We start from the raw sequence: 57,671 nt of genomic DNA on the forward strand, positions 1-57,671 counted from the left end.
CGCACAACATTACTAAACGATTTTGGAGTTGTACCGATATAAAAGTTGAAAATTCTGCGAAGTTGTCTTGGACTTAATCCTGTATGAAGGTCTTTTTCCGTGTCCAAAAATCCATTCTTTTGAAAAATCAGGTTTAACGAATCCAAAAAACGGTGGTCGTATTTAATACTTTGGTTTTTTGAAAATTCGATTATTTTTTCATTCAGGATTTGTGTGATATTTTCAAATGATTCCGCTGGTTTGATTTTTGAATTAATCCACTCTGAAAAGTTGGGCAAAATTTTGTCCAGTTCTTGAGATTGATTGCTTAATGTATTCGCATTAACTCCAAACAAATGTGTAAAAGCAGAAGGTAAAAACCGAATGCCGATATAATCAAACTCTTTTCCAATGGGGAATTGGACGAACTTTCGGCAAAATCCCATCACAAAATTTTCAGTCGGTCGTTTATGCTCGAAGAATATGTCGATACAACCGTCAGAAACCACTCGGTAATTGTAATCGTTTTTTAAAGATTTCTGTGTTTTGAGTTGCCAAAAGCAGTAAATGAAATTCTCAATTTCTTTATTTGGTTTGATTTCTTGGTAACTTATTTCGTTGTCGTTAACCGAAACTGTCGGTTGAATCGGTCTGTAATATTCTCTTATGGTTTTTAGTTCATTCACTGCGTTTTTTCGCATTATGCACAACGGGTTCGTATAACCGTCAGTTACGGGTTTATATGCGTTAATATTCGGTTTAGTACTGACGTTAGCAATTCCGAGTGGATTCGGACGTAGTCGAATCCGCCGTAATTGCGGTTATACATTGTTGTGCACTGGTTTTTATTCATTCAGTTTCTTTTCTGAAGTAAGTTTTATATTTTTTATTAGTCGAAAATTGCTTTACTTTTCTCAAGTCCAGAGTTCCATTTTCTTTAATTCGATAAAGTTTATTTTTTTTCCAAAGTAGTCTTTTAGGTGACTTTTCTCTGTTTTGTCCTCCGCTTGATATTTGAGAAATTATATGTTCATTTGATTCAATTCGTTTAGGTTTTAAGTCAGAAGACAAAACCAATGAATCTTTAATTATTTTATTGGCAGAATTACGAATAGACAAAGTGTCCATTATAAGTTCAGTTGTCAGATAGATTGTGTCTTTTTTAACTTTCCACTTTCCAGTTGTCCAACTTGAAGAAAGGTCAAACCGCCATTTATGTATAAAAGTAGAGTCAGTTTTTAATTCAATACTTTCTGAAAAATGACTTTTATAAATTCCGACATATTTTTCTTGTCCATAACTCAATTCGGATATTAATAAAAGTAGAATTAATTCAGTCAGTTTCATTTTTTGTCAACTTGTGCACAACTCGTTATATCATCACTAAAATAATCATTTAATGGATGTGGTGTCGGGATATCGATACTTTTTCCTATGCTTTTTTGTCTTTTGTTATTCAGTAAAATGCCAAAGCTTTACGTCTTCAACAAACACCCCAAATATTAAATCAAAAAAAAACCACAAACTCCTGTTATAGAATCTGTGGTTTAATTTTATCCTCCCCCTTTGGAGGAGCTAGAGAGGCTATTTACTCCTCAATCCTTCTAAACTCCAAGCCTTTTATAGACTTAAACTCGGCACTTTTCACACCATACACAGCCTTTGCCGAGGCTTTAGCCGTCTGGTAACGGTCTACCAATCCTACAGTTTCCTCATTAAAACACTTGTTACGCTCACGTCTGGTAGCAGTCAATTCCGCTTGGCTCACATCAACACTTTCGTTGGCACTTGCCATTTGTGTCGCACGTCCCTTTAAAGCTGCCAATTGCAAATCAGCAACTATCGGGTCATAACTCTCCACAGTAGAAACAAGCGTAATCAAACCGTTAAAGTGTTCCAACTTGTTCACAAACGTCGTTTGGCAAGCGCTTATGTGGTTAGCATTCTCCTCATTAGGGTCTATCGCAATAATACGTTCCCCTCGCAGCTTCTTCACATAATGGTCCGCACGTACTATAGTAGTCCATGGCGCACCACTAGCCTTCAGTTCATTCAATACTCTAGTTCCCAATGCCTCAATATCATCATAAAGCATAAACCGATCCTTCAAAATGTTACCATGCATCACCAACTTATCATTTACCGCAGCCACTAGCTCTCCCGCAAGTGCTACAATAGCCTGTAGGCTAGCCAACACTATTAAGGTATTATTAGACAACCATTCAGGAACAAACGTCGCGATGTTTGCGTTAAACTTTCTTCCGTTTTCTACCGTAGCAGCCATACTTCTATCCTTCTTTGTACTCTTTACAGGTTTTTTAGCCTCCTCACCCGTCCTATTCGCCGGTCGCTTCACAGCAACCTTCTCGGGTTCCTCCGTGGGTTGAGACGCAGGCGTTTGTTCTGCCATAGCATCTGTTGCAGCTTGGTTAGTGCTGTTAAATCCTTCTTTCATTGCCTCAAAATTGGTGTCGGTGTTTTGAGACTCGACTTGTCCGTTTGTTGAATCTTGTTGATTCGCATTATTTGTAATCATAAAATGGTTGTAGTCTAGACTTGGGGTTAGGATCCCACGTGTCACGTACACTGCATAGTCCTGACTAGGTAGTTGAAAGCAGTGCGTAGGAGTATTGTATCGGGTTGGGCAAATGTTTTGCTCCCGAGAAATGTCTCGTAATGTAATTGTAAACTTAAAAGGTACCTTATGCAGTCTTTTGGCCCTTACACTCTCCTCGCGATTGAGAAGCTTGGTGTCAATTGACGATGTAATATTAGAAAGGAAAAAATTAAAAAACAACTTTTTATCGAATTATTTTGCATTTAATCCTAAAATAATGCATTTCATCGATACTGATGAATTTAAAAGACACTTTTAATCATCGATTTGATATCAAAAAAAGCAGGCATTTGTCTGCTTTTAGTACTATAAAGACTTTCAGAAATACCTATTTAGATGATGGCGTTTCCTTTAAGGTGGAATGCAAGTGTGTTATTTTCCATTCACCATCTGTCTTCACCCATATTTTTGTGACGAACTCCCGGATGTTGGTGGCATCATCTTTAGGATATTCTAATTTTCTGATAGTGTATCCAGACGTTTCGGTCAGTGGATAGATTTCCAATGTATCTGACGTTGGGGTTTTAAAAGGTCTCGGTATGGCGTTGCAAAATTTCATAACCACTTCTTTTGAGGGCACTTTATTGCCATTGGCAAGAAAGGTAATGTCTGCAGCCATTAGGCTCAAAACTTGCTCGCAGTCTCCTTTTTTAAATGCCTCTTGTTCCATCAAGGCCGCCACCTTTATTTCTGATTTGATGTTTTCAATGTCTAGCGCTTGGCTAAATAGCTTAGTAGATGTCAACACTATGATAAGTGATAAGATGCTAAAGATGAACGGCTTTTTCATGATTCATATTTGATCATTTAAAGTTAGGGAATTTTTTTGGAAGCATCTGGATAGAAATTGACACGAAAAAAGCAGACCTTCGCCTGCACACTATTGTCTAAAATTCATACCCGAACCTCTCAATATCTTCTTTATAAAGGTCGCCTATGATGTTTTTTGTATGGTCTGTATAGAAATCTTGATAATTATAGGAATTTTTGCTTTTGTTTTTGTGCGGTAGTGCCGTCATGTCTATATTCAACAGAGTGGCTATTTGTTGCAGGTCTTCTTGCATGGTTTCAATCTTACCAATATAGTCCATCTCATTCAAACGGTATTTCGGATTGGTAAACCCACTGCAATGGTGCAAAATGTTGTCTATGCCTTTCACATAGACATCGGTAGGCACTTCATAGGGCACGGTATGCCCATGCACATCAGACCACTTAAGATACATTACAAAATCTTCAAACTGTGGAAATATTTTTCCCCATTTTGATCCGCGGGTGAACATCAAATACGCCGAGACAATCCTCGCATACGGATTGCGTACAAAGGTAAACTTTAGACTATCATTCCATATTGTATCAGGTATCAGCTCCCTTCCTGTTCTATTGGGGAAGTTTCCTGGTCTTGCCACACAGGATACCACAGCAGGATGGTGCTCAAATGCCTCTATAAGCGACGTACCTGCACATTTGTGGATATGCATAAAGATACCTTTGATGTTATCTCCTTTGCTCAGCAAGAGTTCCGTCCCCAAAGTAATAGGACCCACTTGCTGCTGGGCGGGCGTTTTTTTCAATCTTTTTGAAATCTTGAATATAATAGGAGGTATCAGCTGCCGTGCAATGTTCATAGTGCTATTTATTAAAATGAAATAAGACAACGAGAGAATTCCATTGACCTATTTTAATGCAATATAGCTTGTTTTGAACAAACCACTACACAATTGATTTGTGATGAGGCTTCAGTAAACAAAAAAAGCAGGCTTTCGCCTGCTTGATTTCCTTCTAACTAAACTAACTAATGTGACTTAAATCCCTTGAAAGCCACTACGATTAATAGCACAACAAAGATGGGCCCAATATTTAAGGCTACTCTTACACAATTTTTGGAAATCGTTACATAACTTGTAGGAATCTTAAATTTGTTACATAAAGAAATTTGCGTTGCCATCTTTTCTTTAAATAGAAATGGCCATAAACAGAAAAAAGCAGGCTAGCACCTGCTTTATTTTCTTTACATCAATAGCTTAAGCCCCAAGAAAGCTATTGTTGTTATTTTTAAATAGCATTACAAAGATGGTGTAAATTCTTATCTGATGTCTTACACAATTTCAATAATTTGTTACAAAAATTCAACATTACTCTAGATATTGCCTTTTATCTGGTTCAACATGTATAGTGATATGAGCTATTTCAGGTAACTGATCCTGAAGGGTGTCTTGTAATTGATGCGCCAAATAGTGACCTTCTGCAACCGAGATGTCACCATCTACCAGAGCATGCAGCTCTACAAGATATTTCATTCCAGCTTTCCGCACAAAGCACTTTTCGGTTCCTTCTATACCGTCTACCGTTAAGGCTATCTTCCGGATATCAGCTACCACATCATCATACAGATGCTCGTCCATAATCTCTCCAAGGGCTGGCCTAAATATGAGATAGGCATTATAAAGAATGAATGCTGAAGCGAACAATGCCGCCCAATCATCAGCAGTTTCATAGCCTTTTCCAAAAATCAATGCAATGGAAATTCCTATAAATGCAGTTACGGAGGTAATCGCATCACTTCTATGATGCCAAGCATCAGCCTTTAGAGAAGAGCTATTTATTTTTTTGTTTTTGTTAAGCACATATCGATAAGATCCTTCTTTCCAAAGAATAATACCAGCAAGTACAATCAATGTCCACGCCTCTGGAACTTTATGAGGCGTACGGATGTTAACAATGCTCTCATAACCTATAACGGTAGCAGAGGTAACCAAAAAAGCCACGACCATAAAGGTGATAAGTGGTTCGATACGCGAATGCCCAAACGGATGATTTTCATCTGGTGGTTTTTGTGCATACTTAAAGCCAAGCAGTACAAAAAAGGATGAAAAAATGTCTGCTGTAGATTCGATACCATCAGCAATTAAGGCATAAGAATTACCTAAAAAACCTGATATCAATTTAACACCTGCCAACAAGGTATTACTTAAAAGACTAAAATAAGTAGCCTTAATAGCTGATGCTTCATTGGTCGACTCCATCGATTTATTTATTATTGAGCACAAAGTTACGATTTGAAGATAGAAGTATCATGTCAAAAATTATTTTAATCTAGAGAACACGCCAGATTAGTTGGTTAAGGTAAATAGATGAATATATAAATTCATATAAACAGAAAAAAGCAGGCTAGCACCTGCTTTGTTTTCTTTACATCAATAGCTTAAGCCCCAAGAAAAGCTATTGGTGTTATTTTTAAATAGCATTACAAAGATGGTGTAAATTCTTATCTGATGTCTTACACAATTTCATTAATGTGTTATAGATATCCCATATTTAATATTTGTTTTGAATTCAAAAAGGCCAAAATAATCTTTTATACTTTACAGATTTTCTTACTTTTGACCACTAACAAAATAAAATGGATTTTATGAACTTGAAAACTACTCTTTTTAGTGTTGGGCTTATTTTTGCTGGCCTGTCCTTACAATCTCAAACTCCAGGGTCTTTGGACACCTCTTTTGGAACTAATGGAAAGGTGCTGACCAACCTTTATGGATACCAAGAAATTTTTGATACTGCACTACAGTCCGACGGTAAAATTATATCTGTAGGCAGAAGTAAAAATGGTAACGATTACAACTTTTGTATTTTCAGACACAATGTTGACGGCTCTTTAGACACATCTTTTGGGACCAATGGTGGTGTGGTGATTGATATCAAAGGAAATGCTGATTATGATGAAGCGCGTGCTGTAGTGGTGCAACCAGATGATAAAATTATAGTGGGTGGTAGTGCTGGTTTAGAAGCTACTAACGGAAACAGTCACTTTGCATTGGTAAGATTAAATGTCAATGGAACATTAGATTCAACATTCGGTACTGGTGGTATTACGTCTTTTATTGTGGGCAGTGATACGAGCGACCCAGACGGCAGAATCTATAAATTAAAACTTCAAGCAGACGGTAAGATACTTGCTGCAGGTAGTGCCCGTAACACCACAACATTTCGTGATTTTGCCTTGGTAAGACTTCTCTCCAATGGTGCTTTAGATTCTGATTTTAGTAATGATGGAAAGGTAACAGTTGATTTCGGATATATTTTAGACAGAGCGGTAGATTTTAACATCGAAGACGATGGTAAAATAACTGTTGTTGGCGATACAAGTAGCGATGTAGGATTGGCTCGTTTTTTTGATTATGGCTCGTTAGATACCTCTTATGGCACAAGTGGTAAAATAACAGTTGATAATGGCAGTACTTTCATTATGAGTGGCGCAGCCTTTCAACCTGATGGAAAAGTTTTGGTTTTGGGAAATATCTCAAATGACCTTGTTTTGAGGAGATTGAATACCGATGGAACTTTTGATGCTACCTTTGGTACGGCAGGAAGCGTCACTACAGATATTGACAACTCTAGTTCTGATACAGGCTCTACCGATCTATTGGTTCAACCTGACGGAAATATAATTGTTACTGCGTTATGCAATACAGGCGGTACAAGATATTTTGGTATATTGCGCTATACTGGTGCAGGAACTTTAGATCCTACATTTAGCAATGATGGTATAGTGCTTACTAACTTTTTAGGAGGGGCTAACACTGCTACAAGTGCCTTATTTCAAAATGATGGAAAATTAGTGATAGGTGGTTTTGCTGGATTCACTGGTCAAACAGAGTTGGCTTTAGCAAGATACTATACTGGTATATCATTGGGAACCCCTACAGTAGAGAACGCTACCGTTAAAGTTTATCCAAACCCTACATCTGGAATTCTTAATATTCAAAACTCTTTGAACTCTTTAGCATCTCAAAAATACAGTGTTGTTGATCAGTTGGGAAGAGTTGTTGCAAATGGAACTTTCATGGATGGAATAAATAATCAGATTAATCTATCAACATTAAACTCTGGCGTTTATCATATTGTTTTACAGAATACCACTATTAAAATAGTGAAGCAGTAAAACGGCTCTTTTATAAGTGTTACTAAATCAAAAATAAAATCCGATGCCATTTAAAAGACATCGGATTTTTTTATTAAAGACTATTAAAAATAGTGCCCAGACAATAACTTATCGATAGGCAATTTCTCGTCTAGTTATATCTGCATATACCCATTTACCATTCACCATGTCATAGGATTTTTTGGTAATCCAATTGCCGCGTTCGTCGTAGGTATATTCAAAACGTTGTATGTCTTTGCCTTCTTTGCTGATGCGCTCCAATTGGTCATAATCATAATCATCACCATAGAGGTCAACGGTTCTTGTTTTGTGGATGAACTCGGTTTTTGTACCTATACTAAGATTAATGATATGATGCTCTAACTTTTTTTGATTTTGGTTGAGTATGATACTGTCCGTTTGGTCTAGATATAATTCTGGGTCGAGGTATGTTTTTTTTACCAATTTATAATTGCCATCATCCATCATTCTAAACCAGTGCTTGGTTTGTTTCACGATTGATTTTTCTGGGGAATAGACTGTTTCCATGATGTAATCGTCATCGTTGCCCTCATAGGTTACTGTAAAGGTGTCTGGCTCTGGCACATTCAGAAGATATCGCTTCACCATAATTTTTTCTACATCAAATGACCCATTGGTATACTGACGTTCTTCCTTCATTGTGCTTGTATTTGGGTCGAGAATTTTGATAGCTTTTATTCTATTCCCATTCTGATTTTCATAGTTTATTTGCACATCAAAACTCAAGTCTTTGTTCAGATGATTTGTAAGGCTGTAAGATGTGAGCTGCGATGTATTGTTCCATCCCAAATAAGTATCAAATACTGGGTATTCCTTGTTATCATCAATCGTAAATTCTTGTGTGGTTACACTTCTTACTTGAGAAATATCAACAATATCTGCGTTATTTTTAAAATCCCAATCAGATGGATAATAGGGTATGTCATTTTGGGACATAGATAATTGCACAAAACATACTGCAATCATTATAAAGGCAAAATTTAAATGTTTCATAAGTTATAATTAAATGATGTCCAAATATGAAAAGTTGATATAAATTTTCCTATACGACATATGTCGTATTTATAATGGTATAAAAATAAATAAACCTCAAAAGTCTTATTCGACTTTTGAGGTTTATGAGATAAAGCTTGTCTAAAATATTCAGTTGTTAATGACAACTAAAGACTCATCACTATTTAGCTCCCCATTCTTTTAGAGAATCCTTATTCATTTTTACGTAATCTGCATTGCCCGCAGCTTCAGCAGCCTCTAACGACTGCTTTGCTAAAGCAATAGCTCCCTTTTTGTCTCCTGCCTGAGCATAAATGAGAGATTGTTGACGCAATTTCCAAAATTGAGGTTTGTCCGGACCCTTCATCGCCTGATCAATCCAATTTTTAGCCTGGTTGATATCTTCGCCATTTTGAGCGTAGTATACGGCAGCTGCATATAAGTCATCTTTTGAAGTATTTTCTCCGTCTTTCATTGCAGATTCAATATTCATCATTACCATTTTGTGAGTAGGAAATTTTAATTTCAAACCTACATACGTTTTCTCCCATAGTATTCCCAAAGTGACCTCATCATTTGATAAATCATCAAAGGTCATCGTCAGAGTCTCTATCTCCATTGGTAAAGGATACACAGCGGCGGTTGCTGTTGCAGCTACTTTTACATCATCCCATGTTTGCGGGAGGCCCCAATTATTGGAGTCTGTGTAAAATAATATTTGCCATTTCCCTTCATAAGGAATAGTGTAGATTGCATACGTACCTGCTTTCAACTCCTTTCCATCCACAAAGAACGGTGTACTTACAGTTAATTTGGTATTGTTATTGGCGCCTGTTCTCCAAGTTTTTTCATAAGGAACCAAATCACCAAAAATTTTACGGCCTTTCATACTTGGTCTAGAATATTCCAATGTCAAATCGGTAAGCCCAACCTTTTGCTCAACTTTTGCTAAAGGGCTCGCTTGTGGTGTCTGTATCTGTGCATTCGTTGTAAAAGTCATTGCTAATACTGCCAGACATAGCATAATTTTTTTCATAATGTTTAGTGTTTAATAAGTTATCATATAGTCGAGTCTAAAATTACGGAATAAAATGACTGTATTTGTTAACAAAACCTTAAATAAGAATTGAAGGATGTTGCGCAATCCATCTTATATCCGTTCTTATTTTGTTTAATATTAACAATAAAAGGTTAAACATTTATTATCTTTACTGAAAATTATTGAGTTATGGCTAAAAAGAAAAATATAACAGAGGAGTATCTAATTACTTCCTACATGAATTATATCCTAGAGCATGCTAATCAGCCCAAAACGGTTTATGCATTTGCTAAAGCAAATAATTTCGAGGAAGCACTATTTTATAAACATTTTGGCTCTTTTGAAGCGTTGGAAAAAGCTATTTTTTCAGCGTTTTATAAAAACACTATAAATATTTTGGAGAACAGTGAGGAATATCAAACATTTGATGCGCGGAACAAACTGTTAAGTTTTTACTTCACTTTTTTTGAAAACCTTACGGCTAATCGAAGTTATGTTTTGTTCATGCTTAATAACTACAGAAAAGGTTTTGGAAACATCGAACAACTTTCGGGACTGCATCAGCATTTCAAAAGCTACATTGAAAATTTAGGCATCGAAACACTCGATTTAAAGAATGATATCGCTATGAAAGTTCAGTCTAGAGCTCTTCAAGAGTCGGCATGGGGCCAATTCTTGTTGACTTTGGCATTTTGGAGAGATGATAACTCGCCTTCTTTCGAAAAGACGGATATGTTTATTGAAAAATCCGTACATGCCAGTTTTGATATCATTAATGTGGCACCAATAAAAAGTGTTATTGACTTTGGAAAATTTATTTACAAAGAAAAAATGACCATGAAAACCAATTAGTAAATGAAGACCATTGATAAAATTCCAGTTTCCAAAATCTCTCGTGCCACAAAGTTGGTATCCACTGGCGCAAAAGTGGGTGTCAACTACTTAAAATATTATGGCGACAAACTGACGAAAAGTGAAATTGAGGCCAGAGAACGTCTCAATGAGAATAATGCCGATGATATCTATGATAGCCTGAAACAATTAAAGGGCAGCGCACTCAAAGTCGCACAGATGTTGAGTATGGAAAAAAGCATTATGCCACAGGCTTATGTCGAGAAATTCTCGCTTGCCCAGTTCTCCGTACCACCTCTATCTCCTGCTCTGGTGGTCAAGACTTTTAAAAATCACTTCGGGAAATCACCAAATGAATTATACGACACTTTTGATGTCAATTCGGTAAACGCGGCGAGCATAGGCCAAGTCCATAAAGCCAGCAAAGATGGGAAACAACTTGCTGTGAAAATTCAATATCCTGGCGTGGCGCAAAGTATTGCGTCGGACTTGGCCCTTGTAAAGCCCATCGCGATGAAAATGTTTAACATCAAAGGAAAGGATTCGGATAAATATTTTAAGGAGGTTGAGAATAAACTGATTGAAGAGACCAATTATGTGTTGGAACTTCAACAAAGTAAGGAAATCGCCAAAGCTTGTGGTCACATCCCAAATTTGGAATTCCCAACTTACTATGAACAACTTTCCACTGAACGCATCATCACTATGGATTATATGGTGGGCGAACACCTATCAGAATTTACAAAACGAAATAAAGACCAAAACTTGGCAAATCAATTAGGGCAAGCGCTTTGGGATTTCTATATGTACCAAATTCATATTTTGAAAAAGGTACACGCTGACCCTCATCCTGGAAACTTTTTGGTTTCTAAAGACGGTCATTTGATAGCATTGGATTTTGGCTGTATGAAAACCATTCCCAATGAATTTTACACGCCTTATTTTGAATTGGCTCAAAGCACTAATCTCAACGACACTGATTTTTTCTTGAAGAAATTATATGAGTTGGAAATACTGAAAACAGACGATTCTAAAGGTGAAGTTGACTTCTTTACAGAAATGTTTCAGGAATTACTGTCGTTGTTCACACAACCTTTTCATTCCGAAACATTCGATTTCTCCAATCAAGAATTCTTCGGAAAAATCAATGAATTGGGTCAACGCTATTCAAAAAACACCGAATTACGGAAAATGAATGGCAATCGTGGTTCAAAACATTTTATATATATGAATCGCACCTTTTTCGGACTTTATAATTTAATGTTCGATTTGAAAGCAAAAGACATCAAGATAAATAACTTCAAAACGCTGCTTTAGCTTAAAATGAAAATTCTCGTCACAGGCGCTACAGGCTACATCGGAAAACGGCTTATCCCCATTCTCATCAATGAAGGACACGAGGTGGTGTGTGCTGTTCGAGATAAGCTTCGCGCTGACAGAACATATCTAGATGATGACCATATCACCATCGTGGAAGCTGATTTCTTGGATTCAAAATCTTTGGTAAATATCCCGAATGATGTGGATGTGGCGTACTATTTGATTCACAGTATGAGCAATTCCTCAAAGGATTTTCAGAAACTCGAAGCAAAATGTGCCAAGAATTTCAAGGCTTATATGGAAACGACTTCGGTGGAACAAGTTATTTATTTAAGTGGTATTGTAAACGAAAAACAACTATCAAAGCATCTATCCTCACGTCATAATGTGGAAAAAATTCTGGATTCAAAAAAGTATGCACTTACGGTTTTTCGGGCTGGAATTATTGTTGGCTCCGGAAGTTCTTCTTTTGAAATCATACGGGATTTGGTAGAGAAACTACCTGTGATGGTCGCTCCAAAATGGCTGAATACCAAAACGCAACCCATTGCTGTTCGTGATGTTTTGGCATTTCTGTCTAAAGCCAAAGGTAGAAAAGAGTTGTACAATAACAGTTATGACATTTTTGGACCAGAAATCTTGACATACAAACAAATGTTGTTGCGCTTCGCAGATATTCGAGGTTTGAAACGCTACATTTTGACCGTTCCTGTAATGACTCCGAAGCTATCATCCTATTGGTTGTATTTTGTGACGTCTACTTCTTTTAAACTAGCAAGTTCTTTGGTAGATAGTATGGGAGTACAAATCATTGGAAAGAAAAGCTATATCAACGAGATTCTGGATGTGCATCCTATTGGGTATCGAGAAGCTGTGGAATTGGCATTTGAGAAAATCGAACAGAACAGTATTGTGTCGAGCTGGAAAGACTCGATGGTCAGTAGCGGAAGACTCAAAAAGAATTTTCATAAGTATGTGAATGTGCCCAAACACGGTTGTTTCAGAGATTATAAAGAACGAAAGGTTGAAGATGAAGAAACCACCATCAACCGCATTTGGTCCATAGGAGGCCGAACGGGATGGTATTATGGCAACTATCTATGGAAAGTACGTGGTTATTTGGACAAATTATTTGGCGGCATCGGTTTGAGACGTGGCAGAACGCACGTTTCAGAGCTAGATGCAGGTGACGCTTTGGACTTTTGGCGTGTCATCTTTAGTGACAGAAACGAGAAAAAACTTCTCCTCTATGCCGAAATGAAATTACCTGGCGAAGCTTGGCTAGAATTCAAGATTGAAGAAGGATTGTTGAAGCAGACAGCCATTTTCAGGCCTAGAGGATTGGCAGGAAGACTTTATTGGTACAGTGTACTGCCTTTTCATTGGTTCATTTTTAATGGGATGATTAATAAGTTGGTAGAGGTAAAAAATGAATCATAAAAAACAACATTTACCCACGAAAATGTGCCCAATCTGCCAGCGACCATTTGCTTGGCGAAAGAAATGGGAACGTGTGTGGGAATCCGTAATTTATTGCAGTGAACGATGCAGAAGACACAAGAACAGCCTAGCTTAATTTGGTTTCGGAATGACCTCCGAATACACGACAATCCTGTGCTCACAAAAGCCATAGCATCAGGAAATCCTTTGCTGGCAGTATTTTGTTTCGACCCGAGGCATTATGAAGTCACAGAATATGGTTTCAAAAAAACGCAAAAGTATCGTGCTCAATTTTTGATTGAGTCGTCACAAGATTTGAAATCTTCCTTGAAGAAAATAGGTATTTCACTACTTGTGTTTCACGACAAACCTGAAAATGTAATCCCTTCATTGGTTTCAAAATATGACATCGACGAGATTTATTATCAAACTGAATGGACCACTGAAGAAGTGGACGTTTTGAATGCCGTAAAAGCTAACCTTCCTGAAAATGTCACATTTCATCAAGAATATGGACAGTTTTTAATTCATCCAGACGACTTTCATATCGATATTGATAACCTTCCAAAGATTTTTACAGAATTCAGAAAACAGGTCGAAAAACGGTGCAAGGTAAGAGCGGAAATAGAGCCTTCATTCTACCATAATAATTTTTCACCTTCAGAAATCACGGAAATTCCAAGTTTAGAAGATTTAGGTTTTGAAAATTTTGAAACCCATCCGAATTCGGCTTTCCCATTTAATGGTGGCGAAACGGAGGCTTTGAAACGGCTTGAAGAGTATATTTTCAAGAGCCAAAAAATCGCGCATTACAAACAAACACGCAATGGGTTGATTGGTACAGATTACAGTTCGAAGTTTTCTGCGTGGTTGGCAAACGGATGTCTTTCGCCGAGAAAAATCTATTGGAGCGTCAAACAGTTTGAAAAAGAACACGTCAAAAATGAATCCACTTACTGGCTGATTTTTGAATTGCTATGGCGTGATTATTTCAAATATAGTTCTCTGGAACACGGAGCGAATCTTTTCAAATTGGGTGGCATTAAGCAAAAAGATTTGACGTGGGATCGAAATGAACAGCTGTTGCATCAATGGATGAGTGGAACAACAGAAGAACCTTTTGTGAACGCCAATATGCTCGAGCTGAATCAAACAGGTTGGATGAGCAATCGTGGAAGACAGAATGTGGCTTCTTACCTATCCAAAACTTTAAAACAAGATTGGCGTATTGGTGCAGCGTACTTTGAATCGTTGCTCATCGATTACGACGTTCATAGCAATTACGGCAATTGGAACTATGTGGCTGGCGTTGGAAATGACCCAAGAGACCGAGAATTTAATGTAAAACTTCAAGCAGAACGCTATGATGGTTCAGGACGCTATCAAAGGCTGTGGTTGCAAAAAACGCTTTTTGAATGAAAACTTTGCGATTATTACTTGGCGACCAATTGAACATCAAACATCCTTGGTTTAAGGAGACAAATGATGATGTGATTTATTGTCTGTTTGAAATGCGGCAGGAAACTGATTATGTGTTGCATCACATTCAAAAAGTCATAGGTTTCTTTGCCGCAATGCGACAGTTTGCGGAAGACATCAAAACCAAAGGACATAATGTGGTTTATTATATGATTAATGACAAGGAGAACACTCAAGAGCTCACCAAAAATCTCAATCAGCTTATCCAAAAACATAATATTCAACATTTTGAATACCAATATCCTGACGAATACAGATTAGATAAACAATTGAAAGATTTCTGTAAAGAATTGGATATTGAGTCAAGAGTCATTTCCTCGCATCATTTTTATACTGAACGTGACGATGTCAAGAATTTTTTCGAAGGAAAAAAGCAATATTTGATGGAAACATTTTATCGAGATATGCGAATAAATCACGATATCTTGATGCAAAATGGTCAGCCCGAAGGTGGTAAATGGAATTACGACAAAAACAACCGAAACAAATGGAATGGCGACGTAACTATTCCAGCTTATAAATATTTCAAAAATAATGTGGACGAAGTGGTGAAGGATATTGAAAAAGCCAAAATCAAAACCTTCGGAAACTTTGCAACTAAAACATTTGCATATCCCATCACACGAAAACAAAGCCTGGAACAGCTAAAGTTTTTCTGTGAAGAATTATTGCAGCATTTTGGAGACTATCAGGATGCAATGCATACCGACGAGGCGTATTTGTTTCACTCACGTCTGTCTTTTGCGATGAATCTGAAATTGATTTCACCCAAAGACGTCGTCAAAACCGTTGAGAATTATTACAGCTCGCATCACAAATCTGTTGATATTTCGCAGGTTGAAGGTTTCATTCGGCAAATTATTGGTTGGCGCGAATATATGCGAGGAATGTATTGGGCATTGATGCCGAAGTTCAAAAAAGATAATGCCTTAAAGCATAAGAATAAATTGGCGTCTTTTTATTGGGATGCTGATACCAAGATGAACTGCCTAAAGCATAGCATTCAAAATTCGTTGGACAATGGCTATGCACATCACATTCAACGTTTGATGATTACTGGTAATTACGCACTCCTTACACAAACTGACCCAGACGAAGTGGATGACTGGTATTTGGGAATTTACGTTGATGCTGTAGAATGGGTGCAATTGCCGAACACACGAGGGATGAGTCAGTTTGCAGATGGTGGAAAGATTGCGACGAAACCTTATGTATCATCTGGTTCATATATCAATAAGATGAGCAATTATTGTGGAAGTTGCTATTATAGCAAAACGAAAAAGACTGGTGACAAGGCTTGTCCTTTCAATAGTCTGTACTGGAATTTTTTGGATGACCACAGAAAAACGCTTTCGGACAATCATAGAATGACGATGATGTACAGTCTTTTGGATAAAATGAAACCAAAGGATTTGGAAGCTCTAAAGGAGAAAGCACAGCATATTATCGAACATCAAAGCAGCTATTAAATGGTAGTGGACACGACATATACTGACAAAGAAAATGAAGCGCTCATCAATGATTTGGTGGGAAAACGTTTTCGGTTATTACAGATTTTAAGGATGCGTGGCATTGGGTCAAAACGAATGACCATTGACGAAGCAAGCCCAAATATGCAAGCGTATATGAATTCAGTTGCGGATACTACCTACGCCAATATTGAATTGCGTCCGAAAGGTGTTTTGGTGCGCATTAACAAAGGTTTGAAGAATTTCACTTGGGTTATTCCTTATTACCAGCTTCAACTCTATCATACCAATGGCATTAGCATTCACGGGCAAGGACGTTTTGTGCATTTTAGGAATAATCAAACCTTTCGTGAAAACAAAGGATTTTTTGAGAAACTATTAAATGAAAAAGTAAAATATGACACAGAATTCCATTCAGTACCCTGAATTAAAAGAAAGGGATATTGACCGTATCATTGAAATGGCTTGGGAAGACCGCACACCATTTGAGGCGATCACATTTCAATTTGGTTTGAAAGAAAAGGAGATTATTGAATTGATGAGAAAAGAAATGAAGTTAAGCAGCTTTAAAATGTGGAGAAAACGTGTCAACGGACGAAGTACCAAGCACCAAAAATTGAGAGCTTTTACAAATGGACGATTCAAATGTTCAAGACAGAGGTCTATTTCTGGGAATACAATTTCTAAACGTTCTTGAATTGTCATTTAACTCATTTTAAAAAAAAATTAAATACCTAACATATGAAAACGTATATAATAATTGGAGGAAGTAAAGGAATAGGTCGATCCATTGTAAACTCTTTGGTTAAAGAAAATAAGGTCATCAATATTAGTAGGAATGCGCCAGATTTAGAACATAAAAACCTAACGCATCATAGCATTGATGTGTTAAACGATGAGTTACCAGAAATTGAAAATGCTGACCGATTGGTTTATTGTCCCGGAAGTATCAATTTAAAGCCATTTAATAGATTGAGTATAGAGGAATTCAAAAGCGATTTTGAAATCAATGTTCTGGGAGCTGTTAAAGTCATACAGAAGTATCTCGACATACTAAAAAGTGGTCAAAACCCATCCATACTTTTATTCAGCACTGTGGCGTCCAAATTGGGAATGCCTTACCACGCGAGTATTGCCACAGCAAAATCTGGTGTTGAAGGTTTGGTCAAATCCTTGGGTGCAGAATTTGCTCCAAATGTGCGCATCAACGCCATTGCACCAACAGTAACAGATACCGAACTCGCTTCAAAACTATTACGCAATGAGAAAATGATTGAAAACATCACAGAGAGACACCCATTGAAGAGATTTTTAGATCCGAAGGAAGTGGCTGAAATGGCAACATTCTTATTGTCAGATAAAGCCACTTCAATTTCAGGACAGGTATTTGAGATGGATTGTGGAATTGTTACCTTTAAGATATGAGCATCTATCGATTACAACGCTTTCAGAGATTGCCCATAAGTGTCGAACAAGCTTGGGAATTCTTTTCAAATCCGAAGAATTTAAAGACCATTACTCCAGATTATATGGGTTTTGATATTCTGTCTGGTGCTGATAGACCAATGTTTGCTGGGCAAATTATCCAATATATTGTTACACCAATTTTAGGAATTAAAACCAAATGGGTCACCGAAATCACTCACGTCGTTCCAAAATCGTATTTTGTGGATGAACAGCGATTTGGACCCTATGCATTATGGCATCATAAGCATTTCATTAAAGAAATAGAAGGTGGCATCGAAATGGAAGATATCATAGATTATAAACTACCTTTTGGATTATTGGGCAGATTGGTACATCTGTTTTTGGTAAAACCAAAACTTGAGGAAATATTCAATTATAGAAAAGAAAAATTAGAAGAACTTTTTGGAACATTTTGAAATGAAACAACCTATCAATATATTTTGGTTTAGACGCGATTTAAGACTCGATGATAACGTCGGCTTTTATGAAGCTCTAAAAGGCGAACACCGAGTGATGCTCATCTTTATTTTTGATACTGAAATTTTGGATTCCCTGCCAAAAGATGATGCACGCGTCACATTCATTTTTGAGACGCTACAACAGATGCGAAAAGAACTTCAGGATAAATACAAGAGTAGTATAGGCATTTATTTCGGAACGCCACTAAAAATATATAAGCAACTGACGAAGGAGTTTGAGATCAACAGCGTTTATACTAATCACGATTATGAACCTTACGCAAAAGAGCGTGATGAAGAAATCAAACAATTTTTGGATAAGAATGGCATCGAATTCAAAACGTTTAAAGACCAGGTGATTTTTGAAAAAGATGAAGTCGTAAAAAATGACGGCGACCCTTATGTAGTGTACACGCCTTATATGAAAAGTTGGAAAGAAAAATTCAAAACAATCGATTTAAAAATTTACTACACCAACGATTATCTCGATAATTTGGTCAAAAACACACGTCTACCGAACCTATCATTATCCGACGTCGGTTTTAAAAAATCATTTCAAGAGATAAAAGATTATGAAGTAACTCCAACTCTGGTGAAGGAATATGAAAAGACCCGCAATTTTCCAGCAAAGGATGCTACTTCACGGTTAGGTCCTCACCTACGCTTTGGGACGGTGAGTATTCGTAAAATGGTCAAGAAAGCTACTGCAGAAAAAAACGAGGTGTTTTGGCAAGAGCTTATTTGGCGAGAATTTTTTATGCAAATTCTTTGGCATTTTCCTGAAACCGCTACCAAAAGCTTTAAGCCGAAATATGACAACATCAAATGGCGCAACAATGAAAACGAATTTGAACAGTGGAAAGAAGGCAAAACTGGTTATCCATTGGTAGATGCTGGAATCAGACAGTTGAATGAAACTGGTTTTATGCATAACCGCGTGCGTATGGTTGTTGGTAGCTTTTTATGCAAGCATTTGCTTATTGATTGGCGTTGGGGCGAAGCTTACTTTGCCGAAAAATTGCACGATTATGAGATGTCAAGTAATGTAGGTAATTGGCAATGGGTTGCCGGTTCGGGTGTGGATGCCGCTCCTTATTTTAGGATTTTCAATCCCACAACCCAAATAGAAAAGTTCGATAAAGACCATAAGTATATCAAAAAATGGATCCCAGAATTTTCAAAAAATGACTATATCGATAAAATCGTTGATCATAAAGAAGCAAGAGAAAGATGTTTAGAAGTTTATAAAAAGGCTTTAAACTAAATCCTAAACAAGGCATAAAAATATCTTCGTTTTAAAACTGCTTATTATTATTTAAGCTATCTTTGACATTCTTATCTTTAAATCAAATCATTATGATTAAAAAACTACTTTTTGTAGCCATTGTTGGGATTCCGACTCTGGCTATCTCACAAATTGCTTTTACCAATTCAAATTCAAAACTTGCTAATTCTACACTAAAGAGTGGATGCGCCATTGGAGTTGTTGATATGAATGGTGATGGACTCGATGATATTGTTCGTCTTTCATCTGCCACAAATCTTCAAATTGAATATCAAACAAATGGAAACTTTACGCTCTTGAACTATGGGAATATCCCTGGAAATAATTCAGAATGGGGTATGGCCGTTGCCGACGTTGATGAAAATGGTTTTAATGATATAATTGTAGGTGGCGCATATAATGGTCTTAAACTGCTAAAAGCAAATGCAAGTGGCACTAACTATACAGCGACAACTTTGGGAGGGCCAAGTATCTTTCTGCAAAACGCCAATTTTATTGATATTGACAATAATGGTACCATCGATTTTTTTGGTTGTAGTGATGAAAGTGTTTCTTCAGCTTATAGTAACGACGGTACGGGAAATTTTACAATTGACAACGCCAACTTAATCAACGCAATTTCTACTGTGCCATCAGACAATTCTGGGAATTACGGAAGCATTTGGACAGATTATGATAACGACGGCGACCAAGATTTATATATTTCTAAATGTCGATTAGGAGTTACGAATCCAAATGATGGAAGACGCATCAATCTACTATTCAGAAATAACGGTAATGGCACATTTACCGAAGTAGGTGTTGCCGCAGGTTTAGTGCCTTATGCACAATCCTGGTCTGCCAGCTTCGAAGATATTGATAACGATGGGGATATGGATTGCGTATTGCTCAATCATGATCAAAGTAATTATATTTATGAAAATAATGGAGATGGCACCTTCACCAATATTACAGCTTCTACAGGTATAGCTTCTGAGTTAAGTAGTATCGGAAGTGGGGGTATCCAAGTCATTATGGAGGATTTTGACAACGATACACTTATCGACCTTTTCATAACATCAAGAGGTGGTTCTCATAGATTGTTTAGAAATACTGGCAACAAAACATTCGCAGAAGTTGCTAGCCCATTCCCAACATCCAACAGAATCCAAAGCGCTGCAGTTGGTGATTTAAATAATGACGGTTTTGTAGATGTGGTTGCAGGTTTTGGATCAAATTATAACAGCCCTTCGAACAGTATTTCTGATGTATTGTATTTGAACAATGGAAATGCAAACCACTGGAGCGAAATATTGCTTGTAGGAAATCCAAGCAATATCAACGGAATAGGTGCAAGAATTGAAATCTATGGTGCTTGGGGTAAACAGATACGCGAGGTACGCTCAGGAGATAGCTATGGGATTATGAATTCCATGAAAACTCACTTTGGCCTCGGTAATAATACATCTATCACTCAAATAGTTGTCAAATGGCCTTCTGGAAATGTGGATACTTTATTATCACCAAATATTGATGAGTCGATTGTAATTGTTGAAGGCTCTACATTAAACACAAATGAATCGGCATCATCAATGTTCAATATATATCCAAATCCAACCAAAAATACCATATTTGTTGATGGTTTACAATCATCTGTAGAGAATGTGTATGAACTTTATGACATCACAGGAAAAATGGTTCAACCTAAAACCACTCTTTCTGTTAACAATAATCAAATCGATTTGAACAAACTGAATACTGGTGTTTATTTCTTGTATTTGTATTCTGGCGATAAAAGATATGTTCACAAAGTGATTAAAGAATAATTCTAGTTTTAATTCAAAATCAAAAAGCTCCGAAGAAATTCGGAGCTTTTTGATTTATTATTTTTTGAAATGGTTTTATTTAACCCTAGTAATCTTCGCGCCAATTGCTCTCAATCGTTCATCAATACGTTCGTAGCCTCTATCTATTTGCTCGATATTATGGATGGTGGACGTGCCTTTTGCAGACAAGGCTGCAATTAACAAGGACACGCCAGCTCTAATATCTGGAGATGTCATAATAGTAGCTTTCAACATTGATTTGAAATCGTGCCCAATTACCGTCGCCCTATGTGGATCGCACAAGATGATTTTCGCACCCATATCTATGAGTTTATCCACAAAGAATAATCTGCTTTCAAACATTTTTTGATGGATAAGAACACTTCCTCTCGCTTGTGTAGCAACAACCAATACAATGCTCAACAAATCCGGAGTGAATCCAGGCCAAGGAGCATCTGCCACAGTTAAAATCGAGCCATCAATATAGCTTTGAATTTCATAGCCATCTTTGTGCGCAGGAATGTAGATATCATCATTTTTTTTCTCAATAGTGATTCCTAATTTTCTAAATACATTTGGAATCTGTCCCAAATCATCCCAGCTTACATTTTTTATAGTCAATTCACTTTTGGTCATTGCTGCCAGACCAATCCAGCTACCTATTTCAATCATATCAGGCAGCATTGTGTGGTCAGTTCCTCCCAATTTATCGACACCTTCAATGATCAACATATTCGAGCCAACACCACTGATCTTCGCTCCCATTCTGTTCAACATCTTACATAATTGTTGAAGATAAGGTTCGCAGGCGGCGTTGTAAATAGTCGTAGTTCCTTTTGCAAGTACGGCAGCCATCACTATATTGGCTGTACCAGTTACAGACGCTTCGTCAAGAAGCATGTAAGCCCCTTTCAAACGTTTGGCTTCTACCCCATAAAAATGCTCTTCCCTGTTGTATCTAAATTTTGCTCCAAGATTGATAAACCCTTCAAAATGGGTGTCCAATCTTCTACGACCTATTTTATCACCACCTGGTTTGGGAATATAGCCTTTACCAAATCTGGCAAGTAATGGTCCTACAATCATAATGGAGCCTCGCAGTCCTTTACCATCTTCTTTGAATTCGGCAGATTCCAAATAAGACATATTTACTTCATCTGCCTGAAATGTATAAGAACCATGACCAACTTTTCGGATTTTAACACCAAGATTGCCAAGTAATGTTATCAGCTTATTGACATCAATGATGTCTGGGATGTTGTTGATTGTAACGAGTTCTGGAGTGAGAAGCACAGCACAAAGAATCTGTAATGCTTCGTTTTTTGCACCTTGAGGTTGGATGCTTCCTTTTAATTTTTGACCTCCTTCAATAATAAATGTTGCCATGAATGGTTAGTAGCGTTTACGTGAACGGTTTGAGTTGTTTTTCTTATGGTGCGATTTTTTGCCGCTTCCTCCACTGTTTGAAGAAAACTTCTTTTTGGTGCGCATCAAACTGTCAGCATCTGACAAATCCTCATCGGCTTCCATCAAGTTGATTTTACCTCCAGACAATTCTCTCAAATGCTCAAAAATCACCTCATCTTCAACGGTGTCCTTGTTCCAATTCAAAAAACACTTTTTCATGTGATTCGCAATGGTATAAATCAAGGCCTCTTTTAAATCACCTTCTTCCCAAGTATTTGCAACATCGATCATCGTTTTGATGTTATTGCCATAAAATCGATACTTCGGATGGTTTTGAGGATAATTTAAAGCCTCTGGCCTTGCGTATAATTCGTCTTTTGAAGGCGTTGGGTATGGTGAATCGGCATCCAATTCAAAATTGGACATGATAAACAACTGATCCCAAAGTTTATGCTGAAAATCAGGAACATCACGAAGATGTGGCTGTAAATTTCCCATGACGGAAATAATAGCTTTTGCAACTTTGTTACGCTCTTCCTTGGTAGGACGTTCTTTTGCGTATTGAATCATTTTCTGAATGTGCCTTCCATATTCGGGAATAATCAGATGTTCACGCTCTGTATTGTATTCTAATTCGTTTGATGTCAAAATATAAATATAAAATGTGTAGTATTATCATTATGTACACGAAGTTACTGCGCACGTGTGCAAAATACAAAAAAAATAACAGAGTTGATGGCCGCTTGAAAAATAATATCAACCTTCCGTCAGCAGTCTAAAGCGAAATGACACCTTCAACTTTATCAGCGACGTCTTTATACTTTTGGATCACTGCTTCTGGGCTTTTCATCGGGACATTAATAGACACACTTGTATATTTTCCATTTTTGGATTCTGTAGTGTTGATAACGGCCCCAAGATTATCAAACAAAGACTCGATGGTCTCTATTTTTTGTTTATCAGATGGTACAATGAATTTATAGAGATATTCTGCTGGCCAAATAGTAGTGTCGTAGAGTTGTTCTTTTAACTTTTTATAGAATTCTTCAGGGTTTTGTGCTGTGCTCATTTTCTGTTTTCTGTCATGCAAAGATACATTTTACTTTACATTTTTTAGTTCTTATTAAAATTACGATTTTTGCTGCTAAAACCTTGCCAAATTGAACACAAAGAAAATTGTCATCACTGGTGGACCTGGAACGGGAAAATCGTCAATCATCAATGAACTTAAAAAAAGAGACCAAATCTGTTTTGATGAAATATCTCGACAAGTAACGCTTGAAGCCAGAAAAAAAGGGATAGAACAACTCTTTCTGACCGAACCATTATTGTTCAGCAAATTACTTCTAGAAGGAAGGTTAAAACAATTTTATGACGCAGATGAATATAAAAATGAAACTGTTTTTCTAGATAGAGGTTTACCAGACGTTTTGGCATACATGGATTATTTTGACAGTGATTATCCCATCGAATTTGTCAACACCTGCCAAAATAATCGTTATGACCAAGTTTTTATTTTGGCGCCTTGGGAAGAAATTTTTGTGAGCGACAGCGTGCGTTATGAAAATTTCGAACAAGCAGAACTCATTCACAAGCATCTTCTCAATACCTATAAAAATTTCGGCTACGACCTACTGGATGTTCCTTTCGGCAGTATCGAAAAACGTACCGATTTTATTCTGGATGCTTTAAATTTATAGCATGACACAGCCCATCCAGTTTTTAGAGCGCTATTGGAACCATACCGCGTTCCGTCCGATGCAGGAAGACATCATCAATGCTGTGCTTCAAAATGAGGATACCTTTGCACTACTACCTACTGGAGGTGGAAAATCCTTATGTTTTCAGATTCCTGCGCTCATGAGAGATGGTATCTGTATCGTTGTGTCTCCTTTGGTTGGTTTAATGAAGGACCAAGTGAATAATCTCAATGATAAAGGTATTAAGGCTTTGGCAATTACCAGTGGCATTTCTTATTCAGAATTGGATACACTATTGGACAATTGCATCTATGGAAACTACAAATTCCTTTATCTTTCACCTGAACGACTTCAACAGGATTTGGTAAAAGACAGGATTCAACAAATGAATGTAAATCTCATTGCTGTGGATGAAGCACATTGCATCAGTCAATGGGGAAACGACTTTAGACCAGCTTATAAAAACATCAAGATTTTAAGAGAACTTCATCCAACTGTCAATGTTATTGCACTGACTGCTACCGCAAAACCCGATGTTGTTGAAGATATTATTTCTGAACTTGATTTTATTTCTCCAAAAATATTCAAGGCATCTTTTCAAAGACCGAATATTGCTTATATGATTCTTGAAACTGATGATAAACAATATAAGGTTGAACAAATCTTAAAAAAGCACAAAGGGTCTTCTATCATTTATGTCAGAACACGGAGAGCCACCATCGAAATCAATTCATATTTGGAATCCAAAGGCTTTTCGAGTTTATATTATCACGGAGGCCTCAATTCAAAAGAAAAGCAAGATCATTTGACACTTTGGTCGCAGAACGAGAAAGAAATTATGGTGGCAACCACAGCGTTTGGAATGGGAATTGACAAAGCTGACGTAAAAAATATTATCCATGTCAACCTTCCGGAAAGTCTAGAAAGTTATTATCAAGAGGCTGGTCGTGCTGGCCGAAATGGTGGAAAGTCGTTTGCCATCATCTTAAAAAGTAAAACAGATGAACAGGCTTTAAAAAATCAGTTTTTGAATGTGTTGCCATCCATCGATTTTTTGAAACAAGTGTACAGAAAGCTGTGCAATTACTTTCAGATTTCTTATGGCGAAGGAGAACAGACAGTCCACGAATTCAATTTCAATAATTTCTGTAAAACCTATGAATTCAATACGGCCATTACTTTTAATGCCTTGCAAATTCTGGATAGAAACAGTGTTATATCCTTAACACAGCAATTTAACTATCAAGCGAAATTGCAATTTTTGATTAGCAATCAATCGTTATTTCGATATCTCGAAACCCATAAGCAGTTTGATGTTTTGGTAAAATCAATCATGCGAACGTATGGTGGCATTTTTGAAAACTTACTGAAGATTAATATAAATTTGATTTCTGACAAAGCGTCCATAAGTGAAGATGTTGTGCTCAAATCTCTTCATCAATTAAAAAAAGATGGTGTCGTTGATTTTCAATATTCAAATACCGATGCCGAATTGACGTTTTTGGTGCCGAGAGAAGATGATAAAACCATCAACCGAATATCAAAACATGTCGAGCAGCAATTCAATTTAAAAAAGCATCAAATAGACGCTGTGATTGAGTATGTAACGAACAATGCACTTTGTAAAAACAGGCAGTTGCTGGATTATTTTGGAGAAAATATAAAAACCGATTGTGGCATGTGTTCGGTTTGCATCTCAAAAAAAGGCACTAAAACAGAATCAAAATCAATCATCCATGATATTATTATGCTGTTGGAAAACCAGCCGTTATCGTCAAGAAAAATCATCGAAAACCTCTCATATGATGATAAAACCGTTCTCACAACTTTGCAAGTGATGATTGAAAACGATATATTGGAACTGACACCTAACAACACCTATAAAATAAAACATACATGAAGAAAGATTTGAGAATTGTTTTTATGGGCACTCCAGAATTTGCAGTGACCATCCTCAAGAATTTGGTAGAAAACAATTATAACGTGGTAGGTGTCATCACTGCTCCCGACAAACCAGCAGGCAGAGGGCAAAAACTTCACGAATCTGATGTTAAAAAATATGCTTCCTCACAAGGTTTGAAAATACTGCAACCTACCAATTTAAAGGATGATGGTTTCATTGCCGAATTGAAATCTCTCAATGCCAATCTTCAAATTGTTGTAGCTTTTAGAATGCTTCCTGAAGTGGTCTGGAAGATGCCAGAGTATGGTACCTTCAATCTTCATGCCTCTCTCCTTCCCGATTATCGCGGTGCTGCGCCTATACATTGGGCCATCATCAATGGCGAAACCAAAACTGGTGTTACAACATTCTTTATAGATGAAAAAATTGATACAGGCGCCATTATTTTACAAGAAGAAACAGAAATTAAAGAGAATGAGACTGTAGGTTCACTTCACGACAGATTGATGCATTTGGGAAGCAGTTTGGTGATTGACACGGTAAAACTGATAGAAAAAGGAGATGTCAAAACTACCATCCAGCCAAAATCTGACGTAGAAAAGACTGCCTACAAGCTTCATAAAGATAACTGTAAAATAGACTGGAATTCATCCGTTATTAGCATTTACAATAAAATAAGAGGATTAAATCCGTTTCCTTCCGCTTGGTGCTATTTAGACAATGAAGGAGACAGCCTGGCCGTGAAGCTTTTTGAAGTTGAAAAAACGGTTGAAAATCATTCTGAACCATTTGGGCAGATTGAAGCCTTGAGAGATTCCTTAAAAGTGGCAGCAAAAAACGGTTTTATTTACATTAAAGAAATGCAACTTCCAGGAAAACGAAAAATGGATGTAAAATCACTCTTAAATGGTTACCAATTTTCTAAGGATGCCAAAATGCGCTAAAACCCTTATTATTGCTGATATTTCTGAAAATTCGATGAAATGCATTCCCTTTATTAACAAATGAGTGAAGTTATCAACAAAAAAATGTATTTCCCTTGCTATTACTTGCATACGTTGATTATCCGTATAAATTTGTAGAAGGATTTAACTATTTTGTTTAACCAAACTATTTTTAATAATTAAAAACTATAATTTATGAACAAATCAGATTTAATTGACAGCATGGCAGAGCACGCTGGTATTACCAAAGCTGCTGCAAAGAAAGCATTGGACGCTTTTTTAATTGATGTAGAAGGTGCATTACAAAAAGGAAAAAGAGTTTCTTTAGTAGGTTTTGGTTCTTGGTCAGTATCTAAAAGATCTGCAAGAGAAGGAAGAAACCCTCAAACAGGAAAAACTATAAAAATCAAAGCTAAAAACGTTGTAAAGTTTAAAGCTGGTTCTGATTTATCAAAAGCTGTAAACTAATACAGTTTTTTAGACAACTTAAAAGAGCCTACCAGTTAGCTGGTAGGCTCTTTCATTTATATGTGTAAAGCATCTTATAGTACAAACTATTGTATTTTTCACAAATATTGTTTAGATTTAGTTCAAAATCATATGACACATGATTACTATTAAGCCCAACAAAGGTCATTTGCTCATTGCCGAACCCTCAATAATTGGCGACATTTCTTTTAACAGATCTGTAATTCTATTGGCAGATCATACAGATGAGGGTTCCATTGGCTTTATTCTTAACAAACCTCTCGAGTACACGTTAACTGATTTGGTTCCTAACACTAATGCCAAGTTCAAGGTTTATAATGGTGGTCCGGTAGAGCAAGATAATCTTTATTTTATACACAAAGTACCCGATTTGATTCCGGAAAGTATCGAGATTTCATTGGGTATTTATTGGGGAGGTGATTTTGATGTGGCGCTTGAACTTATCAACTCTGGAAAAATAACAGCTTCTGATGTACGCTTCTTTTTGGGATATTCAGGATGGGAACCAAACCAATTGGATAAAGAACTGCAATCAAATTCGTGGGTTGTTACTGAAAATATCTATGAAAAATCTCTTATTGAGAAAAGTGATACCGCTTTCTGGAAAGAAAAAATGCTGGAACTGGGTGGTGATTATTCCATTTGGTCAAATGCACCCGAAAACCCTAGCTACAACTAACCTAGCCTAATTTTCACGTTGAGCTTGCCTATCAACTTTTTTGGAACATCCGAAGTATAATACTTTTTCCTGTAAGCCGTAATAGGTTGTATACCTGAAATGACATTCGTTAAAAAGAGTTCATCTGCCTTTTGAAGTTCAAACGGTGAAATCGATGCTTCCTCCAGTTCAAATTCATCCATGGACTTTATCAGCTCCATGATTTGTTTACGCATAATTCCTTTGAGACAGCCATCTTCCAATGGTGGTGTTTTGATGATGTTGTCTTTCACAAGAAACAAATTGCCTTGTAATCCTTCTACCACATTTTTGTTAGTATTCAACAATAAACAGTTGTCATAGCCATTTTCCTTGGCATACACGCTGCCCAAAACATTGATAACTTTATTATTGGTTTTTAAGGTTGACAAAAGCCCTGGAGCTACAAAATAGTCCTTGAACAATTCAACGGTATAGGCATTTTGATTGAGTGTATAAAAATCGTTATTCAACGGCTCAACAACGATATTATAATCAATCAAATTGGTATCTGGTGAATATCTACCTCCTACCTTTCGGTGGACATTGTATCTAATTCTTGCAGATGATTTTGATAATTGATTGGCTTCAATTGTTTTTAAGATTTCAGATTCCAAGAACTCCATTGTAAAATCCATTGGGATTTCCATACGAAGGATTCGCATAGAGGCCATCAATCTAAAATAGTGATCTTCCCAGAACAATATTTTGCCATGAACGACCTTCATTGTCTCAAATAGTGCATCACCATAGCTATAGCCTCGGTTATTTATTGAAAGTATGTTTTCTGTTTCTTGATGCAGTGTTCCGTTTAAATTAATCATAAAAAAAGTCTCGACGTTTAAATCGAGACAAATATAAAACTAAATATTAGCGTAAGCATCCTTAAGCAGACCCCAAAACCTGTTTCAAATCAGAAATTTGGTTTTCCCAAAGCATTTTTGCTTCTTCCATTTCATCTTCCTCAATATAGTCTGTAACAATCAAAGAAACGTCTTTTGTGATTTCATCGACCTGAATTTTTATTTCGAAATAATAAGTCTCACCATCCTCTTCGTCGGCCATCCATCGAAATCTAATACGTTCGCCACTTTTTTTACTCAGTAGTTTTGCTTTTTCTTGACTTCCATCCCATATAAATGTGAACACTTCACCCCTTGAATTGACATTATCTGCAAACCATTCTGAAAGTCCTGAAGGTGTTGAAATATATTGAAATAAGAGTTGTGGAGAGGCATGGATCGGGAACTCCATTTCTACCTTAATCTTGTCGTCCATAAGTTGTTTTTTATTAGCACGCTCAATATATAATTAATTGTTTAGTATAAAAACTAATTTCGTAAAAATAATTTTAGTTGTTTAATATTTGCGAAAACACATTTTGTTTCTATATTTGCAGCCTTAAAAAACGGAAATTGTCATTCTTTAAGAAGTTTCTGTTTTTATAGGATTATGGCGAGGTAGCTCAGTTGGTTAGAGCGTCGGATTCATAACCCGGAGGTCGGGGGATCGTGCCCCCCTCTCGCTACGCAGTAAACAAAGGAAAAGTCAAGAATTAAATTTCTTGGCTTTTTTTATGGCTAAAACATAGCTAAAACATTTCTCCAATTTTAATTCTAAAACGCCATATTTACATAAATTAATATAAATGCCACTATTTAGAATGTGAAACTCTAAAGCTATCTCAAAAAGTTTTGTTTCTAAAAAGTTGATATATTATAGACAAAAATTAAGATAGCCATTCTTATTGCTCTTAAAGCCATGGCTTTTTAGCATAAAAAATTATCATTTAAATTATTTATAGTTAGTTCATGCCAAAATCAAAACTCCCAAGACCAATAAGAATCATAAGATATTATATAAACTGCCTTTGGTACTACATTCTATTTCCTTTGGGTGCGGAAGAAGATGAGTTCAGTAAGCAATGGAGGGACAAAAAGTAAGAGCATTAAGGTAACATGCCAGCATAATTCTACTATATATGATATTAAAATTGTCACGATTTAAATTAGAATATTATTACTAGAATAATTAAGAAAATTGGTCAATGACCTTGGAGGATATTAAAGTTGGTTCCCTTATAATTTTGAGCGCTTTATAAAATTTTCAATGTCAGATTGAGTAATTGAATCGTATTGATTTGAAAAATCCCCTAATGTATATCCCATTGCCTCGATAATTAATATCATGGTAGTAGAATTAGGCCCGGATTTAGATTTTGCATTAAAGGTATCTGAAACAGTTGCCTTCCGAATATCAGGTTGCAAAGCTATCTCGTTATAACTTTTTATAATTTCTTCATCAGTTTTGATAGATGATAGAAGATTTTTTCTTGTATGCAACAATCTATTTAAAGAAAATTGAAAATTAAATAAACAAGCCTTTTATTTAATTTTCAATTTTCTTTAAATAGATTGGAATCAAAAAATTCACTCAAAGTTATTCCTATCAAATTACAAAAACGACTAACAGTATGTATAGATACTCCTCGTTGATCATTTGTATTTTCCCAACGGCTTACTAATTGTCTATCTATAAAATGGCATTCGGCGAATTTTGATTGATTTGGGTTCACTTCCACTCTTAATTCCTTTATTCGCAAAGCAATCTTGTTATTCAATGCAATATCTTCTGGTTTTAATTTAGCCATATTGCAATTTTCATTTAAAATCAAAATATTCTGTAATCCATTTGGTTGACAAATAAATATTTCCTTATATTTGATTCTTATTACATAAATTTGCGATTCTTCGTATAGAAAATATTTGAAGTCATCGCTTTGAGTCTCTTAATAGAAAACTGGTAATTTTTGCACAGGAGATGATAAGTAGAATGGCTCACGTCCCGGGCGTGGGCTCTCTTATCAGTGCAAGGTATACCAGTACCCCTATTATGATAAGTTGAGTACTGCGCCCTATTGTTTCTGGACGCTCTTTAAATTCTGGGCTGTTTCTTTGAATGTTTGGTGAGCATATACAACCAAACTAATGTTATATCGCTTGGTACTCATGGTCAATGGGAAAATCTAAACCCTTTCCCTAAATCACTATGGAAGATGTCCAAGAATAAGCTGCATCCCATGAGCACAGAAGGGTACAAATCACTTTTTGATACCCTCTATCCGTCTTTGTGTTTGTTTGCCAACAAATATCTTAATGACATCGATACTTCCGAAGATATGGTACAAGAGGTATTTATCAAGGTTTGGGAACAAAAAATTCAATCACCGAACTTTTATGCCATTAAATCTTATTTGTACACCGCTGTAAAAAACCGTTGTTTGAATTATCTTAAAAGCAAATATCACAAGAGTTTCTTACAATCTTCAGCTATAGATTTTGACCATATAGCAACCGAAGAATTCTTTCATGCTCAAATAACCATTATTGACACCTTTTCCCAACTTGAAATGGCTATAAAAAAACTTCCTAAAAAATGTGAAAGGGTCATTAGATTAAGTCTTAAAGACTATACAAATAAAGAGATAGCCCAAGAAATGTCCATAAGCAAAAACACCGTCAAATCTCAAAAACGTATAGCCTATGAAAAGTTACGCCATTCTCTTGGCAGCCTATTAAACATTTTTTAATTTTTTTTTGCACCCCCTTTTAACTTTTGTTGTTTTAGTGGCAAATTCAACAGTCTGTCATGACACTATTCGACAAAATATACGAACTCACTAAAAAGCTTTCAAAAGCCTTACTTAAAGATATGGGCTTTCGGGATTTGGACGAGTCTGATTTATTTTCTGAAGACGCAAAAAATCATATAAAACAGCATCTATCTGAAGCAGAAATCAAAGAACATTTAGAGCTTCTAAATCAAATTGATAAGGAGAAAGGTTGGAAACAAGTAGAAAATGGAATTTCTCACTACGGTAAATCAAAACCCAAAAACCGTCTATCTATATCACCTTTCTACAAAATTGCAGCTGTTGTTGTACTTCTAATATCTCTATCATATATTACATTTAATGGGCATACCAATGACTCACTTTTAGATCAGAAACAGTTCAATATTACAGTGGGAACTGATAAGGCCATTCTGACCCTAGAAAATGGAATCAATGTAGTCCTTGAAAAAGGAAAATCTTATCAAAGTGGAATTGTCCAAGGTAATGGGGAGCGATTGGAGTATTCAAAAACCAAAGGTAATTATAAAACAGCATTCAATTATTTGACCATACCAAGAGGGGGGCAATACCAAATCATATTATCTGATAGTACCATTGTATGGTTGAATGCCGATACTAAACTTAAATACCCAGTGAATTTTGTTGAAGGAGAGCCTCGCAACGTTGAGTTAGTCTATGGCGAGGCTTACTTCGAAGTGTCTCCAAGCACAAAACATCAAGGCAGTGTTTTCAAAGTTGTTACCAAGATGCAAGAAGTAGAAGTCATTGGTACAGAATTCAATATAATGGCCTACAACGATGAGGAGCACATTTATACTACGCTAGTGGAAGGTCATGTAAATGTAGTTGTTGATAACAAAAAGCAACAATTAAGACCTGGAGAGCAATCCATATTGAGCACAAATTCAAAAGATATTACCAAGAAGCAGGTAAATGTCGATTATGACATTGCATGGATAAGAGGTTATTTCAATTTTAAGGAGAAACCATTAAAGGATATTATGAAAGTACTTTCCAGATGGTACGATGTGGACATATCCTTTGCGGCACATGACCTCGAAAAAATTAAATTCAGTGGTCTCCTCAATAGAAAACAGAACATTGAAGATATATTAAACGGAATCAAATCCACAAAATTTATAAATGCCTATGAGATAAAAAACAAGACCATTACAATCAAATAAGAATAAAGGGAATAAAGCCGCCACCTGGAAAGTATTGAGCTAAATCCCCTTTTAATAACTAACTGGTTTTTAAAACCAACTAATACACAAATTTATGGAAATTAAATTAAGAAAACTCCTTTTCTCAAGATGTCAAGCAACCCTAAAGTTTTTTATGAGAACGTTCATATTATGTTTTACAACGGTTTTAGGCTTTTCCAATTGTAATATCTATTCTCAAGATGCTAAAGTTACCATTGACACTGATAGGACTGTAACCATTTTTGAAGTTTTTGAATTGATTGGGAAACAAACAGAATGTACATTCATATATCAATCTGATATTTTTAAAGACCTACCAGAAATCCATCTAAAAAGTGGTGTGATTAAGGTTACGACATTGTTAACACAATGCCTTCCAACAAAGAGTTTTGAAATCAACAGTAGCAAAAATAACCTTATTACCATTACAAGAAAATCTACCAATGATTTGCAGCAGCAAAAAATACAGGTTAAGGGATTTATAAAGGATACAAATGGCATGCCCATAGCTGGAGCAACAATCATCGTTAAAGGCACAAATAGGGGTACATCTTCAGATTTTGATGGAAATTATGAAATTTCAGCAAATTCAGATGACATATTAATCATCTCGTATTTGGGATACCGTTCAGTTTTCGAGCCTGTAAATGGACAGCAAACAATTAATATTATCCTAAAACCAGACACTGAAAATTTAAAAGAAATAGTTATAAATGCAGGTTATTATAATGTGAAGGCGAAAGAGCAAACTGGTAATATTGGCACAATAAAGGCCAAAACCATTGAAACGCAACCAGTAAACAATCCGATGGCTGCGATGCAGGGGCATTTATCTGGGGTCAATATAGTCCAATCTACGGGTGTTCCTGGAGGAGGGTATAGCATTCAGATACGTGGTCGGAACTTTATCAATGGTGTGACCGATCCCCTGTTTATTGTTGATGGTGTGCCATTCGGCTCCCAGTCATTGAGCTCACAAGAGTTGTCGGGAGAAATTTTTGCTGGAAATATTAGTCCCCTAAACGCAATCAACCCAAATGACATTGAAAGTATTGAAGTATTGAAAGATGCCGATGCCACAGCTATTTACGGTTCTAGAGGCGCTAACGGTGTAGTATTGATAACCACGAAAAAAGGTAAGGTTGGAAAAACACACTTTGGTGCAGAACTCAACAGCACAATGGGTCAAGTATCTCATTTTTTAGATTTAATGAATACTGAACAATATTTGGAAATACGCCGAGAGGGAATTACAAATGATGGATTTGGTGCACTTTTAGAAGATGCCGCTTTTGACTTTGTTTGGCCTGACATAAAAAGCTGGGACAACAGTCGCTATACAGATTGGCAAAAAAAACTAATTGGAGGTACTGCATATCGCAATAAAGCCCAATTATCAATTTCTGGAGGAAACGCACAAACACAGTTTTTAATTAGCGGTAGTTATCAAAAAGAAACAACAGTATTTCCAGGTAATGCCAATTATAAAAAAGCATCTCTGCATAGTAATATTAATCATCAATCGGAAGATAATCGTTTCAAATTAATTTTTTCATCAATTTATACCAACGAAAAAAATCAGTTACCACGATCGGACTTTACTAGTTTGGCTTATAGCCTAGAGCCAAATGCACCGGAACTGTATGATATCGAAGGTAATTTAAACTGGGAAGGCAATACATGGGATAACCCTTTGGCTACATTGGAAGAAGATTATCAAGCAAAAATCAGTACGCTATTTTCCAATGCAGTAATTTCCTATACCTTACTAACCAATCTCGAATTGAAATCAAGTTTAGGTTTTAACAGCTATGGATTAGATTCCTATAGGACCTTACCAAGTACAGCAAGAAATCCTAGTTTTGAGTTTACACCAGGAAATTACTCGTCCTTTACAACCAATAGCTCAAAACGACAATCTTGGATAGTAGAACCTCAATTGAATTGGAAGAAACAGTGGAAAACCACAAAAGTTGATATTTTAGTAGGTACAACTTTTCAAAGTGAATCCACTCAACAATATATAAATAAAGGAACGGGGTTTCCCAGTAATAACCTAATTCTGAATTTGGCTGCTGCAGAAACTTTAGAGGTTCTTCAAGATGCCGATAGCGAATATAATTACCAAGCCGTATTTGGTAGAGTTAATCTGAATTTATCAGGAAGGTACATCCTAAATATTACAGGTCGCAGGGACGGTTCCTCAAGATTTGGACCCGGTAAGCAGTTTGGTAATTTTGGAGCTGTGGGAATGGCTTGGCTTTTTTCGGAAGAAAAAATTTTTAATGATAATTCTCTTTTGAGTTTTGGAAAATTTCGAAGTAGTTATGGATTAACTGGAAGTGATAACATCGGGGATTATAAGTTTTTGGATACTTACAACGTAAATGGATTCGACTATGATGGAACGACCATTTTACAGCCAACCGGTGTATTCAATCCTTTATTTGGTTGGGAAGAGAACAAAAAGTTAGAAGTGGCATTGGAGTTGGGATTTTTCAATGACCATATACTTGTCAATACGTCTTGGTACCGGAACCGTTCTTCCAACCAACTCATAGGTATACCATTAGCAGCGACCACTGGATTTTCAGAGCTTACAGGAAACTTTGATGCGACAGTTGAAAATACTGGTTTAGAAATGGATTTACAAACGACCAATCTACAAAAGGGAAACTTTAAATGGACATCAACATTTAATATAACATTCCCTAAAAATAAATTAATCGAATTTGATGGATTGGAAACTTCCACTTTTGCCAATCGATTTGTCATCGGCAAGCCATTGACCATTGTAAAATTGTACCATGCGTTAGGTGTGGATTCAGAAACAGGCATTTACCAATTTGAAGATTATAACGAAGATGGCCAAATTAATAGTCCACACGACAGACAATGGGTTGAAGATTTTGCACCAAAATTTTATGGTGGTATTGGCAACACCTTAACCTATAAAAATTTAACGCTTGATTTTTTCTTTCAATTTAAAAAGCAAAAGGCATTTAATGAGTTGGCCTTCGTTGCTACCCCTGGGTATCGAGGAAATGCTCCGGTTAGTTTATTAGACCGATGGCAACTGCCTGGAGACACAAATCCAATTCAAATGGCATCAGGAGGATTATCATTTAATGAGGATACTGGAGCACTTCAATCAAGCAGCAATGCTGCGGTATCCGATGCTTCTTTTATTCGTTTACGCACCATATCATTAAATTATAAAGTACCAAACTTAAAGAATGGAATTGACATAGATGTTTATTTACAAGGACAAAATCTACTGACCCTCACAAATTTTAATGGTCCTGATCCAGAGCAGTTTACAAATAACACATTGCCTCCTTTAAGACAAATAACCCTTGGTCTTCAAATAGGCCTTTAACCTTAAACTTTTACATTATGGAACTTATAGAAAATAAACTATGTAACCTAAATAAATTCATGTTGAGATTTTCTTTACATAGAATTAATCCTTTAAAACTATTGATACTTTTCTTTCTGGGTATTTATTTAACGGCTTGTTCAGATTTTATTGAAGCTGATCCGCCAAAAAATATTTTGATTTCAGAAACGGTATTTAATGATCCCTCAACCGTAGAATCTGCATTGGCAAATATTTATTATAATATGCGCGAACAAGGAATGATATCAGGCAACTTTGGATTAACACCCTTATTGGGCATTTACGGCGATGAATTGGATTATTATGGTTTCAATGCAGATTATGCAGAATTATACTTCAACAATGTGAATGCAACCAATACTACTATTTTAAACTGGTGGAGTCAAGCGTATAATCTAATTTACAATGCTAATGATATAATTAAAGGTGTAGAAGGCTCGAGCGGCTTGACGGCCGAAGAAAAATCCTATTTTAAAGGACAAGCCTTGTTTGTCAGAGGTTACATCCACAGTTTATTGGTAAATCTTTATGGGGACATTCCTTATATAAAAACCACAAATTATATAGAAAATAATTCGGTGTCAAGATTGCCCTTGGCAGAGGTCAATGTAAATATTATAGAAGACCTTGTTATGGCGATCGAATTATTGGAGAATGAGGGTGATGCTTCAGAAGAGAAGGTACTGCCCGGTCAATCTGCGGCAAAAGCTCTTTTAGCCAGAATGTATCTTTACAATGAAAATTGGGGATTAGCAGAATCAACTGCATCACAACTCATAAACAATTATAATCTAGAACCGAATTTGAATGATGTGTTCTTAAAAGAATCATCTGAAACAATTTGGCAGCTTAAACCCGGAATCACTCCAAAGAATACACAGGAGGCTGTTCAATTAATCATCCAGTTTATTCCAGGTCAAAGATATGCGTTAACCAATTCATTATTGGCTGCATTTGAGTCGGGAGACCAACGTTTAACACAATGGACAGAAAGTATCTCAAATACAGAAAACACCATTACTCTATTTTTTGCCCATAAATATAAAGCCAATTTAACTGAAACGGAGCGTTTGGAATATTCAATTATATTTCGACTTGCTGAACAATACCTTATACGAGCGGAAGCTAGGGCGCACTTGGGCAACATATTAGGTTCACAACAAGATGTGAACGTCATTAGAAACCGAGCTGGTTTAGAAAACACCACAGCGAATACAGTAAATAATTTATTGGATGCAATATTAAAGGAGCGACAGGTAGAATTATTTACAGAGCAGGGTCATCGTTGGTTTGATTTAAAGCGTACCGATAATGCAAACAACGTGTTAAGTATTGTAAAGCCATATTGGCAAGCCACAGATATCCTGCTTCCTATTCCCGAGACTGAACTGGAAATTAACCCCAATTTATTACCACAAAATTCTGGTTATTGAAATATTAAAAAATCACTTCCCTCTAAATCTTCCAGTTGGGAAGTTGGTTGTCTTGTGAACTAATAAAAACAAATTTAATAATATGAAAGGCATCATTCTATTCTGCTTTATATCAATATTCACATTAGGAATGGCATCCAATGCCAGAAAGCCAAATGAAGACAAAATAACTATTAAACCGTTAAGACAGGAAACTTTTTTAACCACGTTTATAGAAAATGATCAACTCTATTTGAACATCCCAAATCAATTATTGGATACACCAATGATGTTTGTAATGTATGATCAAAGTTATGATAATAAGTATCTACAAATAATTTGGTCGTTAGAGAGGGAAAAAATTGTTCTGATGCTTCCGAGCATTACATCCACCGCTGGAATTACACTTCCAATAAAACCGAAGCTAACTCTTTCAGAAAATATACTTGCTATATTCCCAAAGGATAAGGATCGAAGTGTTCCAGGTATCCATTGCATAAATATTACAGACCTTATATTAAAACAAGAAATTCCATGGAAGTTAGGGTTTCAAGAAAGTCTTGTACCACAAATCTCATTGGTATTGGAAACAAAAGATTTAAAAAACGAGGTAATAATAAAGACCAGGAGGGGAATTATGATGGATGGAACGAAGATATCGCTTCCCATGTTTTTTGCCTTCTGTAAACTTGATGAGCCAATGAAAGCAAGACGGTATGATTATCGTATGGGATTTTATAATGAAAAATTACTCGATATTCATTATGGAGCCCACAATAGTATTGCCAACATAAGCAGATGGCATCTAGAAAAAAAGTATCCAAATCAAGAAATCAGTGTACCCAAAAAACCCATTACTTTCATTCTCTCCCCAGATATACCAAAAATATGGCGACCCTATGTAAAAGCTGGGATAGAGGAATGGTTGTCAGCTTTCGAATCGGCGGGATTTAAGGAGGCGTTGGTGGTAAAGGAAGTTGACAGTTTAAGTGAATGGGACATGTATAGTATCAACAATAACATTGTCTATTGGGGGCCTTTAAAAAGATGGCGAGGTAATGAAGATGGCTGGTTTGGGGGTACTATTTCAAACATCATTGACGAGAGAAGTGGGGAAATACTAAAGGGAGATATTTATATGAGTATTTCACGTGAGACCTATTCGGAAATGTATTTCATCCGATCGGCACCTTTGGACATACGAGCACAAACGTTTCCTTTTCCAGATGATTTGGTGGGTGAACTTTACCAATGTATGGTAGCGCATGAAGTTGGACACGTCTTTGGCCTCATGGACGCCAATTATGGTGAGTTCGCATATCCCTTTGAAAAAATGAATGATGTGGAGTGGTTGAAGACTATGGGACATACACCAAGTGTAATGAATTATACTCGACAAAATAATATAGCCCAACCCGAAGATCATATTCCCCCATCTTTACTCAATCAGAAAGTTGGACCTATGGATCGCTATCAAATTCGCTGGGGTTACACCGAATTTCCCTTTGGGACAACCCAGAAAGATGCTGATGCTATCTTGGAAAGCATTATAAGGTTACAGGATTCCATTCCATGGTATCGATATAACTATTCGAATTATGAGGGTATTGGACCTGCAGATACCGATGAGGTGGTAGAGAGCCGTGATCCTGTTAGAAGCACCGAGATGGCCTTGAAGAACCTTGAACGTGTACTTAAACTGCTCCCAGATGCTTGCCGTGACCAGAAGGACAATGCCAGATTGGAGCGTATTTATAGTAAAATCTGCACACTATGGTTCGATCATATGAGCCAAATTGTGGCAATTATAGGTGGATATGATATTCAGCATAAATCCATTAACCAAGAAGGGGCAATTTATACACCAATTGCATTGGAAATCCAACAGGAAGCACTTGACTTTCTTATTAAAAATGTCATGAACCCTCCCAATTGGTTAATACAGCCTGAATTTGCAGAGAAGATATATTATTCTACATATCCTGATATCATACTGACTTACCAACAAGTACTATTATTTGAATTGTTGCGCCCCGATCGCATGAAACGTTTTGAATATTTAGAGACCATTCCAGGTTATAGCGGTGCATTGACTAACTATTTGACAAGCCTGCAAGCAGGATTATTTAAGGAGTTAAACGATTCTAATAATGTTGTTAAGCCAAGGAATCAAGAACTCCAAATGACCTATATAGACAAACTTATTATGTCAATACAGCAGAAACGTGTGAATATTGATGCCAATGAAAAAACCTTTGACTACACTGACTATAGCAGAGCTGTGTTTATGGAACAGTTGATAAACCTGAATAAAAAAATTGAAGAAAAAATAAACACAAACCGACAACTCAATTCCAAAGGCCACTGGAAAATTTGTTTACTGAAATTGAATAAAATGCTGTAATTAATTATATAAATTCAATTTTTCATTCTTTAATAACAAAAAAAGGCGCCTAATAAAAAGGCGCCTCTTTCTTCAAATACTTCCAATTAATTGGGTTTACGCAATTTATTGACTAATGCCATTTCCCTATACAATTGTAATCCATTAAACTTACAGTCAATTCCTGACTGAACCTGACATTCATCGCCGATTGTAATAGATTGCACACCCAATGTTGGATGGTTGTAATAAGCTGTTTGACTTACCGTTTTTACATCGGTGGCAAACGCGAAGCCCACGGCCAATAACATGGCAAAGACCGGTAGCATGAATTTGAAAATTTTTGTTTTCATGATCTAATGTATTTAAAAGTTGATGCCTACTCTTTTTATTTCAGGTTTTCGGCTTCTCCTGCCTACGTAGTTCTTTATTTTGATTTAAATCATTTTCTTTTTTTTTAAATAATGCGATTATAGCGAGGGCTATACAGGATATGTTGAAAATTACATGGGTGTTCCAACCCATTGCGGATATGATACCACCACATGGACAGGGAATATCCTTACTGAAATTCAATACCAGGATGATATAAATGGTAAATAGGGTCATCAAAATGCAACTCAAATAGAGCCCTACCCTTTGTGTGTGACCAAAAGATAGAAATCCTGCAGTCAACAACTCGGCTCCTATGACCCCAAAAGAAATCCATTCAGCAAAAACACCTAAAACAGCTGATTGCCCTATTTGAAATTGAAAATTTTTTATGTTTCTTAATTTGGTAATACTCGCGTAAACGAAAATCAGAATAAACAGCATCGAAACTGCTTTAACTATTTTCTTTTTCGATATGAATGACTTCAATTGCATTTTTCATTTTAAATGAAGATAAAATTCTGGAATATTTTTTACTCTTGTGGGATGATTCTTTGTCCCTGAAGGATTATGTTTTTTCAATTAAAAATAAGGATATTCTATATGCAACCTAAAACAATATGCTGCTAATGAAATTTTTATTAAACCCACTCATAGGTTAAAAGAAGTCCTATCATGTGTGCAGAAAAAACGTGTCAAGCTATCATTCTAAAAGACTTTATTGGACACATTTTAATTCATTCATTTTCAAGTATTGTATTGTTACGTAAATCACTGGGCGAATAATCATAGCGTTTCTTGAAGGTTCTAGAAAAGTGGGGCATACTCTTAAATCCTACCATATATGCTATGGTCTTAAGCGAAACATCGCTATATTGAATCATCATTTGAGCCTTACGAAGTCGCTCCTGCATCAAAAACCGATGTACCGTTGTCCCATACAATTCTTTAAAACCATATTTCAATTTGAACTCATTGGTGCCAATCTGTAAAGCAAACTCTTTGAGAGATGGGAGATCTTTTTCAAGATTGTTAATAATAATGTCATGACCATCCCTTATTTTGCGAATATCTTCAAAACTCAATCTCAATTTTGGCTTTTTTGTCTTGCTTTCTCCAACCTCATCCGAACCCTTATCTTGAATGATTCGTTTCTTTAAGTCGGAATCCAATTTATTTTTATAATTTGAATGGTGAATTATTGTAATTAGTGTGCTACTTTTATTACTACCCTCTTCGCAAAACGTACTTATATATGCCGTTTTTGGGATAATCAGGTCGCCTTTAGACTTGAATTTTATATTAATAGTGGTATCAAATATCCCTTTATTTTTAATTTTTTTCCAAACTGATTTCCAAATTGTTTTAGATTGCTCCGTAAGAAAACATTCAAAACCCTGACCTATAAAATCATCATACAAACTTGACAATATGTTGCATGCTTGTTGATTTACCATTAAGATATGACCACGGTGGTCTAAAACAAAGCTCATCTGAACAATATCTAAAATTGAATCATCTATATTGGCAAATCCTTGGTGTATAATGGTGTCCTGTATCTCTTCTGCCAACATATTGAGAGTTAGTATTAGAGCTTCGATATCGTCGTTTTCGGAGTTACGTTCAATACGATAGAAGAAATTACCAGAAGCCATTTCCAGTAACATGGTATTAATTACCTGCATCCTATGGTGTACTTTTGTGTCCATTTATGGAATAAACTAGTTTGTTCTTTAATTGATTATTATAGCTTTTATTTACAATTTTACTTATACTGGCTTAAAAATTTTAAAGCCAAATCAAAATTATTAAAAGCTTTTGTAGGGACGGTTGGCTTATTAGTGCGCAAATAAAATTCCGATAACATCTCCGATACTGGCGAATCTACAATAAAAGCTACTGCCTTAACCAAAATGGACCCCTCAATGGACAGGTAAGACCTAGCGGCCTTATTGACCTCTTTTATTTGTCTGACATCACACAGCACTGGCAATGCCCGTCCTTCGTGCAACAGGAGGCGCTCTTTGACCACATAAACTGCCGCTGGCAAATCCAACACTACATCCTTATTATAGGTAATGAACAGAATGCCATCATTTAATTTATATGAAGCATAGTCATTTTCTGAAGTTATTGTTATCATCTGAAAACTGGTATTTTCTCAAATATAAATTTACAAAATAATCAACATAAGAATTGCACCTTTCTTTACAATCATTGGTTAATATGGATTAAATTTTGCCTACAAAGGATTAAGAGTTGACTTAAAAGGATTTAGAAGTCCACATTTTTCCCATTGTACTATAAAACATATTAACTTAATGTTCTAAATCAATAACGATGGCAAAAATTAAACACAACAACTTTTTAGACACAGTGAACGATGTCTTTACAGACGCCATAGACGAGGGCATATTGCATCTCTATGCAGAAGGGGAAAGTTTTAACGGACGAACAATTGGATTAAAAAATAGAAATTTATTTCATTTCGGCACCACTGGATATTTAGGATTGGAACAGGATCATAGATTGAAAGATGCTGCTATCAGTGCAATCCATCGTTATGGCACACAATTTCCTTTGTCTAAATCATATATCTCCAATCCGCTTTATAGACAATTAGAGGAGAAAGTTACGGAGATGTACAATCACCCCGTTGTCATCACCAAAAACAGCACCTTGGGTCATTTGGGCGTGATTCCAAGTGCGGTCAGGGATGAAGATGCTATCATTCTCGATCATCAAGTCCATTGGAGCGTTCAAAGTGCAGCAAAAGTATTAAAGTTGAGAAGTGTTCCAGTAGATATGGTTCGTCATAATGATCTGAACATGTTAGAGGATAAAATTAAAACGTATTCAAACACCCGAAAAAAAATATGGTATATGGCCGATGGCATATACTCGATGTTCGGCGATTTCGCTCCGGTAAAAGAGTTAAAGGAGTTGAGCCTTAAATATCCCCAATTACACCTTTATTTCGATGACGTACATGGCATGAGTTGGACTGGGAAAAATGGTACAGGTTATGTTATGAGTGAAATCGATGAACTTTCAGAAAATATGCTGCTTTTCGGGACATTGAGCAAGACCTTTGGGGCAAGCGGCTCTGTATTGGTGTGTTCAAACAAAAAATTATATCAAGAAATAAAGACGTTTGGTGGTCCATTAACCTTCTCTGCCCAATTAGAGCCAGCATCCGTTGCCGCTGCGACGGCATCTGCTGAAATCCATCTCACTTCAGAAATCTACGAACTCCAAAACGATCTTAAAAGTAGGATTGAATATTTTAATAAATTGGTAAAACAAACGGACTTACCGCTTGTAGATAGGAACAGATCCCCAGTATTTTTTATTGGTACTGGCATGCCAAAGACTGGTTATAATTTCATTAATAGATTGATGAACGAAGGCTTTTATGTAAATTTAGGAATGTTTCCAGCTGTACCCGTGAAAAATACGGGAGTTAGGATAACAATCTCCAGACATAATCAACGTCAAGAAATAAAAGCTTTGGTTGATGCAATGGCATATCATTTACCTAAAGCTATAGAAGAAACTCATACAAGCTTACGTCGTGTATATGAAGCATTCAGATTAGACCCAAAGACGACCAAAGATACATGGGTTAATTCTGATTTGAAGGTTCAAATTGAAACCAGTATTTCAGGCATTGATAAAAATACCTGGAACGAATTGGTCGGAACTTCTGGAGTTCAAGATTATGATGGTTTAAAATTTATCGAACAAACATTTAGAAATAACGAACTAAAGGAACACATTTGGGATTTTTGGTATATCATCATCAAAGACGAACATGCGCATCCCATATTAGCGGCGGTTCTATCATCATCTATATGGAAAGATGACATGTTGGCCAATTTGACCGCTTCAAAAGTTATTGAAGAAAAACGTCACGCAAATCCTTACTATATGACTTCAAAAGTTTTGAGCTTGGGGTGTTTATTTACCGAAGGGAATCACCTTTATGTGGATGAAAAACATGCGCGAAAGAAGGACGCTTTTAACACAGTCATGCAATTGATGGAACGTCTCGAAAAGAGTTCAGACTCAATGATGTTAGTCCTCCGAGATTTTAATGACAATCAAGAGCATCATACTTACTTTTTAGGTCAAGGATTTGTCAGGATTCAAATGCCCAATTCATGTAAGATTGATTTAAAACCCAATGAGTCAATTGAAGATTATATTTCGAATCTTTCGACTAGAAGTAAAAAGCATTTTAGAAAGGATATTGAAGCTTATAAAGATTCGTTACATATTTCTGTAATGCAAAATCTTAACAATATTCAAATAAAGCAAGTTCATCAATTATATGAAAATGTGCGTAAAAAAAATCTAGGACTAAACACCTTCTCCTATCCGCTGGTTTTGCTTACAAATATGTCCAAGAATCCATATTGGGAATTCATAATCATTACAATTCCAGAGGAACCAAACAAGATAATAGGTGTTATGTTCTGTTATAAAAATAATAATAAAATATATGTCCCTTCTTTGGTAGGAATGGATTACGACTATTTAGACCAATATCAAACGTACCGCCAGCTTTTGTATCAAACAATTAAAAGAGCCATAGAAGTTAATTTTAAACAAATTGATTTTGGTATGACCGCTTCCTTTGAAAAAAGAAAGCTTGGTGCTACAGTCGAAGAAAAATTTGCATATATACAGACTTCCGATAATTATACCCTAGAACTTTTGGGGCTATTAGAATCTAAATAATAATGATATACCGCTTAACTTTCAGGTATGAAATACCAAGAATTGATATCAGAATTTGAGACCAATTTGGATTTCTTGGAATCCTGCACTGATGATATTCTATATAAAGCGGAACATGGCATCACTAAAACTGAAAAGTGTATTAAACAACTTCGAAGAAAAGTTGTTGAAAAAGGATTTACCTCTAAAAATGAAGAGATAAGCTTCTTCAAGCACATCAAACCACAAATTTTCAGTAGACTTATCTACTATGTAAAACTTTTCAGTATTGAAAGTAAACGCCCTCGAAGCAGTTCTAAATTTCAAGTTAAATATCTCAATAACCACATCAATAAACTGCAGGTTTTTTTTAATGACAATTTGGACTTCTATCATTATTATAGACGAGGCGCCACAACCTTGGATGAAGAATATTTCATAAGAGGCAAATCCGACCTACGACTACCAACAGAATCTTACCATTTTTTTATAGACGAACAATTCTCAACGTGTCAGGACACAACGGTGGCCACTATCATGGCATATGACATGCTCATAGTCTATCTCCAACAGGAAATTAAAAAACTACAAACTAACGCAGAAAACAAGAAAATCAACACTATGAAGCAATCAACTTCAAAGCTTTTTTGGACAGGAAGCAAGACGGAATTAATAGAATTGACCTATGCACTGCACAGCAGCGGTGCAATAAACAGCGGAACGGCGGATATAAAGGAGCTGGCTTCAATGTTTGAAAAAATTTTTAATGTTGATCTGGGAAATTACTACCATACGTTCATCGACATTCGAGCAAGAAAATGTAGTAAGACAAAGTTTCTGGACAGATTGACCGAAGTCCTGATAAAACGTTTTAATGATTCTGACGAATGACCCCAAGTTGATACCAAGTTGGGGTTTTGTAAATGCACAAGCCTGCCCATAAAATTTGATTGAAGTTTATGGTGACGAAATCTCTTAACGGTATTTTTACCTTCAAAACACAACAAATTAAATGCTAAATAAAAATTCCCAACTTGGGTTCAACTATTGGTGATATGCCAATATCTCACCTCAAATTTGTAGAACGAAAGTCAAATTCAAGTTTCACGATCTCTTATTTATTAAAATATTAAAGTCGTGAGCTAAATCAAGTCAAGGGCTATCATTTTAATTGAAAAAGAAAACGATGGCCCTTTTCTAAAAATCGTTCTATTATGCCGACAAGTATCATTACTACAGACGACCTTCGAGATTTCAAACTGGAACTCCTCGATGACATCAAAACCTTGTTGACCAAGCAATCGCATGGGAAATTAAAAAAATACCTGAAATCTTCCGAGGTCATGGAATTTCTTCAGATAAGTCCAGGAACCTTACAGAATCTTCGCATCAATGGCACACTACCATACACAAAGATTGGCGGTATCATTTTTTATGATTCCGAAGAAATCCAAAAGATAATGAATGAAAATCGTGTACACCATAAATACGATTAACAATGTATGAATTATATAAAACATTTGAACGCAGTTTTTCAGCAATTCTCGAAAGACTCTCGATTGAATCCAACACACATCAGTTTGTACATGTCGCTGTTTCAGTTTTGGAACATCAATCGGTTTCCCGAAGAATTTTATATCAATAGAGATGAAGTTATGGGATTGGCAAAAATTGGAGGAACGGCAACTTATCATAAATGCATCAAAAATCTCAACGATTGGAAATACCTGTGCTATTTGCCTTCATATAACATTTTTAAAGGGAGCAAAGTTAGGATGTTCATTTTTAAAACAAGCGCTGAACAGGCTCTGAACAATAGAAAAACAAGCGCTGAACAGGCGTTGATACATAATACAAACAGTAATAAACAAATAGAAAACAGTAACAAACTAAAGCTACCCAAAAACGAAAATGAGGTTTTGATTTTTTTTAAGGAAAAAAACTGGCCAACCAAGGAGGCCAAAAAATTTTTTAACCATTACAAATCCATTGGATGGAAGCTTGGTGGAAAAATTAAAATCACAGATTGGCATTCCACAGCAGAGAACTGGATGCTAAAGGCAGAAGAAATTAAAATATCACAGATGGGAGACGAAAGATTCCAAAATCGGGACAATTTAAAAACGAACAAAATCAAAGATTATGGGCAACCCCTCTAAAATAATCGAAGATGGTGTCGAATATTCAATCGGACGATTCAACGGCACGGAGATGTTTTATGATTTCGACAAAATTCTAATCTACCTCGATGCCAAAGGAAAACTGTTGTTTGGAGTTGATTTTAAAATTCATAACGGTGACGAAGAAGTCATTCTAAAGCTGTGCAATTACATGGTCAAGGATTTCGAAAGTTGCAAAAAGCATGACATCGACCCAAACAAGAACATCCTGCTAACTGGACCCGTTGGATGTGGTAAAACCTCCTTAATGAAATTAATCCAATTTATCGTTCCATTGCAACGCCCATACGAGCTGATTCCGTGCCGAAACATTGTTTTTGCGTTCAATCATATTGGTTATAAAATCATTGAAGATTATGGTGAAGGCGGAAATTTCTGTTATGACGATTTGGGAATTGAACCCATCGGTCGTCATTATGGACAAGACTGCAACGTCATGGGGGAAATTATGGTTTCAAGATATGAACTTTTCTTAAGCACTAAATGTAAAACGCATGCCACGACCAATCTCAACGCTGAAGAATTGGAAAAACTATATGGAAGCAGAGTCCGAAGCAGAATGCGAAAAATGTTCAATCTGATTGCCTTTGACATCAACACGAAAGACAAACGAAAATAAATAATCATGAAAATAGCATCATTTAACATCCAGAACCTATTCCATAGAGACAGAAGTCTTACGGAACAATCATTGAGCAAATGTGTTACCAATTGGGTCACCGAATTTGACAATTTACTTTTGAAAGCAGATTACAAAAACTCTACCGCAGAAAGAATGAGAGAATTATCTTTTTTACTCGGATTTGACAAAAATTACAGAAGCCCTTATGCCATCATGCGTAAAAAATCAGGAGAATTATATCTCAAAGGCATGAGCGACTCAAAAGCGTTAAAAGCAGATGAGTTGACCGACTGGAACGGTTGGATAAAGGTACAAACCGTTCCGATTCATCCGGAATCGAGCAATAACAAAGCGAAAGTCATTGCGGACATCAATCCTGACATTCTAATTTTACAAGAAGTGGAAGATAAAATGTCGCTCGATGAATTTAACAATCTCTACCTACCGAATTTCGAATGCGACCCTTTCAGCGATTGTATCGTCATACCAAATTCAGAAGGAAAAGGTCGCGAACACGCTCTTATGCTCAAAAATGGTTATGAATTGGACGCCATTAAACTTCACACTATTGATACTTCTGAATATCCTACACAGGAGTTGATTGAGTATGTGATTATGACACCGAAATGTGAAAAATATCATTTGTTTTCTACATATTTCTATAATGATTTGTCCAATCCTGAAAAATCACTTGCAATAAGACAACAGCAAGCAAGAAACACAGGAGAACTCTATCAACAATTAGTAGCTGATGGTACAAATAACATTATAATCGCCGGAACATTTAATGCACCATCTTATTGCGATTCATTAGCACCTCTACTTCAAGAAACTGACTTGAAAGATATTACAAAGCATTTATCATTTGAGGTTGATTATGATGAAGGTATAGATGCGAGTTATCACAGAATGGGTGCTTACAGAAAAGGTGTCAACATCAGGCAAACAGATTTTATGCTCTTATCTCCTTCCCTATTTCAAACTATTGCTGATAGTGGATTAAATCGAAAAGCAATGTGGCCAGAAAAGCGTCCGCAATGGTCAACTTATAAATCTGTTTTGAATAAAAATCAGGCTGCGAGTGAGCATCCTGCGGTTTGGGGGCTTATAGCTGATATTTAATTATAATTAGATTTTTATACTTCAGTAATTATTGTTTTCTTTACTGACTGTCTTAAATTTCTTTAAACATGTCAATGCAAACAAGGGAGGAAATTGAAAAATTTTATGAATATCAAAAAGCTAATTCAAAAGTAAAAGCTGAAATAGTCGCTAACTATTTCCCTCAATATGCTCTAATTATAAATAAGCCAGGTCAAAAAAAAATAAGATACTGCGATTTGTTTTCTGGACCTGGAATTTACAAAGACGGTAACATTTCAACACCTTTCTTAATTACAGATGCATGCCTTAAAAATTCAACTCTTAAATCAACTGTTGAATTAATATTTAATGATATGCTCTTCGGGGAAGACTTGAACAAAAACTTAAATGAAAATTTTAACTTGAAAGAGTTCGCGTATGAACCACAGTTTAGACAATTGGAAGTCGGAAACCATGATGGTATTGACAAATTCTTAAACAAGAAATATAATGGTAAAAATCCTATACCTTCATTGTTATTTTTCGACCCTTTCGGCTATAAAACTGTAAGTTCTTTAACATTATCAAATTTTTTAAGTAATTGGGGCAACGAAATATTCCTGTTTTTTAATATTAAAAGAATTCATGCTGCAATTGAAAATTCAAAATTTGAAGATTTATTACGGAATTTATTTCCTACCAATTACGATAAAGTTAAGGAGTTGAGAAAATTTGAAATCAATACGGAAAAAAGGTTACCAATTTTTATAAATTCCATGAAGGAGGAATTAGAACTTTTACTTAAAAAACCCATTTTTATGGCTGCATTTAAATTTATGGAGGAAGACAATCTTGCAGCCAGCCATTACGTTCTACATTTCAGTAAAGACAAAAAAGGCTTTGAACTTGTAAAACAGGTATATGCTGAATTTGACAACATTGGTGCCTCTTTAGAGAATGGAACTTACACGTTTGATTCAAAACGGATGGGAAATTCTGACGTTGAAATGGACTTTGGAGACTCAAATGTAGAGACATTAGCCGCTAAAATTTTTGGCCTTTATAAGGGAAAGGAATTGGATTCCGAATCCTTATTTCAGAAAATGCACCCTGACTCCAATTATTCGGGAAAGCATTTTACTCATGCATTAAGACATTTGGAGAAAAAAGATAAACTCACTGGAATACGCACTGACGGTAAGAATTTTAGAGAAAATATTATAATAAGTCCATTTTGTAAATTAAATTTTAAATTATGAGTAAATCTTCAATAGAATGGACAGAAGTAACTTGGAATCCGACTACGGGTTGTAAAAAGATTTCCCAAGGTTGTAAATTTTGTTATGCCGAAATAATGACCAGACGCTTAAAAGCAATGGGACAGGAAAAGTATGCTGATGGATTTAAAAAGATTCGTACCCATGAATCAGAATTAAATCGTCCTTATACATGGAAAAAACCCCAAATTGTTTTTGTTAACTCAATGAGTGATTTATTTCATGATGAAGTGCCATTAGAATTTATTCAAAAAGTGTTTAAATCTATGAATGAAAATCCGATGCACACTTTCCAAGTGCTCACCAAAAGGTCAGATAATCTTGAAAAATATTCTCAAATGGGTGCTTTAAATTGGACACCAAACATTTGGATGGGAGTATCAGTTGAAAACAGCTCTGTTCTTCATCGCATAGGTCAGTTAAGGAATACAGATGCCCATGTAAAGTTCCTATCTTTAGAACCCTTAATTGGACCTTTATCAAATATGGATTTATCCAATATTGACTGGGTAATAGTGGGTGGAGAAAGTGGTTTTAAACCAAGGGAAATGAAAACGAAATGGGTGGAAGATATAAGAATTCAATGCGAAATTTCAAGTGTAAAATTCTTTTTTAAACAGTGGGGAGGTAAAAATAAAAAGGCGGCAGGACGTATGTTAAATGGAAGAACTTATGATGAAATGCCTGAATTGAGCGCTTTTTAATTTGTAGAATATTTTATGCCTACAAAATTTAATTCGAGATTTTATGTTCTAAATAATCCAAATAGGTAATGGCTTCTCTAAATAAGTAATTTATAGAGCCATTTTGAAAAGGATAATGTAATTCAAAAATTTTAAACAAAATTTCTTTTATATAAATAAAATCTAATTCTATACTTGACAAACTAAATATTGTTTCAAGAACTCTTTTCGATTTATCCTCTGAATCGATATTTATTTGAGACCGATTGTTTATTTTTTCCAAATTATTTTTACGCTCTTCTCCATATTTTGAATTAGCGCCAAGCGTGAATCTGTTTTTGTAATCACTTGACTTTTTATCCTTTTTAATTCTCTCAATTAATCTTTTTCTAACACTACCTCGAATTTTTAAATCTTCTAATAACTTAATTGAATCTTTTTCTTTTAGTGACAATCTATCTAAAAGAAAATAAAATGGAAAATATGCGGTATTTCCTTGGCAAATGAATTTCAATAAATCCTCATCATTAACTATTGATATATTTTTTAAATAAGATTTGTAAATATCTTCTTCATAAATATTTATGTTCGTCTTAATAACTCTTGCCAATTCAGGAATATGACCAATAATTTTGACAGCTGGTTCTCCATCTTTTTGAATGGAATATTTATCGATAATTTTTATTTGGCTTAAGAGAGATTCATCCAAAAGAAATGTATTGTTTTCGCTGATGATTTCCCCACTAACAGAATTAAGAAGATGAGTGTTTTCAATTCCTATCTCTCCAATTTTTTCTAATAATTTCATCCATCTTTCGGACTCCTCATGCTTAACTTCTTCAATAAGTTTAATTAAGTCTCCTGCCTTTATTTTAGAGGATTTTGCCCCATATCTATAATAGATATCAGAACTGTTTGTTTTAGAACTGTCCTTGTTACAAATAATCGGTCTGTTTTTATTTTTAAATGCATAAAGGATGCCTATAGTCATACCTCTAAATATAAATTCTTTTCTTTCAAAATTAATTGATGGCGTAAATAATTCATTAATGTAATTGGTTATATCAGCATCATCTATTTTTTCAAAATCCTTAATTCCAACAATTTTATGTGGACTATTTTGTACACCAAAAATTAAAGCCCCACCTTTATTATTCGAAAATGCACATAGAGATTTACAATAATTTGCTCTCGCCTTCTCCGCCGTCCAGTCAAAATTCTCTTTAAATTCTATAAAATGTGATTCCCTTCTTTTCAGTATGTTTTGGTCATCGGCATCATTAAAAAAATTAATTAGCCAATCTTCCTTAAGTATTTCAGTCATTTATCTATCATTTGTCAAATATAAAATACTAATATAACTGAAATTATAACAACTTATATAACAGCTTCAGTATAGTAGATTCATGAATTAAATTTCAAATAGCTGAATATATATATCTAATTTAGTATAAATAAGCCCACTCCCAATCCATTCCGTTGCTCTACATTTCGAGAAGTGCGCTTTATTAAAAAAAGTCTTGGACACAACCCAAAAGTTCATTATTTCCATTCCACCTCCCAGCCGCTGAAGGCAGGGACATTCCATTCCCAATCTTAAACTTTTGGGTTAAGTCCGCTTTAGGGAGTTAGTATTCATACAATATCACCGCAATTTAAACTCGTAAAATACTTCCATCAAAAGACTACGGCATAAAGCCGACGCTTCTTCCTACGCTTATTTATTCCGTTTCCTTTTGAGCCAAGATTTTATCTTCCGTTTGGTTCTCGCTTAAATATTGTTTAACCATTAAAATCCATCATTATGAAAAATGTATCATCAGAACCCGAAGTATCACTGCAAGAAGCAGAAGAACATTATCAATTGACTAGTAATAATTACACAATTGAAAGTGGGGAGAGTCATTTGGCTTATTACAGAGAGAGATATCCCCTTTACTACCAAGTACTATTAAATAATGTCTAATCTAAAATCAAAAGTTATGTATTTACAAAATTTAAAACAAGATGAAATCTTCGTTTCAAACGAAATGAAATCATTGAAAAGTCTGACCCAAATGGAGTCCAGACGAGGACTTGAAAATGCCATTATCTCAAATGGCAAGATTGTGAACGTGGTCTCAAATAGTTATGGCCATGTTCCAAATGAACTCTTCTTTAAGAAAGCCGAACAGATGCTGGTGGATGCTGACCTCAATTTTCAAAAGCAGACAATTAACAGAGCTGATAGGTCATTTATTACGGACTTTATCATCGAGGATAAGAGTCAGTTTTCGGTGAAGAACGATAAAGATTTGATTCTGCCTATGCTGCGATTTAAAAATTCTTATGATGGAAGTGAAAAGACTTCCGGACACTTTGGATTTTATAGAAAAGTATGCTCCAATGGACTTCATGTCTCACAGGCAGAAATTGAGTTTTCTATCAAGCACAGCAAAAATAACACAGACCTGATAATGCCAAGTCTGAATAAATTGTTCGATAAATTTCTGGATAATGAATTTTACACCATTACTTCGAAATTCGACAAGATGAAGAAAGTTGAGATTCTCGATACAGAGAAATTCGTCAAGGACATTCTTGAAAGAACGAAACTGTTCAGATATGAATGTAGTGACAAGAATGATAATCCTTCGAAAAAATCAAGGGAAGTCATTGAGATATTGAACTACGAAGCGTTATTATTGAACGAGTCGCCTAATCTGTGGCTTGGATATAATGCCTTTAATGCGATGCTTCACAGAACGTTGAAGAAAAGCTTTTCACAACAGGAAAAATTGGATAAGAGATTGTTCAACGAAATTTACGAAATGGCTTGATAAGTCAATTTATGAGGTTTCTCCAGTACCTTAAACTGGAGTTTTTATTCTTCAGAATTATTTTATCATTCATTTTTAAAACTACTTTTCATGTGAAAATTGTTAAAAACAAAATGTTAAAAACAAATTTTTCTATACATTATTTTATAATTTCGTAGAAATGAAAAATTTTTTCCATAAAGTATTGTCAATGCTAATGGCATTTGTAGTCTTGTTTTCTACAATGTCATTCATGCTCAATATGCATTATTGTGGAGAAACTTTAGTGGCGACCTCTTTATTCGAAAGTGTTGAGTCCTGCGGAATGGAAATAGCAAAATCAACACTTCCTAACGGTTGTTCAATGGAAAAACCGGATTGCTGTAAAAATGAGCAGTCACTCATTAAAGGACAGGACGAACTTAAACTGAATTTTGATAAAATATCATTTGACCAGTATATTTTGGTTGCTGCTTTCTTCCACACGTACAGTGCTCTTTTTGAATCTACCGAAGAAATTAGACCGTCCTTACCAGCATACCCACCACCCAATATAGTCAGGCTTATCTACAAACTTGACGAGAGTTATTTAATTTGATTTTTAAACATTAGAACCAAAAATCCTATGGAGTTTATCCATCAGGATAATTTGTCGTATTTGGTATTTTCCCAATACTTATTTCTAATTGTTTAACAATCAATGCCAATGCTAAATAAAAGCATCAAATTTCTTATAGAAAACAAACTCGTTGCTGTCTTACTGCTCGTCGCATTTGTCGGGTTCGGGACGGTGTACGCACCCTTTAATTGGAATACAGGTATATTGCCATCAGACCCTGTGGCGGTTGATGCCATTCCGGACATAGGCGAAAACCAACAAATTGTTTTTACAAAATGGGACGGACGTTCACCACAGGATATTGAGGACCAAATTACCTATCCGCTAACCACCACATTGTTGGGCATTCCAGGCGTGAAAACCATCCGCAGTTCTTCAATGTTCGGATTTTCGAGCATCTACATCATTTTTGAAGAGGATATCGAATTTTACTGGAGCCGTAGCCGTATTCTCGAAAAACTCAATTCCCTACCTAGCGGATTATTGCCCGAAGGTGTTAATCCAGCTTTGGGTCCCGATGCAACAGGATTGGGACAAATATTTTGGTACACCCTGGAAGGTCGTGATAAAGATGGCAACGTTACAGGTGGTTGGGATTTGCAGGAACTGCGCAGCATTCAGGATTATTATGTGAAATACGCCTTGGCATCTGCAAGTGGTGTTTCCGAAGTGGCATCTATTGGCGGCTATGTAAAGGAATATCAAATTGACGTGAATCCCGAACTGATGCGACAATACAATATCGGACTTGCTCAATTAGTAAAGGCGGTAAAAGAAAGCAATCGGGACATTGGTGCACAAACCTTGGAAATCAATCAGGCAGAATATCTTGTACGTGGTTTGGGTTATGTAAAATCGGTCGCAGATATTGAAAATGCTGTCGTTACTTCTGAAAATTTTACATCCATTAAAATTAGTGATATTGCCAAAGTGACACTTGGGCCTGCAACACGTCGCGGTATTTTGGACAAGGAAGGTGCCGAAGTTGTAGGTGCGGTTGTGGTGGCTCGATACGGAGCAAATCCTTTAGCGGTAATCAATAACGTAAAAGAAAAAATCAATGAGTTGAGTACTGGCTTGCCTTCAAAAGTGTTGGCTGATGGCAGAACTTCGCAAGTTACTATTGTTCCTTTTTATGACCGCACAGAACTCATACAGGAAACTTTGGGTACACTCAACGAGGCGTTAACACTCGAAATTCTCATAACTATTTTGGTAATTATCGTTATGGTTTTTAATCTTCGAGCTTCGGTACTCATATCCGGCCTCTTACCTGTGGCGGTGTTGATGGTGTTTATTGCAATGAAATTCTTTGGAGTGGATGCCAATATTGTAGCGCTTTCGGGTATCGCCATCGCCATCGGGACAATGGTGGATGTGGGCATCATCCTTTCAGAAAATATCATAAGGCATCTGGATGAGGACGATGAAACTACGCCAATAAACACAGTGGTTTACAACGCTACAGCAGAAGTTTCCGGGGCTATCGTAACGGCTGTAATGACAACCATCATCAGTTTCATTCCCGTATTCACAATGATTGGTGCTGAAGGCAAATTGTTCAGACCCTTGGCATTTACCAAAACCTTTGCCTTAACGGCATCTATCATAATAGCGTTATTTTTGATACCACCATTCGCTGCGTTTTTCTTCAAAAGCAGGAATATCAGAAAAACAGCCAATTACGGCATTAGCAGTCTGTTGATTTTGGCAGGGTTTATTGCGGTCATTTTTGGTCATTGGATTGGCCTAATCCTTATTGGCTTTGGCTTTGTGGCTTTGGCAGTTTTACAGGAAAAGCTTTCAAAAGAGAGGTCAAACAAATTCAATATTTATCTTTCCGCAGCTGCAATAGTCTTTCTGTTGGCTGAATATTGGAGGCCGTTGGGCGTGGACAAAAGCGTGTTTTGGAACCTCATTTTTGTAGGCATCATTTGTTTTGGTCTATTGGCAGGTTTTTCACTATTTAAAAACTATTATACGCGAATTTTGAAATGGGCATTGGCAAACAAACTTTTGTTTTTGACCATTCCCACGGCACTTTTGATATTTGGTTTTTTTATTTATAAGAATACCGGCAAAGAATTTATGCCTTCCCTAAATGAAGGTTCATTCCTGTTAATGCCCACCTCTATGCCGCACGCAGGTATTGAGGAAAACAAACGGGTGTTGCAGCAATTGGATATGGCGGTAGCAAGCATTCCCGAAATCGAAACCGTTGTTGGAAAATCCGGAAGAACGGAATCCGCACTGGATCCAGCACCTTTGTCAATGTACGAAAACATAATTCAGTACAAATCTGAATATATGTTGAATGATGATGGAAAACGGCAACGTTTTAAGGTAAACGATGATGGGTTTTTTATGCTGAAGGATAACACTTTAGTTGAAAATCCCAACAGTCCCGTTGGTTCTGAAAAAGTTGAAAACGCCCGAAATAATGGGAAGAAAGTTTCAATAACGGTCGATGTCACTTCGGAAAAATTAATTCCGGATGATGACGGTGAGTTCTACCGAAACTGGCGACCCGAAATCAATTCGCCCAATGATATTTGGAACGAAATTGTAAGGGTTACTAAATTTCCAGGCGTTACCTCTGCCCCAAAACTGCAACCTATCGAAACCCGATTGGTTATGTTGCAAACAGGAATGCGCGCGCCAATGGGCATTAAGGTTAAAGGTCAGGATTTAAAACAGATTGAAGCCTTTGGCGTTCAGTTGGAAGGAATTTTAAAACAGGCCGAAGGTGTAAAACAGGAAGCCGTTTTTGCAGACCGAATCGTGGGCAAACCCTATTTGCTGATTGATATCAACAGGGAAAAATTGGCTCGTTATGGCGTTACTATAGAGGAAGTTCAAAATGTCCTGAAAGTTGCCGTGGGCGGAATGGTGTTGACCCAAACTGTTGAAGGCAGGGAACGCTATGGCGTTCGGGTGCGCTATCCTCGTGAATTGCGTGGCGACCCATCAGA

At 36.1% G+C, this 57,671-nt stretch carries 54 protein-coding genes and 1 tRNA gene (2 of these 55 running past the window's edge); 35 read left to right on the forward strand and 20 right to left on the reverse strand.

The annotated features are described in order from the left end of the window. The 6 genes from M0G43_RS11695 to M0G43_RS11720 form a co-directional block, all read right to left on the reverse strand. On the reverse strand, positions 1 to 680 hold the 5' portion of the coding sequence (locus tag M0G43_RS11695; RefSeq protein WP_248026698.1) for a helix-turn-helix domain-containing protein. 148 nt of this gene lie to the left of the window's left edge; only the first 680 of its 828 coding nucleotides appear in the window; it begins with the start codon at positions 678 to 680; its stop codon lies off the left edge, out of view. A gap of 148 nt (positions 681 to 828) precedes the next feature. Further along, positions 829 to 1,326 (reverse strand): hypothetical protein, encoded by a 498-nt coding sequence (locus M0G43_RS11700; RefSeq protein WP_248026699.1) that lies wholly within the window; start codon positions 1,324 to 1,326, stop codon positions 829 to 831. Positions 1,327 to 1,567: 241 nt separating this feature from the next. Beyond that, the gene (locus M0G43_RS11705; RefSeq protein WP_248026700.1) at positions 1,568 to 2,515 is read right to left on the reverse strand and encodes a hypothetical protein; all 948 of its coding nucleotides are present in this window, start codon (positions 2,513 to 2,515) and stop codon (positions 1,568 to 1,570) included. Positions 2,516 to 2,924: 409 nt separating this feature from the next. Beyond that, the gene (locus M0G43_RS11710; protein ID WP_248026702.1) at positions 2,925 to 3,386 is read right to left on the reverse strand and encodes a nuclear transport factor 2 family protein; all 462 of its coding nucleotides are present in this window, start codon (positions 3,384 to 3,386) and stop codon (positions 2,925 to 2,927) included. A gap of 97 nt (positions 3,387 to 3,483) precedes the next feature. Continuing rightward, complete coding sequence (locus M0G43_RS11715; protein WP_248026704.1) at positions 3,484 to 4,170, reverse strand: sulfotransferase family 2 domain-containing protein; 687 nt, start codon at positions 4,168 to 4,170, stop codon at positions 3,484 to 3,486. A 561-nt stretch (positions 4,171 to 4,731) separates the two neighbouring features. Further along, complete coding sequence (locus tag M0G43_RS11720) at positions 4,732 to 5,622, reverse strand: cation diffusion facilitator family transporter (protein ID WP_248026705.1); 891 nt, start codon at positions 5,620 to 5,622, stop codon at positions 4,732 to 4,734. A gap of 386 nt (positions 5,623 to 6,008) precedes the next feature. Between M0G43_RS11720 and M0G43_RS11725 the strand changes: the two genes are divergently transcribed. Then, entirely contained in the window at positions 6,009 to 7,541 is a 1,533-nt protein-coding gene (locus M0G43_RS11725) for a T9SS type A sorting domain-containing protein (RefSeq protein ID WP_248026706.1), read from the forward strand. Positions 7,542 to 7,649: 108 nt separating this feature from the next. Here M0G43_RS11725 and M0G43_RS11730 read toward each other — a convergent pair whose 3' ends face one another. Both M0G43_RS11730 and M0G43_RS11735 read right to left on the reverse strand, forming a co-directional pair. Next, complete coding sequence (locus tag M0G43_RS11730) at positions 7,650 to 8,555, reverse strand: hypothetical protein (RefSeq protein ID WP_248026707.1); 906 nt, start codon at positions 8,553 to 8,555, stop codon at positions 7,650 to 7,652. Positions 8,556 to 8,736: 181 nt separating this feature from the next. Then, positions 8,737 to 9,591: a DUF2911 domain-containing protein gene (locus M0G43_RS11735; protein WP_248026708.1), complete on the reverse strand. Its 855-nt coding sequence runs from the start codon at positions 9,589 to 9,591 to the stop codon at positions 8,737 to 8,739. 192 nt (positions 9,592 to 9,783) lie between these two features. On the opposite strand from M0G43_RS11735, the gene M0G43_RS11740 reads away from it, so the two are divergent. The 12 genes from M0G43_RS11740 (at position 9,784) to M0G43_RS11795 (ending at position 21,169) form a co-directional block, all read left to right on the forward strand. Then, positions 9,784 to 10,446 carry a TetR family transcriptional regulator C-terminal domain-containing protein gene (locus M0G43_RS11740; protein ID WP_248026709.1) on the forward strand — a complete coding sequence of 221 codons (663 nt, stop codon included), beginning with the start codon at positions 9,784 to 9,786 and terminating at the stop codon, positions 10,444 to 10,446. A gap of 3 nt (positions 10,447 to 10,449) precedes the next feature. Beyond that, a complete protein-coding gene (locus tag M0G43_RS11745; RefSeq protein WP_248026710.1) occupies positions 10,450 to 11,763 on the forward strand; it encodes an ABC1 kinase family protein in 1,314 nt (437 codons plus the stop codon). A 6-nt stretch (positions 11,764 to 11,769) separates the two neighbouring features. Then, positions 11,770 to 13,206 (forward strand): SDR family oxidoreductase, encoded by a 1,437-nt coding sequence (locus M0G43_RS11750; RefSeq protein WP_248026712.1) that lies wholly within the window; start codon positions 11,770 to 11,772, stop codon positions 13,204 to 13,206. Positions 13,207 to 13,228: 22 nt separating this feature from the next. After that, positions 13,229 to 13,342, forward strand: coding sequence for a DUF2256 domain-containing protein (locus M0G43_RS11755; protein ID WP_411039870.1), 114 nt, complete (start codon positions 13,229 to 13,231; stop codon positions 13,340 to 13,342). Next, positions 13,312 to 14,625, forward strand: a complete 1,314-nt coding sequence (locus tag M0G43_RS11760) for a DASH family cryptochrome (RefSeq protein WP_248026716.1) — start codon at positions 13,312 to 13,314, stop codon at positions 14,623 to 14,625. The genes M0G43_RS11755 and M0G43_RS11760 overlap by 31 nt, the downstream gene beginning before the upstream one ends. Then, entirely contained in the window at positions 14,622 to 16,154 is a 1,533-nt protein-coding gene (locus M0G43_RS11765; RefSeq protein ID WP_248026719.1) for a cryptochrome/photolyase family protein, read from the forward strand. The genes M0G43_RS11760 and M0G43_RS11765 overlap by 4 nt, the downstream gene beginning before the upstream one ends. Beyond that, positions 16,155 to 16,580, forward strand: coding sequence for a hypothetical protein (locus M0G43_RS11770; RefSeq protein ID WP_248026721.1), 426 nt, complete (start codon positions 16,155 to 16,157; stop codon positions 16,578 to 16,580). After that, positions 16,552 to 16,851 carry a TIGR03643 family protein gene (locus M0G43_RS11775; protein WP_248026723.1) on the forward strand — a complete coding sequence of 100 codons (300 nt, stop codon included), beginning with the start codon at positions 16,552 to 16,554 and terminating at the stop codon, positions 16,849 to 16,851. The genes M0G43_RS11770 and M0G43_RS11775 overlap by 29 nt, the downstream gene beginning before the upstream one ends. 44 nt (positions 16,852 to 16,895) lie before the next feature. Then, a complete protein-coding gene (locus M0G43_RS11780) occupies positions 16,896 to 17,579 on the forward strand; it encodes an SDR family NAD(P)-dependent oxidoreductase (protein ID WP_248026725.1) in 684 nt (227 codons plus the stop codon). Beyond that, the gene (locus M0G43_RS11785) at positions 17,576 to 18,037 is read left to right on the forward strand and encodes an SRPBCC family protein (protein WP_248026726.1); all 462 of its coding nucleotides are present in this window, start codon (positions 17,576 to 17,578) and stop codon (positions 18,035 to 18,037) included. The genes M0G43_RS11780 and M0G43_RS11785 overlap by 4 nt, the downstream gene beginning before the upstream one ends. A gap of 1 nt (position 18,038) precedes the next feature. After that, a complete protein-coding gene (locus M0G43_RS11790) occupies positions 18,039 to 19,343 on the forward strand; it encodes a cryptochrome/photolyase family protein (protein ID WP_248026727.1) in 1,305 nt (434 codons plus the stop codon). A 92-nt stretch (positions 19,344 to 19,435) separates the two neighbouring features. Then, the gene (locus M0G43_RS11795) at positions 19,436 to 21,169 is read left to right on the forward strand and encodes an FG-GAP-like repeat-containing protein (protein ID WP_248026728.1); all 1,734 of its coding nucleotides are present in this window, start codon (positions 19,436 to 19,438) and stop codon (positions 21,167 to 21,169) included. Between the two features lie 75 nt (positions 21,170 to 21,244). On the opposite strand, the gene murA is transcribed toward M0G43_RS11795, so the two are convergent. The 3 genes from murA to M0G43_RS11810 all read right to left on the reverse strand — a co-directional run bounded on the left by murA (position 21,245) and on the right by M0G43_RS11810 (position 23,645). Further along, complete coding sequence (murA, locus tag M0G43_RS11800) at positions 21,245 to 22,555, reverse strand: UDP-N-acetylglucosamine 1-carboxyvinyltransferase (RefSeq protein WP_248026729.1); 1,311 nt, start codon at positions 22,553 to 22,555, stop codon at positions 21,245 to 21,247. Between the two features lie 6 nt (positions 22,556 to 22,561). Then, positions 22,562 to 23,224, reverse strand: coding sequence for a DUF4290 domain-containing protein (locus tag M0G43_RS11805; protein ID WP_248026730.1), 663 nt, complete (start codon positions 23,222 to 23,224; stop codon positions 22,562 to 22,564). A 127-nt stretch (positions 23,225 to 23,351) separates the two neighbouring features. Beyond that, a complete protein-coding gene (locus M0G43_RS11810; RefSeq protein WP_248026732.1) occupies positions 23,352 to 23,645 on the reverse strand; it encodes a DUF493 family protein in 294 nt (97 codons plus the stop codon). Positions 23,646 to 23,736: 91 nt separating this feature from the next. On the opposite strand from M0G43_RS11810, the gene M0G43_RS11815 reads away from it, so the two are divergent. From M0G43_RS11815 to M0G43_RS11835, 5 genes are all read left to right on the forward strand, one after another. Beyond that, a complete protein-coding gene (locus M0G43_RS11815; protein ID WP_248026733.1) occupies positions 23,737 to 24,276 on the forward strand; it encodes an AAA family ATPase in 540 nt (179 codons plus the stop codon). Position 24,277: 1 nt separating this feature from the next. Continuing rightward, positions 24,278 to 26,176, forward strand: coding sequence for an ATP-dependent DNA helicase RecQ (locus tag M0G43_RS11820; RefSeq protein WP_248026734.1), 1,899 nt, complete (start codon positions 24,278 to 24,280; stop codon positions 26,174 to 26,176). Further along, positions 26,173 to 27,123, forward strand: a complete 951-nt coding sequence (gene fmt / locus M0G43_RS11825) for a methionyl-tRNA formyltransferase (protein WP_248026735.1) — start codon at positions 26,173 to 26,175, stop codon at positions 27,121 to 27,123. Before M0G43_RS11820 ends, fmt begins: the two co-directional genes overlap by 4 nt. A gap of 195 nt (positions 27,124 to 27,318) precedes the next feature. Continuing rightward, positions 27,319 to 27,591, forward strand: coding sequence for an HU family DNA-binding protein (locus tag M0G43_RS11830; protein ID WP_248026736.1), 273 nt, complete (start codon positions 27,319 to 27,321; stop codon positions 27,589 to 27,591). A 139-nt stretch (positions 27,592 to 27,730) separates the two neighbouring features. Continuing rightward, positions 27,731 to 28,291 carry a YqgE/AlgH family protein gene (locus M0G43_RS11835; RefSeq protein ID WP_248026737.1) on the forward strand — a complete coding sequence of 187 codons (561 nt, stop codon included), beginning with the start codon at positions 27,731 to 27,733 and terminating at the stop codon, positions 28,289 to 28,291. Here the strand turns inward: M0G43_RS11835 and M0G43_RS11840 are convergent. After that, complete coding sequence (locus M0G43_RS11840) at positions 28,288 to 29,133, reverse strand: aminotransferase class IV (RefSeq protein ID WP_248026738.1); 846 nt, start codon at positions 29,131 to 29,133, stop codon at positions 28,288 to 28,290. The two genes, M0G43_RS11835 and M0G43_RS11840, sit on opposite strands and share 4 nt — an antisense overlap. 61 nt (positions 29,134 to 29,194) lie before the next feature. After that, positions 29,195 to 29,587, reverse strand: coding sequence for an START-like domain-containing protein (locus tag M0G43_RS11845; protein ID WP_248026740.1), 393 nt, complete (start codon positions 29,585 to 29,587; stop codon positions 29,195 to 29,197). A gap of 176 nt (positions 29,588 to 29,763) precedes the next feature. Between M0G43_RS11845 and M0G43_RS11850 the strand changes: the two genes are divergently transcribed. Further along, positions 29,764 to 29,837: transfer RNA gene (locus tag M0G43_RS11850), tRNA-Met, on the forward strand. A gap of 550 nt (positions 29,838 to 30,387) precedes the next feature. Here M0G43_RS11850 and M0G43_RS11855 read toward each other — a convergent pair. Beyond that, a complete protein-coding gene (locus tag M0G43_RS11855; RefSeq protein ID WP_248026741.1) occupies positions 30,388 to 30,651 on the reverse strand; it encodes a hypothetical protein in 264 nt (87 codons plus the stop codon). Between the two features lie 53 nt (positions 30,652 to 30,704). Next, on the reverse strand, positions 30,705 to 30,959 hold the full coding sequence (locus M0G43_RS11860) for a helix-turn-helix domain-containing protein (protein ID WP_248026742.1): 255 nt from the start codon (positions 30,957 to 30,959) through the stop codon (positions 30,705 to 30,707). A gap of 405 nt (positions 30,960 to 31,364) precedes the next feature. Between M0G43_RS11860 and M0G43_RS11865 the strand changes: the two genes are divergently transcribed. The 5 genes from M0G43_RS11865 to M0G43_RS11885 all read left to right on the forward strand — a co-directional run bounded on the left by M0G43_RS11865 (position 31,365) and on the right by M0G43_RS11885 (position 40,364). Further along, positions 31,365 to 31,898, forward strand: coding sequence for an RNA polymerase sigma-70 factor (locus M0G43_RS11865; RefSeq protein ID WP_248026743.1), 534 nt, complete (start codon positions 31,365 to 31,367; stop codon positions 31,896 to 31,898). 59 nt (positions 31,899 to 31,957) lie between these two features. Beyond that, positions 31,958 to 33,127: a FecR family protein gene (locus M0G43_RS11870; RefSeq protein WP_248026744.1), complete on the forward strand. Its 1,170-nt coding sequence runs from the start codon at positions 31,958 to 31,960 to the stop codon at positions 33,125 to 33,127. Positions 33,128 to 33,281: 154 nt separating this feature from the next. Continuing rightward, positions 33,282 to 36,527: a SusC/RagA family TonB-linked outer membrane protein gene (locus M0G43_RS11875; protein WP_248026745.1), complete on the forward strand. Its 3,246-nt coding sequence runs from the start codon at positions 33,282 to 33,284 to the stop codon at positions 36,525 to 36,527. A 17-nt stretch (positions 36,528 to 36,544) separates the two neighbouring features. After that, a complete protein-coding gene (locus tag M0G43_RS11880; RefSeq protein WP_248026746.1) occupies positions 36,545 to 37,981 on the forward strand; it encodes a RagB/SusD family nutrient uptake outer membrane protein in 1,437 nt (478 codons plus the stop codon). Between the two features lie 82 nt (positions 37,982 to 38,063). Then, positions 38,064 to 40,364, forward strand: coding sequence for a zinc-dependent metalloprotease (locus tag M0G43_RS11885; protein ID WP_248026747.1), 2,301 nt, complete (start codon positions 38,064 to 38,066; stop codon positions 40,362 to 40,364). 86 nt (positions 40,365 to 40,450) lie between these two features. Here the strand turns inward: M0G43_RS11885 and M0G43_RS11890 are convergent, their stop codons facing one another. From M0G43_RS11890 to M0G43_RS11905, 4 genes are all read right to left on the reverse strand, one after another. Further along, positions 40,451 to 40,696, reverse strand: coding sequence for a DUF6520 family protein (locus M0G43_RS11890; protein WP_248026749.1), 246 nt, complete (start codon positions 40,694 to 40,696; stop codon positions 40,451 to 40,453). Between the two features lie 40 nt (positions 40,697 to 40,736). After that, positions 40,737 to 41,204 (reverse strand): MauE/DoxX family redox-associated membrane protein, encoded by a 468-nt coding sequence (locus tag M0G43_RS11895; protein WP_248026751.1) that lies wholly within the window; start codon positions 41,202 to 41,204, stop codon positions 40,737 to 40,739. Positions 41,205 to 41,452: 248 nt separating this feature from the next. Beyond that, entirely contained in the window at positions 41,453 to 42,424 is a 972-nt protein-coding gene (locus tag M0G43_RS11900; protein ID WP_248026753.1) for a helix-turn-helix domain-containing protein, read from the reverse strand. Between the two features lie 56 nt (positions 42,425 to 42,480). Next, positions 42,481 to 42,858 (reverse strand): hypothetical protein, encoded by a 378-nt coding sequence (locus M0G43_RS11905; protein ID WP_248026755.1) that lies wholly within the window; start codon positions 42,856 to 42,858, stop codon positions 42,481 to 42,483. A 197-nt stretch (positions 42,859 to 43,055) separates the two neighbouring features. Between M0G43_RS11905 and M0G43_RS11910 the strand changes: the two genes are divergently transcribed. The 8 genes from M0G43_RS11910 (at position 43,056) to M0G43_RS11945 (ending at position 51,303) form a co-directional block, all read left to right on the forward strand. Further along, on the forward strand, positions 43,056 to 45,458 hold the full coding sequence (locus tag M0G43_RS11910; protein ID WP_248026756.1) for an aminotransferase class I/II-fold pyridoxal phosphate-dependent enzyme: 2,403 nt from the start codon (positions 43,056 to 43,058) through the stop codon (positions 45,456 to 45,458). A gap of 27 nt (positions 45,459 to 45,485) precedes the next feature. Further along, the gene (locus tag M0G43_RS11915; RefSeq protein WP_248026757.1) at positions 45,486 to 46,328 is read left to right on the forward strand and encodes an RteC domain-containing protein; all 843 of its coding nucleotides are present in this window, start codon (positions 45,486 to 45,488) and stop codon (positions 46,326 to 46,328) included. A gap of 323 nt (positions 46,329 to 46,651) precedes the next feature. Continuing rightward, entirely contained in the window at positions 46,652 to 46,933 is a 282-nt protein-coding gene (locus M0G43_RS11920) for a helix-turn-helix domain-containing protein (RefSeq protein WP_248026758.1), read from the forward strand. 6 nt (positions 46,934 to 46,939) lie between these two features. Next, positions 46,940 to 47,596, forward strand: a complete 657-nt coding sequence (locus M0G43_RS11925; RefSeq protein WP_248026759.1) for a hypothetical protein — start codon at positions 46,940 to 46,942, stop codon at positions 47,594 to 47,596. Further along, on the forward strand, positions 47,580 to 48,236 hold the full coding sequence (locus tag M0G43_RS11930; protein ID WP_248026760.1) for an ATPase: 657 nt from the start codon (positions 47,580 to 47,582) through the stop codon (positions 48,234 to 48,236). Before M0G43_RS11925 ends, M0G43_RS11930 begins: the two co-directional genes overlap by 17 nt. Positions 48,237 to 48,242: 6 nt before the next feature. Next, a complete protein-coding gene (locus M0G43_RS11935) occupies positions 48,243 to 49,361 on the forward strand; it encodes a hypothetical protein (RefSeq protein ID WP_248026761.1) in 1,119 nt (372 codons plus the stop codon). 74 nt (positions 49,362 to 49,435) lie between these two features. Continuing rightward, the gene (gene tcmP, locus M0G43_RS11940) at positions 49,436 to 50,581 is read left to right on the forward strand and encodes a three-Cys-motif partner protein TcmP (protein ID WP_248026763.1); all 1,146 of its coding nucleotides are present in this window, start codon (positions 49,436 to 49,438) and stop codon (positions 50,579 to 50,581) included. After that, on the forward strand, positions 50,578 to 51,303 hold the full coding sequence (locus M0G43_RS11945) for a DUF5131 family protein (RefSeq protein WP_248026765.1): 726 nt from the start codon (positions 50,578 to 50,580) through the stop codon (positions 51,301 to 51,303). Before tcmP ends, M0G43_RS11945 begins: the two co-directional genes overlap by 4 nt. A gap of 28 nt (positions 51,304 to 51,331) precedes the next feature. Here the strand turns inward: M0G43_RS11945 and M0G43_RS11950 are convergent, their stop codons facing one another. Continuing rightward, positions 51,332 to 52,606, reverse strand: a complete 1,275-nt coding sequence (locus M0G43_RS11950; protein ID WP_248026766.1) for an ATP-binding protein — start codon at positions 52,604 to 52,606, stop codon at positions 51,332 to 51,334. Positions 52,607 to 53,264: 658 nt separating this feature from the next. Here M0G43_RS11950 and M0G43_RS11955 point away from each other — a divergent pair. The 3 genes from M0G43_RS11955 to M0G43_RS11965 all read left to right on the forward strand — a co-directional run. Next, positions 53,265 to 54,101, forward strand: a complete 837-nt coding sequence (locus M0G43_RS11955) for a DUF932 domain-containing protein (RefSeq protein ID WP_248026767.1) — start codon at positions 53,265 to 53,267, stop codon at positions 54,099 to 54,101. Between the two features lie 160 nt (positions 54,102 to 54,261). Further along, a complete protein-coding gene (locus tag M0G43_RS11960; protein WP_248026768.1) occupies positions 54,262 to 54,678 on the forward strand; it encodes an HYC_CC_PP family protein in 417 nt (138 codons plus the stop codon). Positions 54,679 to 54,786: 108 nt separating this feature from the next. Continuing rightward, a protein-coding gene (locus M0G43_RS11965) for an efflux RND transporter permease subunit (RefSeq protein WP_248026769.1) crosses the window boundary here: on the forward strand, positions 54,787 to 57,671 show its 5' portion. It continues 895 nt past the right edge of the window; the window shows 2,885 of its 3,780 coding nt (coding positions 1-2,885); the start codon lies at positions 54,787 to 54,789; the stop codon falls past the right edge of the window.

This window comes from Subsaxibacter sp. CAU 1640, assembly GCF_023156585.1.
GTDB lineage: Bacteria > Bacteroidota > Bacteroidia > Flavobacteriales > Flavobacteriaceae > JBPOFM01.

What these genes read in the sequence shown, in the direction of transcription:
- M0G43_RS11835 (WP_248026737.1), top strand. Translation starts at nt 27,731, where the DNA reads ATGATTACTATTAAGCCCAACAAAGGTCATTTGCTCATTGCCGAACCC.
- M0G43_RS11775 (WP_248026723.1), top strand. Translation starts at nt 16,552, where the DNA reads ATGACACAGAATTCCATTCAGTACCCTGAATTAAAAGAAAGGGATATT.
- M0G43_RS11960 (WP_248026768.1), top strand. Translation starts at nt 54,262, where the DNA reads ATGAAAAATTTTTTCCATAAAGTATTGTCAATGCTAATGGCATTTGTA.
- M0G43_RS11870 (WP_248026744.1), top strand. Translation starts at nt 31,958, where the DNA reads ATGACACTATTCGACAAAATATACGAACTCACTAAAAAGCTTTCAAAA.
- M0G43_RS11755 (WP_411039870.1), top strand. Translation starts at nt 13,229, where the DNA reads ATGTGCCCAATCTGCCAGCGACCATTTGCTTGGCGAAAGAAATGGGAA.
- M0G43_RS11955 (WP_248026767.1), top strand. Translation starts at nt 53,265, where the DNA reads ATGTATTTACAAAATTTAAAACAAGATGAAATCTTCGTTTCAAACGAA.
- M0G43_RS11730 (WP_248026707.1), bottom strand. Translation starts at nt 8,555, where the DNA reads ATGAAACATTTAAATTTTGCCTTTATAATGATTGCAGTATGTTTTGTG.
- M0G43_RS11710 (WP_248026702.1), bottom strand. Translation starts at nt 3,386, where the DNA reads ATGAAAAAGCCGTTCATCTTTAGCATCTTATCACTTATCATAGTGTTG.
- M0G43_RS11945 (WP_248026765.1), top strand. Translation starts at nt 50,578, where the DNA reads ATGAGTAAATCTTCAATAGAATGGACAGAAGTAACTTGGAATCCGACT.
- tcmP (WP_248026763.1), top strand. Translation starts at nt 49,436, where the DNA reads ATGCAAACAAGGGAGGAAATTGAAAAATTTTATGAATATCAAAAAGCT.
- M0G43_RS11770 (WP_248026721.1), top strand. Translation starts at nt 16,155, where the DNA reads ATGGTAGTGGACACGACATATACTGACAAAGAAAATGAAGCGCTCATC.
- M0G43_RS11830 (WP_248026736.1), top strand. Translation starts at nt 27,319, where the DNA reads ATGAACAAATCAGATTTAATTGACAGCATGGCAGAGCACGCTGGTATT.
- M0G43_RS11920 (WP_248026758.1), top strand. Translation starts at nt 46,652, where the DNA reads ATGCCGACAAGTATCATTACTACAGACGACCTTCGAGATTTCAAACTG.
- M0G43_RS11885 (WP_248026747.1), top strand. Translation starts at nt 38,064, where the DNA reads ATGAAAGGCATCATTCTATTCTGCTTTATATCAATATTCACATTAGGA.
- M0G43_RS11925 (WP_248026759.1), top strand. Translation starts at nt 46,940, where the DNA reads ATGAATTATATAAAACATTTGAACGCAGTTTTTCAGCAATTCTCGAAA.
- M0G43_RS11875 (WP_248026745.1), top strand. Translation starts at nt 33,282, where the DNA reads ATGAGAACGTTCATATTATGTTTTACAACGGTTTTAGGCTTTTCCAAT.
- M0G43_RS11950 (WP_248026766.1), bottom strand. Translation starts at nt 52,606, where the DNA reads ATGACTGAAATACTTAAGGAAGATTGGCTAATTAATTTTTTTAATGAT.
- M0G43_RS11790 (WP_248026727.1), top strand. Translation starts at nt 18,039, where the DNA reads ATGAAACAACCTATCAATATATTTTGGTTTAGACGCGATTTAAGACTC.
- M0G43_RS11880 (WP_248026746.1), top strand. Translation starts at nt 36,545, where the DNA reads ATGGAACTTATAGAAAATAAACTATGTAACCTAAATAAATTCATGTTG.
- M0G43_RS11795 (WP_248026728.1), top strand. Translation starts at nt 19,436, where the DNA reads ATGATTAAAAAACTACTTTTTGTAGCCATTGTTGGGATTCCGACTCTG.
- M0G43_RS11765 (WP_248026719.1), top strand. Translation starts at nt 14,622, where the DNA reads ATGAAAACTTTGCGATTATTACTTGGCGACCAATTGAACATCAAACAT.
- M0G43_RS11840 (WP_248026738.1), bottom strand. Translation starts at nt 29,133, where the DNA reads ATGATTAATTTAAACGGAACACTGCATCAAGAAACAGAAAACATACTT.
- M0G43_RS11860 (WP_248026742.1), bottom strand. Translation starts at nt 30,959, where the DNA reads ATGGCTAAATTAAAACCAGAAGATATTGCATTGAATAACAAGATTGCT.
- M0G43_RS11905 (WP_248026755.1), bottom strand. Translation starts at nt 42,858, where the DNA reads ATGATAACAATAACTTCAGAAAATGACTATGCTTCATATAAATTAAAT.
- M0G43_RS11725 (WP_248026706.1), top strand. Translation starts at nt 6,009, where the DNA reads ATGAACTTGAAAACTACTCTTTTTAGTGTTGGGCTTATTTTTGCTGGC.
- M0G43_RS11820 (WP_248026734.1), top strand. Translation starts at nt 24,278, where the DNA reads ATGACACAGCCCATCCAGTTTTTAGAGCGCTATTGGAACCATACCGCG.
- murA (WP_248026729.1), bottom strand. Translation starts at nt 22,555, where the DNA reads ATGGCAACATTTATTATTGAAGGAGGTCAAAAATTAAAAGGAAGCATC.
- M0G43_RS11760 (WP_248026716.1), top strand. Translation starts at nt 13,312, where the DNA reads ATGCAGAAGACACAAGAACAGCCTAGCTTAATTTGGTTTCGGAATGAC.
- M0G43_RS11930 (WP_248026760.1), top strand. Translation starts at nt 47,580, where the DNA reads ATGGGCAACCCCTCTAAAATAATCGAAGATGGTGTCGAATATTCAATC.
- M0G43_RS11785 (WP_248026726.1), top strand. Translation starts at nt 17,576, where the DNA reads ATGAGCATCTATCGATTACAACGCTTTCAGAGATTGCCCATAAGTGTC.
- M0G43_RS11705 (WP_248026700.1), bottom strand. Translation starts at nt 2,515, where the DNA reads ATGATTACAAATAATGCGAATCAACAAGATTCAACAAACGGACAAGTC.
- M0G43_RS11935 (WP_248026761.1), top strand. Translation starts at nt 48,243, where the DNA reads ATGAAAATAGCATCATTTAACATCCAGAACCTATTCCATAGAGACAGA.
- M0G43_RS11700 (WP_248026699.1), bottom strand. Translation starts at nt 1,326, where the DNA reads ATGAAACTGACTGAATTAATTCTACTTTTATTAATATCCGAATTGAGT.
- M0G43_RS11780 (WP_248026725.1), top strand. Translation starts at nt 16,896, where the DNA reads ATGAAAACGTATATAATAATTGGAGGAAGTAAAGGAATAGGTCGATCC.
- M0G43_RS11865 (WP_248026743.1), top strand. Translation starts at nt 31,365, where the DNA reads ATGTCCAAGAATAAGCTGCATCCCATGAGCACAGAAGGGTACAAATCA.
- M0G43_RS11845 (WP_248026740.1), bottom strand. Translation starts at nt 29,587, where the DNA reads ATGGACGACAAGATTAAGGTAGAAATGGAGTTCCCGATCCATGCCTCT.
- M0G43_RS11810 (WP_248026732.1), bottom strand. Translation starts at nt 23,645, where the DNA reads ATGAGCACAGCACAAAACCCTGAAGAATTCTATAAAAAGTTAAAAGAA.
- M0G43_RS11900 (WP_248026753.1), bottom strand. Translation starts at nt 42,424, where the DNA reads ATGGACACAAAAGTACACCATAGGATGCAGGTAATTAATACCATGTTA.
- M0G43_RS11740 (WP_248026709.1), top strand. Translation starts at nt 9,784, where the DNA reads ATGGCTAAAAAGAAAAATATAACAGAGGAGTATCTAATTACTTCCTAC.
- M0G43_RS11745 (WP_248026710.1), top strand. Translation starts at nt 10,450, where the DNA reads ATGAAGACCATTGATAAAATTCCAGTTTCCAAAATCTCTCGTGCCACA.
- M0G43_RS11890 (WP_248026749.1), bottom strand. Translation starts at nt 40,696, where the DNA reads ATGAAAACAAAAATTTTCAAATTCATGCTACCGGTCTTTGCCATGTTA.
- M0G43_RS11915 (WP_248026757.1), top strand. Translation starts at nt 45,486, where the DNA reads ATGAAATACCAAGAATTGATATCAGAATTTGAGACCAATTTGGATTTC.
- M0G43_RS11735 (WP_248026708.1), bottom strand. Translation starts at nt 9,591, where the DNA reads ATGAAAAAAATTATGCTATGTCTGGCAGTATTAGCAATGACTTTTACA.
- M0G43_RS11910 (WP_248026756.1), top strand. Translation starts at nt 43,056, where the DNA reads ATGGCAAAAATTAAACACAACAACTTTTTAGACACAGTGAACGATGTC.
- fmt (WP_248026735.1), top strand. Translation starts at nt 26,173, where the DNA reads ATGAAGAAAGATTTGAGAATTGTTTTTATGGGCACTCCAGAATTTGCA.
- M0G43_RS11720 (WP_248026705.1), bottom strand. Translation starts at nt 5,622, where the DNA reads ATGGAGTCGACCAATGAAGCATCAGCTATTAAGGCTACTTATTTTAGT.
- M0G43_RS11750 (WP_248026712.1), top strand. Translation starts at nt 11,770, where the DNA reads ATGAAAATTCTCGTCACAGGCGCTACAGGCTACATCGGAAAACGGCTT.